We start from the raw sequence: 57,671 nt of genomic DNA, 5'->3' as shown, positions 1-57,671 counted from the left end.
TCGTAGATGCTCTCCTGAATCAGTGCACGGGATGGGCAGGTGCAGACTTCGCCCTGGTTGAAGAACGCCAGCACCATACCTTCAGCGGCCTTGTTAATGAAGGCGTCTTCCTGCTGCATGATATCTTCGAAGTAGATATTCGGAGACTTGCCGCCCAGCTCAACCGTTGATGGAATGATGTTTTCAGCAGCACATTTCAGGATATGGGAGCCGACCGGAGTAGATCCGGTGAAGGCGATCTTAGCGATACGCTTGCTGGTTGCCAGCGCCTGACCGGCTTCAGCACCATAGCCGTTGACCACGTTCAGCACGCCGGCAGGCAGCAGGTCGCCGATTACTTCGATCAGCTTAAGGATAGAGGCAGGTGTCTGCTCGGCTGGTTTCAGTACGATGCAGTTACCGGTCACCAGTGCCGGCGCCAGTTTCCAGGCGGCCATCAGCAGCGGGAAGTTCCACGGGATGATCTGACCGACCACACCCAGCGGTTCATGGAAGTGGTATGCCACGGTGTTCTCGTCGATCTCACCGATAGAGCCTTCCTGGGCACGGATGCAGCCCGCATAGTAGCGGAAATGGTCGACACACAGCGGCACGTCAGCGGCCAGGGTTTCACGTACGGCTTTACCGTTATCCCAGGTTTCTGCAACGGCCAGTGCTTCCAGGTTGGCTTCGATGCGATCGGCAATCTTCAGCATCAGGTTGGAACGCTCAGTCACCGAAGTGCTGGCCCAGGCGCCTTTAGCCGCGTGTGCAGCATCCAGTGCCAGTTCGATATCTTCGGCAGTCGAGCGTGGGATTTCGCAGAATGCTTCGCCGTTCACCGGGCTGACATTGCGGAAATACTCACCTTTAACCGGCGCGACCCATTCGCCGCCAATATAGTTTTCGTAACGGGATTTAAAAGAAACAACGGAACCTTCGGAACCTGGCTGAGCGTAGATCATCTCTGTAACCTCTTATTATTTGATGCACCGGATCGCCGGCGTGCTGTCTTTCAAATGACTGAGATTGATCTTAGTAAGGCGCCGTAGCAGCCGGTATGATCCCTTAGGTCCGTCCGGGCAGTACTTTGGTAGTAACCAGCTCTGTTTAAGCCGCCTCCTTCACACTGTCCGATGGCGACTGACGCCGCGCCCTGGAGGCGATGAATGCCCCGCTGACAATAGCGCCACAGGCCAGCCAGAGAGACAGACTGGACTCGGCCTGACCGACCAGCAACAGCAGCAGGGTTGATATCAGCGGTGCCGCGTAGGAGAGCACGCCCAGCAACTGCAGATCGCCGCGCTTGACCGCGTAATCCCAGGTGAAGAAAGCGATCCCCACCGGCCCGAGTCCCAGGCCCAGCACTGCCAGCCATTGTCCCGTGGTCAGCGGCCAGTAAGTTTCCTCCAGCAGCAGATGGCAGCCCAGCCCCAGCAATGCCGTCACTGCGCAAAACCAGCCAACGGCATCCGTCGGTACCTGGCGGACAAAGCGACCGGAGACCGAATAGCCGGACCAGATCAGCGCACAGCTGCCCGCCAGCAGATAGCCCGGCAGGTACTGACTGTCGAAGCCGGCTTCGCCATCACCCAGCAGCAGCCAGCATCCCGCCAGCGAGATCAGGGCACCGATAACATGGCCCGCCGCCAGCCGCTCTCCCGGCAGCAGGGCCGAAAATAATACGATTAACAGCGGCCAGAGGTAGGCCAGTAAGCTGACCTCGACCGCAGGGGCTTTCTGCATCGCCAGAAAATAACAGAAGTGATAGCCGAAATAGCCGCCCACCCCCAGTACCCAGGCCAGGCGGGGCTGGCGCAGATAGCGCAGGCCTGTTTCTCCGCGCCACCACCAGCGCAGCGCCATCAGCAGGAAGGCCAGAGAGAAGGTCATCGCCAGCAGCTGGAACGGCGGAATCATACCCTCGGTTTCACGGGTGAAGAGCGCCAGCGCGCCCCATAAAAAGATGGAGACCATTCCGGCCAGGTTAGCAAGGGATCTGAGTTGCATGATGACACCTGAACTGTCTTGATGAATGCAACTATTCTAATGGCAGCCGAGCGCCGTATCTTTGCCGATCCGGTGGAATAGTTTGCCGATCCGGCGAAGTTCTAGCCTTTTTTCAGACCCGGCTTCGACCTCTCCTCACGGGGAGAGCATCCATAAAACCGCCGATAGCGGTCACTGAATGCAGACAGGCTGGCGTAGCCCACCTGTTCGGCGACCTGCTGCACGCTCATCTGCCCCTGGCGGAGCAGCCGCTGAGCCTGCTCCATACGCAACTGCAGCTGGTATTGTCCGGGCGATGTATTCAGCTGCTGACGGAACAGCCCGGTCAGTTGGCGCGGACTCAGGTTTACCTGCCGGGCCAGTTCATCCAGCGACAGCGTGGCGGCAAAGTGACGTTCGATAAAACTGCGGGCCTGGAAAACGCGCTGATCCGGCCGGACCGCGGCAAAACGCTGGCACAGCATCTCAACCAGCAAAACCAGAATCTGGCGTTGTATCAGCGGACTCTGCTGGTCGGTCTGCAGTTGCCGCCGGATAAAGCGCACGTACTGCATTAAGGTCTCATCCAGATCCAGAAAGGCCGGCAGGCTGGCCAGCTGCGGGCTCATTTCTACAGGCATATCCGCGACCAGAAACGCATTCTCTCCCAACGCTTCAAAGCTGTGTGTTTCCCCGGCGGCAACCACGGCAGCCCGCGACTGCTCGACCCGGTTCTCCCGCCCGGCAATCTGCATCACTAACCCGCCATGCAGGGGCAGTACCAGCTGATGGTAGCTGTGCTGGTGACTGCAGTGCTCATGCCGATAACTGCGTTGGTTAAGTATTGATTTTTCTGCATTCATTGCCGGATTCACTGCCACAGTATGTTGGCGAAAAGGGCGTATCCCAGCCACTGTTTTTTTCAGGTAAGATGACCGGTCGATCATCAATTCAAAGGCCTTACTGTATGTTCCAGGACACCATTGTCAGCATTATGGACAAGGTACTGCATCAGATTCAGCGAGATACCCTTGTTGCTGACGCAGCGCGCCTGCTGTGTGATGTTGAGGTTAAGGCCTTATTGGTGGTCGAGCAAGGCGATCTGGTCGGCATCATTACCGAGACAAATATCCTTCCGGCCCTGCATCAGCGCGAATGCGACCGCATTACTGCCGGACAGATTATGAGCGCCCCGGTAGAAACCGTAACACCCGACACCAGCATTTCCGACGCCCTGAGCCTGCTGGAAGAGCGCCATATAAGGCATCTGGTGGTTGCCGATGACGATGGCGTACTGGGCCTCTGCAACCGCCACCAGCTTGTCCGTGCCTACCACAACAGCCTCAACACAGAGGCCTCGCATCCTTTCCGGTCACTGCAACCACAGGAGCAGATTGGCAACCTGGGGGGGCTGCTGTCACCGGAGGGGATCTTACTCGGCGCAAACAGCACGGCGCTGGAACTGATCCGAAGCCCGATCGCCACGGTGATAGGCCGGTACTTCTGGGATACCCCCTGGTGGGCGCACAATAAACCCCAGCAGCAACAGCTTAAAGAGGCAATCGGTCGCGCCGCGCAGGGTGAATCGGTCTATATGACTGCCAGCCACCTGACGCCGGACGGGGCAGAGAGATCGATCAACTTCAGCATCTCCCCCATCCATGATCAGACCGGTAAGGTGATCTATCTGCTGCCTCAGGGCACGGATATTACTGACTACCAGAACTCCGCGCAAAAGCTGAAAGAGAGTGAGGAGCGTTTTCGCCACCTGTTTGAGAAGAGTCGCTCGGTTGAGATGATTATCGACCCGGTCACCGGGCTTATAATCGACGCCAACGAAGCGGCCTCACTGTTCTATGGCTGGTCTCGCAGCGAACTTCAGCAGATCCGCATCTGGGATATCAACAGCCTCTCCGCAACCGAAGTCAAACAGGAGATGGCAGCAGCCCAGGCTGAACGCCGGGAGTACTTTTTCTTTAAGCACTACACCGCCAGTGGCGAGATCCGCGATGTAGAGGTGCATTCCAGCCCGATTCAGATCGATAACCGGCAACTGCTCTACTCCATCATCCATGACGTCACCGACCGGAAACAGAATGAACTGCTGCAATCTGGCCAGCAGCGGATTCTGGAGATGACGCTGAGCGACAACATGGATCTGAAGGCGATCCTGAATGAGGTGGCGCTGCTGGCAGAAACGCTGCAACCGGAGATGCGCGCCTCACTGCTGCTACTGCGCGGCAGCCAGCTGTTTAACGGCGCCTCCCCCAACCTGCCGGCCAGCTACACCGAAACCATTGAGGGTTTGGAGATCGGGCCGCAGGCCGGCTCCTGCGGCACGTCTGCAGCACTGAAGAAGCGGGTAATCGTCGAGGATATAGCCACCGACTCAAAATGGGTCGATTTCCGCACGCCGGCGCTCAGCGTCGGCCTGAGGGCCTGTTGGTCGCAACCGATACTCAGCAGCAACTGTGAAGTGCTGGGTACCTTCGCCATGTACTACCAGCGGCCAAAACGCCCGACACTGCCCGAAATCAGCCTGATAGAATCGCTGGCCCGGCTGGCGGGGCTGGCGATAGACCGGTTGCGCGTCTTACAGGCCCTGAGACGCAGCGAGGCACGCTTTGGCTCAATCTTTAATAACGCCCCGCTGGGTGTAGCAGAAGTGTCTCCGGAAGGTATTCTGCAGGAGCTGAACCCCCTCTTTGCCCGGCTGATGGGCTATTCCGTAGCGGAACTGATCGGAAAGCACTTTCGTGATATCACCTATCCGGACGATAAGCAGGCCAACCTCGCGCTGCTGCAGCAGATGATTCGTGGCGAGTTGCGCTCGACCTCACTGGAAAAACGCTACGTTCGCCGCGACGGCTCGGTGTTCTGGGCTAACCTGACCCTGTCGGGGATCTATGATGAACGCCAGCAGCTGACCTCCATCGTTTCGATGATTCAGGATATCGATGAGCGCAAGCGCACCAACCAGGCGATAGAAGATAAGCAGAATTTCCTGCAAACCGTGGTAGACGGCGTCTCCGATCCGATTATGGTGGTCGATCCGGAGTATCAGGTATTACTCACCAACCGGGCCGCCAACGAGCGTCATGCCGAACTGCTGGTGCAATCCGATAACGGTCAGCTGAACCGCAAGGCCCGCGAAACCGAGCAGATCAAAACCATCGATCAGGTGATCCGCAGCGGTAAGGCCTGCAAAACGGTGATCGATGAAACCCTGCCGGACGGTGATGTCCGCAATGTCGAGCTGATCGCCACGCCCTGCTTTAACGCGGAGGGAAAGATCGATTACATCATCAAATCATCCCGCGATATCACCGAACACCTGGCAGCGCTGGAGCAGTTGCAGGAAAACCAGCAACACCTGGATTTCCTGGCCCGCCGCGACACGCTTACCGGCCTGCCGAACCGGTTGATGTTTCAGGACCGCATGGAGTGTGCCCTGCAACGGGCTATGCGCACGGACTCGAAACTGGCGCTGTTGTTTATTGACCTGGACCGCTTTAAGCAGATCAACGACAGCCTCGGTCATAACGTTGGCGACCTGGTACTGCAGGAAGCCGCGCGCCGACTGCAACTTTGCCTTCGTGGCGAAGATAGCGTAGCGCGCCTTGGTGGCGATGAGTTTACCGCGATTATTGAAGAGCTTAAGGCCAGTGAAGACAGTGCCAAGGTCGCCACGAAAATTCTGAACTCACTGAACGAGCCGTTTCATTACCAGGGGCAAAACCTGTTCCTCGGCGCCAGTATCGGTATCAGCCTTTATCCGGATGACGGCTGCACCACCAGCGAGCTGATGCGAAACGCGGATTCCGCCATGTATGACGCCAAGGAAGCGGGACGCGACTGCTACCGCTTCTATCAGGCCTCGATGACAGAAGAGGCTATGAACCGGGTATCGCTGGAGTCCTATCTGCGCCGGGCGCTGGAGAAACAGGAGCTGCAGCTGGTCTACCAGCCGCAGGTCGATATGAGCCAGGGCGATCCGGCCCGGGGGACGGTTTTCGGACTGGAAGCGTTGCTGCGCTGGCAGCACCCCCAGCTTGGGTTACTCACCCCCGATACCTTCCTGCCCATCGCAGAGGACACCGGCCTGATATTGTCGATGGGCGAATGGGTACTGGAAACCGCCTGCCGCGATATTGTCAGAATAAATCAGGGCCAGAAGGTCCCGTTACGCATGGCCGTCAATATTTCCGGTCACCAGCTGCGCAAGGCTGATTTTGTCGAGCAGGTGAAACGTATTATTGCCGATACCGGTTGCCGGCCTGCCGACCTGCAGCTGGAGATTACCGAGAATGCCATTACCGGCACGCCAAAGCAGTTTGCACCGGTATTGAATGCCCTCAAGGCGGTGGGTATCACCCTGGCCATCGATGATTTCGGAACCGGCAGCACCTCACTGGGACACCTCAAGCAGCTGCCGATTGATGAACTGAAGATCGACCGCTCCTTTGTCCGCGATATTCCTGACGACAAGGATGACGAAGCGATCACCCGGGCCGTGATTGCCCTTGGCCAGAGCCTGAATATGAAGGTCATTGCCGAAGGGGTGGAGAATCAGCTGCAGTCACAGTTCCTGTTGCAGCACGGCTGCAACCTGGCGCAGGGCTATTACTATGCGCGTCCGGCACCGCTCGCTGAGCTGATGTCTCAGCTGGCCGAACCGGATGCAGCACGGCAGCCTGACAGGGTGACAACCGCGCACTGAAATCGTATCGACAGCGGCTGCGATTACCCTGCCAGCCGTCGCCAGGAGGCCGGAAAAGCCCCTGAGGCGATAGCACCGCAGCGCTCGGTTTGCGCCTTCAGGGAGCCTGTGCGACCATCAATAGTCGGATGCTAAATTAAACGGAGTATAGAGATGCTGCACTCTCTCGCGACATTGACCTCATTGGTTCAGGAGATCTCTCGTGCACCCAATGCCGTGGAAGCCATGCAAACCATCGTGGTACGGCTGGGTAACCTTTTTAATGTTCCCGTCTGCAGCCTCTATCTGCGCTCCGAAGCGGACGACCAGCTGGTACTGGCAGCCTCTGCCGGCCTGGCAGAAGCCTCAGTCGGGCAGGTTTCACTCTGCCTGAAAGAGGGTCTGGTCGGTACCATCGCTCACAGTACCCACCCACTGAATATCGCCGACGCCCCCACCCACGACAAGTTTGTCTATATTCCGGAAACTCACGAGGAACCATACCATCAGTTTCTCGGGGTACCCCTGATCCACCTGCGCAACCTGGTTGGGGTATTGGTCATTCAGGGCACCGATAACCAGCCGTTTGCACAGGATGTGGAAGCCTTTATGGTCACCGTTGCCGCCCAGCTGGCGGCCACACTGCGCAATATTCAGCGTTCAGAGGACTGGCGTCCACAATCGATCCAGCCCCAGTACCGTAAACACCAGGGCATCAAAAGCTCCACCGGTATCGGCTGCGGCTACCTGAAACTGGTGGGTTCCCAGGTATCGCTGGACCGGGTCAAGCCGGGGCCCTGGAAGAAAAAGAGCGCCGAATGCGAGATCGAGCACTTTCACAATGCGGTCGATCAGCTGCGTAACGATCTCAGTGTCGGAGCCAGTCGCCTGTCCGGCGATGGCAACAGTGAGGTATCCAGCCTGTTCTCGGTCTACAGCATGATGCTGGACAGCCCTGAGCTGATTCACTCAGTCGAGCAGCATATCAAGGAAGGCTGTCATGCCGCCTGGGCGCTGAAAGAGACGGCACTGTCACTGTCTGCGGTATTTGAAGCAGCCGATGATCCTTATATGCGTGCCCGCAGCGAAGATATACTCAATATCGCCTCCAAGCTGCTGCGCCTGATGCAGGCCAAACCGGATATTGATGAAAGCCACCACGAAGAGATTATCCTCGCCGGGGCGCTGATCAGTATCACTGATCTGTCGGCGTATCCGGCAGGTACGGTAAAAGGGATTATCTGTACCGGCGGGTCCTCGCTCTCTCATACCGCGATTGTTGCCAACGCACTGGGTATCCCGTCGGTCATGGGCGTCAGCGACCTGAAACTGGCTGACTACGATGGTGAGTTTGTGATTGTCGATGGCTACCGGGGAGAATGTATCACCTGGCCTTCAGAGGCCCTGATTGAAGAGTTCCGACGCATCCAGGCGGCCGATACCGACTTCTCCCAGGAGCTGATGGCACTGCGCGACTCACCCGCAGAAACCTGCGACGGTTACCGGGTCCGGCTGCTGGCCAATACCGGCCTGCTGGCCGATGTCACGCCGGGGCTGCGTAACGGCGCCGAAGGGGTTGGCTTATACCGTTCCGAGATCCCGTTTATGGTGCACGATAACTTCCCTACCGAAGAGGAGCAGTATCAGGTGTACCGCCAGGTACTGGGGGCCTATGCGCCGATGCCGGTATCGATGCGAACGCTGGATATCGGCGGTGACAAGGAACTGCCCTACTTCGAGATAAAGGAAGATAACCCCTACCTGGGCTGGCGCGGCATCCGCTTTATGCTGGACAACACCGCCCTGCTGGTGACCCAGCTTCGCGCCATGATGCGCGCCTCTGAAGGCAGCGATAACCTGCAGCTGATGATCCCGATGGTCGGCCGGATCGATGAACTGGAAGCTTTCCACCGCATTGCAGACAGCACCTGGGAGGAGCTGCTGGCTGAAGGGTATGAGATTAAGCGCCCGCAGATCGGCATGATGGTGGAGGTTCCTTCAACCATTCTGCTGCTGCCGAAAATGGCGCAATATGTGGACTTCGTCTCGATCGGCTCCAATGACCTGACCCAGTACCTGCTGGCGGTGGACCGCAACAATCCCCGGGTGTCGCCACTGTTCGACAACCTGAATCCGGCCATGCTGTCAGCACTGGAGCTGATTCTGCAGCATTGCCGCGATGCCAACCTGCCGGTATCACTCTGTGGCGAGATGGCCTCTGATCCTGCCGCGGTAATCCTGTTGCTGGGCATGGGCTTCGATACGCTCAGCCTCAGCGCCTACAATATTCCCAAGATCAAATGGCTGATCCGCTGCGTCTCCCGCGAACTGGCCCAGAAGCTGTATCGCGATGCCAGCATGATGAGCAGTGAAGCGGATATCAGGGCCTTGCTGCGTGAAGAGCTGTGCAAACTCGGACTGGATAAGCTTACCGGCCCGACCAATAGCCACTGATCGCTGCGGCATAACGGGATTGGCGGCTATTTCAGCCGCCACAGCAGCAGCTGGTTGTTGGCCGGCATGCTGATATCCTCGACAAACTCAAAGCCGGCCTCTGCCGCCAGCCGGTCCAGCGCTTCGAAATCGCGCACGCCACTGCGCGGATCACGCTGCTTCAGCCACAGATCAAAGCGCGCATTACTGGCGGTGGTAAATTTACCGTTATATTTCACCGGGCCATAGACAACCAGCAAGGCCCCCGGCTGCAGCCATCCCGGCATCTGAGCAAAGCCCGCCTCGACCGCCTGCCACGGCATGATATGCAGGGTATTGGCGGTATACAGGGCATCAAAGCGCGACTCAAACGACTGTGACTGCATCATATCCAGCGCGATGGCCGGGGCTATATTGTCGTTGCCATACTGCTGCAGGTTTGCCTGCAGCACGGGCAGCATCTGCTCCATCTCCGTAGGCTGCCAGCGGAGATGCCCCAGCTGCGGCGCAAAGAAGCAGGCATGTTGGCCGGAGCCACTGCCGATCTCCAGCACCCGCTTATGGCCTGACAACAGCGTTTGCAGTTGCTGCAGTATGACTGCCTTATTCCGTTCACAGGCTTCACTGTATCCCAGCACAAGCAACTCCTTATTTGCCTACAGACTTGTTTTTTGGGTGATCGCCCGCCGCAGGCCGGCCAGCGGTGCCCTGTTATCCAACTCTACCCGGCCACCGCGGACCTTGACCCCGAGCTGGTTCAGCACCCGCGCGACTTGCGGAAAGCGCCGGTTGATCACTTGGTCACGGTAGAGTCTGCTGAATATACGGGAATCACTGAACTGATCAAACTGCCGGAACAGGTGGCGGGCACTCCAGGGACCGGGATTATCGCCACAACACTGGCGCAACTGCTGCAGCATCAGCGCCAGCGACTGCTGGTTATCCGAGCGCTGGCGCAGCTGCACATCGGCCAGCAAGGCGATCGCCGCTCCACCCCAGTACATCTGCATATAGCCACTGGCATCCTGCAGCATCTCACTCGCCAGCCCCTTGCGGCCACGCTCAAAGCCGTCGTAAAGCTTCTGCCAGGCCTGACGCTCGCTAAGCATGCCGGCCCGGGCACGGGCGATATTCTGGTAGTAGCTGGCGATACCTTCATACAACCAGGCATCGGAGCGCAGGATATAGGGATGCAGCAGGTGGCTGAACTCATGGGCAGCCGTCCAGTCACGGCGAAACTCCTGAATCGGTCGCTGCTGGTCGACAAAGAAGTGTATCGCCGGCTGCCCCTGGCGCTGCACCTCTGCCCAGGGTACCGCTTCCTTATCCGGCCCTACCGGGATCACCAGAATCTGGGCACTGTCGAGGGGGAAGCGGCCGTATACCGTTGCCACCGCCGATGCGGCCTGCTCCAGCCAGGGCAGCATGCTGCGTCGCCTTTCCAGACCGCCGGTCAGGGCCACCCAGAGATCGCCGCCCGCCACCCTCAGGCGCTTTGGCGTAAATGCCCCAATCGCGATGCGTCCACTCCAGTTATAGGGCGTCTTACCATTGATCCGGAAATGATTGCGCTGCGCCAGCTGAGGCCAGGGGGCCGATACATTGATCGCCTGCGGTAACTCAAACCGCAGCTCGATCACCTCATCCGCCGCCAAGCGCACCGGACGCCATAGCCAGAGGGCCACCGGCATCACCAGATCACCTTTCACCTTAAACAGATCGCGGCGTTTGTTACGCCAGTTTCCCCTGAGATTCAGGGGCTTAAGGGATTGAACTATGCTGAGGCAGAGGCTGTCAGAAGCCGGATAGAGGTTGATCCGGCCATGCTTAAGCTCAACCCGTCCCGGCCCCTCGACGCGGATATCCTGCAGCAGGCGGTGCGCCTTGAAGTCAGCCGCGACCAGGAACGCGGGGATTTCGCCGCTAAAGCAAGCCTGGGTAACCGACTCACTGAGGCTCCGGTTGAAGCTCACATGGTATTGATGCAGGGTCTCGGCCCGGGCGGAGGCCACCATCACCAGTAACAGCAACAAAACTCGAAGCATAGGAGCATCCTGCAATGGAGAGAACAGGGTTGGATCGCGTTAAACGCGGTTTGTTCCACAGTATAGCCTTCAGCGCCCTGATCCTGCCCTCCAGTGCCCCGGCAGCCAGCACCGCTGACAGGGTATCCGGGCTGGCGGCTGAACTCGACCGGATCCGGCAGCAATATAAGATCGGCGCCACCGCCTATGCCCTGGTGGAGGGCGACAAGCTGATCGCCAGTGGAGGCTTCGGATTTCACTCCCTGCAGCAGAAGAAAGCGGTCACCGCCGACAGCCTGTTCCGGGTCGGCTCCGTCACCAAGGCGATCAATGCCACCGCAATACAGATGCTGGCAGCAGAGGAAAAGCTGTCGCTGAACGATCCGGTACGGCGATACCTGCCCGATATTCCGCTGTCTAATCCCTGGCGGGAGACGCACCCGGTGACACTGGCGATGGTGCTGGAACACAGCGCCGGGCTGCAGGATCTGACCCATAAAGAGTTCTATTACCCGCAACCACTGTCGCTGCAGGCCGCCTTTCAGATCGAACCAGACGCCCGGCAGGTGCGCTGGCAGCCCGGGCTGCACCCTTCCTATAGCAATGCGGGCGCCGGTTATGCAGGGCGTGTTCTTGAGGTGGTGAGCGGGCAGGACTGGGACAGCTGGATCAGCACCCGGCTGTTGGCACCACTGCAGATGAACAGCTCCGGCACCCTATTCAGTCCGGCGCTGAAACAGCGGCTGGTGGTGGGCTATGACAAAGACCGGCAGACACCGATCCCCTACTGGCACACCCTGTTTCGCCCCTTCGGCGCGCTGAATACGACCGCCAATGACTTCAGCCACTTCCTGCGCCTGCTGATCAACCGCGGCCAGTGGCAAGGTAAATCCCTGCTGCCCGCCAGCGCGGTTGCCCGGATGGAACAGCCCGGCTCAACCCTGGCGGCGGCACAGGGCCATCGATATGGTTACGGCCTCGGACTCTATCGCTACTTCCGGGACGGCAAACTGCTGATCGGCCATGGCGGCGACGGCGACGGCTACCTGGCCCACTTCGCCTATAACCCGCAGAGTAAGCGAGGCTTTTTCGTGGTGATTAACGCCTTCTTCCATCCTCCGCTCAGTGCCATGCGGCGGCCACTGGAGCGATGGGTAACCGCACCCCTTACCAGTCCGGCAACAGAGAATAAGCCATTAACCTCCGCCCAGCTGGAGCAACTCAGCGGACGCTATCAACAGGTTACGTCGCGCTTTCCCGGCAGGAAAGCCGGTCGGCAGGTCAGGATCGAGGCCACCGGGAAGGGCCTGAGTTACGCCAGCGACGGGCAACGCTATCAGTTATTGCCGCTGTCGGAGAACCGTTTCCGGCTCGAAGGCGACAGCGCAGCCAGTCATATCTTTCTGCGCCATCAGGGCAAGCTCTACTGGCAAAGCGATGAGGGAAACTTCCGGCAGCTGCCCTGAAACGGCCGCGGCTAGAGGATCTCGGGTGCAGAGTCGCTGTCACAAACAGCGCTGTCTGCGCGCAACCGGAAGGTTTCGATATGCAGCTGCAGATCCAGCGCCTGCAGTTGCTGCTGCAGGGCAGCCTGATCCAGGCCTTCAGGTACAAACAAGCGCAGGTCACACTGATCTTTCAGCAGCCCCCGCTTTAGCTGCTGCAACAGCGCATCCGGCGAGTAATTCTCCGATGGCAGCGCCATCATCAGCTCACTGCGTTCTCCGTTCTGCCGGAATACCGGGCGATCGAACAGCTGCTGCCAGCCCCGCGCCGTCAGCGCCTCGAAGCAGACCGCGTGGTGTCGCAGCAGATACTGGGCCTTCACATCAAACTGCATCCCCCACTGGCGCTTATAGTAGAAACTACCAGCGGTCATGGTGTTGTCGGACTCGCCCAGGCTGGCAACCCGGACATCCAGTTGGTAGGCCTTTTTCAGGAATTCGTAGTTGATCAGGGTGAACGCCTGCTCATAGGCCTTAGCGTCATCCAGCAGTTCGCTGCTGAAGCCATAGGCATCGAGAATCAGCTTTCGGGTCAGGGTATCGTGGTATACCACGGCGGCAGCACGCAGATCGGCATCGCCTGCCTTTGCTGAATCCAACCTCAGGGTGATCAGAAACTTATCCATCACCCGGCTGGGGTTGGAGGTAAAGTACTCTTCACTGGCGGGCAGACTGTTAACACCATGACGGCGACGCACCATCGGCTGGTAAAGCTGATGGAAAAAGTCAGCCAGATCTTCTTTAGTCTTCGAGCAACCGATGTTGTAGCCGGTTTTCAGGGCCTTTTTCAGGCGACGGCGCAGGGTGGATGAGAGGTTGGCGGCAACGTAGCTATCAATGTCGCCCTCCAGCTCACGGCTGGCATGCACGATCGTGCTGAACAGATTACTCTGCCGGGCCTGCCAGGGCAGTGGCTCGCTGATCAGCAGGTCTGCCGACGCCTCTGCCGCCGCTTTGGAGGACAGAGCCTGCATCTCACCGCGACGGCCCATAAAATAGGAGAAGCAGTTCTCGGCCAGTGGCTGGTGCCCCTGCACGACAACCTTCAGCTCGGCCTCACCCGGCTCGCCGTTCGCCGGCGAAGAAAGCAGCCAGTACTGGCAACGTTTAGTGGTCAGACGATACAGACTCCAGCGCATCAGCTGCAACGCCAGGTTCAACTTCTGTTTGAAACGATATATTCCTGCCAGCACTTTAAGACTCTTCCTGAGAGGGAACGTTTTAATTCAGCAATCGAGTGTCAGTCCATTATAAAGACAGTAGTTAAACAGACCTATACGAAATTTTATTCAATAACATGGCGTTATGAAATAAGACTAAACAAAAACACGCCCTTTTTCCGCTCCGGTTCAGTCCCCCGTTGTACGCAGCAGTTGTTGCAGTTCGGGTATGCAGGAACCGCAATTGGTACCACAGGCCAGTTTGTCGCCCAGTGCTTCGACATCGCTACAGCCCTCTGCGATCGCCCCTTCGATCGCCCGGCTACCGACCTGGAAGCAGCTACAGACCATAGCGCCGCTGTCGGGCTGATCACAGGCTGTCGCACTCAGCAGGTAACGCAGATGATCGCTGTCCAGCTGTTCTCCGGCGAACAGGCTATCGAGCCAACCCAGCTCAGGAAACTGATCGAACGGCAGTATCAGTAGCAGCCACGCCAGTTGCCCGTCCTCAAGCGCCGCCGCGCGGAACTGTCCGGCAGCCGGATCTTCCAGGGTCAGGTCCGGCGTCCCCAGCAGCTCCCGGCAATACTCCGGCCAGTCTGCCACATGCTGCTTCCCGGCCAGACGATAGGCCTGTGAGTATGGTTGCGGAATCCGCGCCCAGTAGTCGGTTGCCAGTTCAGGGCGAATATCGCGGGTAATCAGCAGCCCCTGCCACTGCTCGGCCAGCGGCGTCAGCTCGACGGTGCCATGCTTGGATTCCGGCTGGCCGGAGAGCGGATCGGTCGCCGGTTCAAGCAGGGTCCCCATGCAGCCGTCACTGCTGAACATCCGGTTCCAGTGCATCGGTACAAAGAGTTCGCCGACCCGCTGGCCTTCACTGATACAGGCCCGGCCGACAAAGCGACTGGCCGCGCCGAGGGCGGCATTACCCAGGGCCACCAGCTGCCCGTCGACAATCCCCCGGCGGGCGGCATCGGCGGCACTGATCTCGACAAAGGGTTCACAACGGTGCTGGAACAGACGGGCACTCAGACCGGTACGGGTCATGGTGTGCCACTGATCGCGGATACGGCCGCTATTGAGGATCAGCGGGCGCTGCCGATCCGGTTGCTGCAATGCCGCCCGGGGTTTGATAGTCACAAAGCGGGCCCGGCCGGAGGGGGTATAGAAACGGCCATCGGCAAACATCCGCGCTGTGCCATCCGGTCGCTCAGCGTTAACCGGCCACTGTACCGGCGTCAGGCTTTCATACTCCGCGGCTCCGATATCGGCAAAAGCGCCGATATCGAAATCACGGCTGCCATTGTTCTCGAAGGCAGACAACGCCGCGTGTTCGCGGAAGACCTCAAAGGGGGCGGTATAAGCAAACTGCTCGGCAAAGCCCATTTTCCGGGCGACCTCGGTGATGATCTGCCAGTCATGGCGCGCCTCCCCCATCGGAGGCAGCAGTCCCCGCTGGCGAGAGATACGTCGCTCTGAATTGGTCACAGTGCCATCCTTTTCACTCCAGCCGGTGGCTGGCAGCAGGATATCGGCATAGGCGGCGGTGTCCGTGGCAGCGACGCAGTCTGAGACCACCACCAGCGGACAGGCCTGCAATGCCCGCCGGACCTGCGTAACATCAGGCAGGCTGACGAGGGGATTTGTGCCCATGATCCAGATCGCCCGGATCTCGCCGCGCTCGATAGCCTGAAACATCTCCACCGCCTTGAGGCCGTTCTGCTGCGCCATACTGGGTGCCTGCCAGAAGCGCTGCACCCGATCGATGCTCTCCTGCTGATCGAAATCCATATGCGCCGCCAGCTGGTTCGCCAGGCCCCCGACCTCCCGTCCTCCCATAGCATTGGGCTGGCCGGTGATGGAAAACGGTCCGGCCCCCGGACGGCCGATGCGGCCGGTCGCCAGGTGGCAGTTGATAATGGCATTGCAGTTGTCGACACCGCTGCTGGACTGGTTAATCCCCTGTGAATAAAAAGTCACGGTCTTGTTGTGTGCTGCAAACCAGCGATAGAAACAATGCAGATCCTCCAGTTTCAGATCACAGCCTTGCGCAACGGCCTGCATATCGCCGGCGCTGCGGTCAGCCTCCAGCAGGGCCGCGCCAAAGCCTTCGGTATGCTGCTCGATATAGTACTGATCAAGCTTGTCGTGACCGGCCAGGTAACTCAGCAGGCCATTAAACAGCAGGGTATCGCTGGCGGGCTTGATCTGCAGGTGCAGGTCGGCCAGTTCACAGGTGGCGGTGCGGCGCGGATCGATCACCACGACTTTCAGGTCCGGATTGTGCAGCCTGGCTGCCTGCATGCGCTGAAACAGCACCGGATGGTTCCAGGCCGCATTGCTTCCCACCAACACCAGCAGGTCGGCCTGCTCCAGGTCTTCATAGTTGCAGGGCACCGTATCGCTGCCAAACGCCCGCTTGTAACCCACCACGGCCGATGCCATACAGAGGCGGGAATTGGTATCGATGTTGGCGGTGCCCAAAAAGCCCTTAATCAGCTTATTGGCGACATAATAGTCCTCCGTCAGGATCTGCCCCGACAGATAGAAAGCCACCGAATCCGGGCCATGCTCTTCGATAGTGCGCGCAAACCCCGCCGCGACCTGATTCAGTGCATCGTCCCACGAAGCTGGCCGGCCATGAACCTGCGGTGTCAGCAACCGGTTCTCTGCGCTTAGGGTCTGCGCCAGCGCGGTGCCTTTGACACAGAGACGCCCCTGGTTTGCCGGATGCTCCTTGTCCCCGGAAACGGCCTGCAAAGCCCCTTGCCGTACATCAGCCTCAACGCCACAGCCCACGCCACAGTAAGGACAGGTAGTTTTACAGTTCATTGCCGCCTCCCACAAAAAAAGGGCCCGACGCCGCTACGAATAACGGTGTCGGGCCCCATTGCCCAGATATAGGTAAAAGATAGTCAACCCGTCAACACAGCGAAGTCGCTGTGCTATCAGCAGTACTCTGCAGTACCAACAGGATTCAATACAGGGCTGAAGCAAGTGGCGTGCCAGCATTCTGGAACGGTCTTTGCAATATCCCCGTATCCTTATGGGGAAAGCAACGATGAAAACACCGAAACTCAATGTTCTGCTGATCGACGACCAACCCGAACGGATCAGTACCCTGAGACAGGCACTGGACCGGCTCGGCCACAAAGTGGTCAGTCAGCTGCCGTCGGCCAGTGGCCTGAGTAGCCATGTCGAGCGCAGCAAACCGGATATCGTGATTATCGATATGGATTCTCCCGACCGCGACACCCTGGAAAGCATGGCCGCCATGAGCCAGAACCATCCGCGACCGATCGTGTTCTTTGCCGAACAGGAGCAGAACGCTTCCAACATCAGTGCCGCCATTAATGCCGGCGTCAGCGCCTATATTGCCGATGGCCTGCAGGCCGACCGGGTCAGGCCGATCATCGAAACAGCGATCGCCCACTTCAACAGTTACCAGCAGCTGCGGACCGAGCTGGAGCGCACCCGGGACAAGCTGAATGAACGCAAGGTGGTGGAAAAAGCCAAGGGCCTGCTGATGAAACAGCATGGCTGCGATGAAGATCAGGCCTATAGCATCCTGCGCAACCTTGCGATGGACCGCAGTCAGAAGCTGGTCGATGTGGCCTCCAACGTGATCGATATTCTTGAGCTGACGGCGGGCAAAACCGACAGCCGGACCAAGAGGTAGCATGATGTACTCAGAAACCTGTGAAAAAACGGACTTAAGACTGGGCTTTATCCCGCTGACGGATTGCGCGCCTCTGGTGATCGCGAAGGAGCTGGGCTTCTTCGAACAGCAGGGCCTCAATGTCACTCTGGAACGGGAGAGCAACTGGGGCAGCATCCGCGATAAGGTCAGTTACGGACTGCTTGATGGCGCCCAGATGCTTTCGCCTTTACCGCTGGCTGCCACCCTGGGCCTTGGCACCCGCGCCGTACCGATGCTGACCGGACTGGTGCTGAGCTACAACGGTCTGGCGATCACCCTGTCGCAACAGCTGATTGAGCGCCTGCGCGAACAACAGGGGCTGACGAGTCTCTGCCGGCCGGCGGACACCGCCCGGGCACTGAAAGGCTATATCGAATCCGGAGCCCGCCCCCTGACACTGGCCACGGTGTATCCCTACTCCTGCCACTACTATCAGCTAAACAACTGGCTGCGGGACAACGGCATAGAACCGGGACGGAACCTGAAACTGATCCCCCTGCCCCCCTCCCGGATGCTGGAGACACTCAGCGATGGCGCTATCGACGGTTACTGCGTCGGCGAACCCTGGAATACCCTGGCCGAGCTGCACAATGTCGGTACCGTGGTGGCTTCAGGCCATCAGCTCTGGCCCGGGGCGATCGAGAAGGTATTTGGCGTCACCCAAAACTTTGCAAGCACCCATGCAGTGAGCCACCAGGCCCTGCTGCAAAGCATCAGCCATGCCTGCCAGTGGCTGGGAGAGGGCCGGAACCTGCCTCAGATGCGCGAGCTGCTGGCCAGGCCGCAATACCTCGGGAAGAACAGCCTGACCACTGAGTTTAAGCCGCAGCTGGAAGTCCGTAGCCAGTTCTGGCAGCAGGGCAACCGGCCCGATCCGGCCTATGCCGGTCAGTTACTGCAGCAGATGCAGCAACTGGGACAGTGGCAGGGAGAAGACCCTGAGGATATCGCACAACAGGTATACCGCCCGGACCTGCTGGAAGAGCCCGGCTGAAACCAGCAGCACCAGAAAGGCTCCTGCGGGAGCCTTTTTTCTGCACCAGATTGTCCCCCGGCAGCGCCGGCCCGCACCAATGCTGCACCGCAACACTGCGTAAAACAATCTAACCCTCGCTATAAATTCATATAAAACTTATAAATATTAATAAGTTAAAAACAGTGGCACGTTATACGCTTTAGCTATATCAGATCCGCCAGTGCAGGCGCGGTCAGAAAATAAAAACAGACTTTATCTGTTGGCAATGGCGCCAGAACAGTCTCCCCGCTCAGGGGAGATCAGTTCAGGCGCTTTTTTTTGTCTGAAATTCAGGGGGAAATGATGACTAAAGTGACACAGACACTGTGGACGGCAATCAAGGTCGCCACGCTGGCAACGGCAATCGGCACTCAGATCAGCGCAATAGCCGCCATTGGCGAACCAGAGAAAGAAGATCTGAAATTCGGCTTTATCAAGCTGACCGACATGGCACCGCTGGCGATCGCCTATGAGAAGGGTTACTTCGAGGATGAGGGGCTCTATGTCACCCTGGAAGCCCAGGCCAACTGGAAAGTGCTGCTCGACCGCGTGATCGACGGACAACTGGACGGCGCCCATATGCTGGCCGGGCAGCCACTGGGTGCCACCATCGGCTTTGGCACTAAGGCCGATATCATCACCGCCTTCAGCATGGACCTGAACGGCAATGGCATCACCGTCTCCAACGATATCTGGCAGCAGATGAAGCCGAATATTCCCAAGGATCCGGACGGAAAACCGGTACACCCGATCAAGGCAGATGCCCTGAAGCCGGTCGTGGAAAAGTATAAGGACCAGGGCAAGCCATTCAATATGGGGATGGTGTTTCCGGTCTCTACCCACAACTATGAACTGCGCTACTGGCTGGCGGCTGGCGGTATCCACCCCGGTTACTACGCCCCGCACAAAGGCGATACCTCCGGTCAGATCGATGCCGATGCGCTGCTGTCGGTAACCCCGCCACCGCAGATGCCTGCGACGATGGAAGCGGGCACCATCTACGGCTACTGCGTCGGCGAACCCTGGAACCAGCAGGCGGTGTTTAAAGGCATCGGCGTACCGGTGGTGACCGACTACGAGATCTGGAAGAACAACCCGGAAAAGGTGTTCGGCGTTTCCAAGGGCTGGGCCGAGAAATACCCCAACAGCCATATCCGCGTGGTGAAGGCGATGATCCGCGCCGCCAAGTGGCTGGATGACAACAACAACGCCAACCGCCCTGAAGCGGTCGAGATCCTCAGCCGCTCCGAGTATGTCGGTGCCGACTATGACGTCATCGCCAATTCAATGACCGGCACCTTCGAATATGAGAAAGGCGACAAACGTGAGGTCCCTGACTTCAACGTGTTCTTCCGTCACAACGCCACCTATCCCTACTACTCCGATGCGATCTGGTACCTGACCCAGATGCGCCGCTGGGGTCAGATCAGCGAACAGAAACCGGACAGCTGGTATATGGATATCGCCAGGAAGGTATACCGTCCGGATATCTACGCCACAGCCGCCAGGGAACTGATCGAGGAGGGCCTGCTGGCCAAATCCGATTTCCCGAATCTGGAAAGCGAGGACGGTTTCCGCGCCCCCCAGACGCACTTTATCGACGGCATCACCTATGACGGCCGCAAGCCGAACGACTACCTGACCAAGTTCAATATCGGCCTGAAGAACAAAGACCAGATCTGATCAACGCCATACAGGGGACGGCTCTGCGCCGTCCCATCAGGGAGAAAACTATGCAACCTCTGGCACAAAAACTGGCCACGATTCAGTGGCTCAGCCTCTGGATCGACAACCCCAAAGCCGCCGGCCAGAACCTGTTAAAGCAACTGCTGCTACCGCTGATCGGCCTGCTCGCCTTCCTCTTTCTATGGGAGGTCGCGGCGAAGAATATCCATACCTCGCTGGGCCAGTTTCCCGGCCCGACTCAGGTCTACCAGCAGAGTATCAGCCTGGTTAAAGAACACCGCGCCGAGCGCCAGAAAGCAGAGGCCTTCTACCAGCGCCAGGAAGCACGTCATGCCAAGAAGCTGGCCAAGAACCCGGATGCCAAGGTCAAGATCCGCCCCTATACCGGCAAGCCGACCTTCTTCGACCAGATCGGCACCAGCCTGATCACCGTGATGGCGGGCTTTATCCTCGCCTCACTAATCGCTATTCCGCTGGGCATTATGATCGGCCTCAACAGCTCGCTCTATGCCGCCCTGAATCCGCTGATCCAGCTGTTTAAGCCGGTCTCGCCGCTGGCCTGGCTACCGCTGGTGACGATGGTGGTCAGCGCCCTTTATGTCAGCGACGATCCGATGTTCGCCAAATCCTTTATCACCTCGCTGTTTACCGTCTCGCTGTGCTGCCTCTGGCCCACCCTGATCAACACCGCGGTCGGTGTCTCCGGCGTCAGCAGCGACCTGCAGAATGTCTCCAGGGTGCTGCGCCTGGGCTGGCTGACCCATGTCACCAAGATCGTCCTGCCCTCCTCGATTCCGCTGGTTTTTACCGGCCTGCGGCTGTCGCTGGGGATCGCCTGGATGGTACTGATCGCCGCCGAGATGCTGGCGCAGAACCCGGGTCTCGGCAAGTTTGTCTGGGATGAGTTCCAGAACGGCAGTTCCCAATCGCTGGGACGGATTATGGTCGCCGTACTGGTGATCGGCCTGATCGGCTTCGTGCTCGACCGCCTGATGCTGCTGCTTCAGCGCCGGATTTCATGGGATAAGAGCGCGGTGTTGCGCTAAATCGGGAGACAGGACAATGAATACCAAACATCTGGAGATATCCGGGGTCGATATTGAATTCCCAACCCCGAAGGGCCCTTTTAAGGCGCTGGATAACATTAACCTGAAGATTGCCGAGGGCGAGTTTGTCTCGCTGATAGGCCACTCCGGTTGCGGCAAGTCCACGGTACTGAACATCGTCGCCGGACTCTATCAGGCCACCAAAGGCGGTGTGCTGCTGGATGGCAAAGAGGTCACCGAGCCAGGCCCCGAGCGCTCCGTGGTGTTTCAGAACCACAGCCTGCTGCCCTGGCTCAGCTGCTATGAGAATGTCGAACTGGCAGTGAAGCAGGTTTTCGGGGGCACTAAGTCCAAAGCTGAGATGAGAGAGTGGATTCATCACAACCTGGAGCTGGTGCATATGAGCCATGCTCTGGATAAGCGGCCCGACGAGATCTCCGGTGGTATGAAGCAGCGTGTCGGCATCGCCCGGGCGCTGTCGATGCAACCCAAGGTGCTGCTGATGGATGAACCTTTTGGTGCACTGGATGCACTAACCCGGGCACATCTGCAGGACTCCCTGATGGAGATCCAGAAAAGCCTCAACAACACAGTGATCATGATTACCCATGATGTGGACGAAGCGGTACTGCTGTCTGACCGCATCGTGATGATGACCAACGGTCCGGCCGCAAGCGTCGGAGAGATCCTTGAGATCGACCTGCCTCGTCCGCGCGATCGCATCCAGTTAGCCGACGATCCCCTCTATAACCGCTACAGACAGGCGGTTTTAAGCTTCCTGTACGAAAAACACAGCAAGCCCGATGTGCCACGTTCAGCGCCTCAGGCAACGGCCAGTGCCGCCCCGGAAAAGCAGGCTGACCGGCAGGAAAAAGTACTGAAAGAAGACCCTGCTGGCAGTCGCGAGGATGCGGCCTGAAGCGAAATAAAAAGTTGGCACGCTGAATGCTTTAACCCTGTCAGCAAAAATAAAAATAACAAAGCTGCCTGGGATTGCCCGATATCGGGCCTGACCAGATTACTGCTTAAGCACCCATAAAAATAACAAAGCGCCTCCGCCAGCAGTGGGCCGGCGCACTGAAGCTTCTCAAAATCCGGGCTCCGGGCTTTCAGAGGCGATCAGTGAAACGACCCAAGGCTTAGGGGGATTCCATCACAGCCGACGTTACAGGCGATGGAATTCGGGACTGAGTTTCCCACAACGCCGCAACAATAAAAATAAGACACTGCAAGGCGTATAGGATCGACGGGCAATGATGCACCAGAGCTGATCCGGCTTAAAAGATGACGCACCCGATTTGAACAAAGGCGTTCAGACAGTCCCTTGCGGGGGGCTTTCTAACGCCTTTTTTGTTTTTTGAAATAGAGGCCACCCATGAGTGACAGCAAACTGAACCTGTTTTCCTTTACAGGAAAGATGAAGATCCTGCACCTGAGCTGGATCGCATTCTTCATTACCTTCTTTGTCTGGTTTAACCACGCCCCGTTGCTGGGATCCATCGCGGAATCCCTCGGCCTGAGTAAATCTGAAATCAAGACCCTGCTGATCCTCAACGTGGCGCTGACCATACCTGCCCGAGTGATTATCGGCATGCTGACCGATAAATTCGGCCCGCGCATCGTCTATGCAGCGCTACTGGCGCTGGCCAGTATTCCCTGCTTTGCCTTTGCCCTGTCACAGGACTTTGCCCAGGCGGCGATCTCCCGCTTCCTGCTGGGCTTTATCGGTGCCGGTTTTGTGGTCGGTATCCGTATGGTCAGTGAGTGGTTCCCGGCCAACGAGCTGGGTACCGCCGAAGGGATCTACGGAGGCTGGGGTAACTTCGGTTCCGCCGCCGGTGCCATGCTGCTGCCCACCCTGGCACTGCTGTTTGGCGGTGAAGATGGCTGGCGCTATGCGGTCGGCCTGACCGGTGCCATGAGCCTGCTGTTCAGTGTGATCTGGTACCGCAGCGTGACCGATACGCCAAAAGGCTCCACCTACTTCAAGCCGAAGAAAATTGGCGGCCTGGAAGTCACCAGCAAGGGCGACTTTATTTTCCTGCTGATCATGAAGCTGCCGATGTATGCCGCACTGGCCCTGCTGACCTGGAAACTGTCTCCGGCCGGCGTCAGCATCTTTACCGACAATATTGCCAATATCACCTACCTGATTCTGGGCCTGATCCTGATCTACGATTGCTACAGCGCTTATCAGGTAAACAAGGAGATCTTCGAGAAGCCCGTACCGGAAAACCAGCGCTATAAGTTTAAGCAGGTAGCGGTACTGAACGTGCTCTACTTCGCCACCTTTGGTTCCGAGCTGGCGGTGGTCTCGATGCTGCCACTGTTCTTTGCCGAGGTCTTCGAGCTGGATATGGTCTACGCCGGCCTGCTGGCATCCGCCTACGCCTTTATGAACCTGATGTCCCGTCCGGGTGGCGGCTGGATCAGTGACCGCTTCGGCCGCAAGAAGACCCTGCTGATCCTCACGGCCGGACTGGCGGCGGGCTATGCCCTGATGTCGATGATCGACAGTAGCTGGCCGCTGGCACTGGCGGTGGTGATGGCGATGGCCTGCTCGTTCTTTGTGCAGGCTGGCGAAGGGGCTGTGTTTGCCGTGGTACCGTTGATCAAGCGCCGCCTGACCGGCCAGATCGCCGGTATGACCGGCGCCTACGGCAACGTCGGCGCAGTGTTCTACCTGACGGTGTTGTCGATGGTGAGCTATCAGGTGTTCTTCACCGTGATCGCCGCCACGGCCGTGCTGGGTTTCCTGGCCCTGCTGCTGCTGGAAGAACCCAAAGGCCATATGGTGGAAGTGAACGAAGATGGCAGCGTCGAGCTGATCAAAGTGAACTAAACCCTCATTAAACTCAACCCTCAGTGAACCTAGCCCTCACTGAGTCAGGCCCTTAGCAGACAGAAAGTGCTAAGCAGCAAATCGGAGGAGCGCCACCGGCCGCAATGCGGCCGGTGGCTTTGACGTTATGCAGACTCAACTCAAGTTACGTTTTGGCGGTTGTTCGGTCGGAGGCATCAAGGCCCTCAATCAGGATGCCTTTGCGGCGAAGCTGGCCACCGGCCGCGAACTGGAATTCAAGGGCGGCGCGGCAGTGATCGCCGATGGCGTCAGCAGCTGTGCCGACTCCCATATCGCCAGTCAGACCAGCGTCACCAGCTTTATCGAGGACTATTTCAGTACGCCGCTGAGCTGGAGTGTGAAGCATTCGGTATCGCGGGTGATGCACAGCCTCAACCGCTGGCTGCACCAGCAAAACGCCACCTCTGCACGGGAGAAAGACAGCATGCTCTGTACTTTCTCGGCGGTGGTGGTGAAATCCACCAGCCTGCACTGCTTCCATGTCGGCGACTCCCGCATCTACCACCTGCACAACGGCCAGCTGGAGCAGCTGACCCAGGACCATACCCGCACCGAAGCCGGTCGCAACTACCTGGCCCGGGTGCTGGGTGGTGACAGTGATCTGAAAGTGGATTACCACGGCTGTCCGCTCAGCGAGGGGGATCGCCTGCTGCTCAGCAGCGACGGCCTGCATGAATTTCTCAGCCCGCAGCAGATCCAGCAGCAGTTGCTCAAGGGAGGCTCCGATCTGGAGCAGTGCGCCCGCGACCTGGTGCAGGCAGCGCTGGATAACGGCAGCGACGACAACGCCACTGCCCTGCTGATCGCCGTCGACCAGTTGCCCCGGGAGACGCTGGATGAGAGCCACCAGCGTCTCTCGCGCCTGCCGGTTCCGCCGGTGATGAGGCCCGGTAACCGTATCGACGGCTACGAGGTGCTGGATGTGATCTTCAGCGGTACCCGCAGCCATATGTATCTGGTGAAGGACTGTGACAGCGGCGAACAGTTTGTGCTCAAGGCCCCGTCGGAGAACTTCAGTGAAGACCCGCTCTACCTGGACGGCTTTATCCGCGAGGAGTGGGTCGGCCAGCGCATCAGCCATATCAACGTGATGAAGACCTTCGAGCCGAAACAGCCCAAGCGTTTCCTCTACTATCTGGGGGAGTACATTCAGGGCGAGAACCTGCGCGAGTGGATCAACGATAATCCGCAGCCTCCGCTGGAAACGGTGCGCGCGCTGGTCAAGCAGATGGTACAGGGGCTGCGCGCCTTCCAGAGGGCGGATATGGTGCATCAGGACCTGAAGCCGGAAAACATCATGATCGACCGCGATGGCCGTATCAAGATCCTCGATTTCGGTACTGTCCTGATCGCCGGTGTGGAGGAGATCGCCTCGCCGCTGGATAAGTCGGTGCCCCAGGGCTCGGTTAACTATGTGGCACCGGAGTATCTGGTGGGTGAAGCAGGCAACTTCCGTTCCGACCTGTTCTCACTGGCGGTGATCTGCTACGAGATGCTGACAGGCGCCCTGCCCTTCAAGGAACCCTCAATCAAACGCGTTAAACTGGACCACTACAACCAGCTCAACTACATCCCGGCACTGCAGCAGCGCAGCGACCTGCCGCTGTGGGTGGAAGGCTGCCTGCACAAAGCGCTGCAGCCCAATCCGGCCCACCGCTATGATGCCCTGTCAGAATTCCTGCAGGACCTGACCCAGCCCAACCCGGCACTGGAAGCCCGTATCAAACGCCAACCACTGCTGGATCGCAACCCGATCCGGGTGTGGCAGGGATTGTGCCTGATCCTGCTGCTGCTCAATCTGCTGCAGCTGTTGATCCGCCCCTGAAGCGCAGCCCGATCGGCATTATCCCCACCACCCTCGGGTAGTCAGTGGCTCCTCAGCTGCTCAGCCAGCTGGGTCAGCCCCTGCTGGCACTGTTGCATCAGCAACTCCATCACCGCCGAAGCCTGCTTAAAGTAGTCTTGCGACGCTATCGTCGGCAGGTCGACAATCACCTGGTGACGCAGGGTACTGAGCAGTTCGCCCAGGGCGCTGCTGACCTGCACCGACTCCTGTTGACTCATATAGTTGCTCAACCGGTTGTGCAGGAAGTTCAGCCGGATCTTATCCACGCTGCTGCAGCTTCCGGCCGCCGTCACCCCGGTACCCAGCGCCCGGGCCTGACCGATATATTCCGCCGTACTCAGCAGTTCCTGCCAGAGATACGCTACCTGCTTCTCATCCTGTCGCAGATGATGCAACTGATGATTCTCAGCACAGTCTGCAATCAAGTTGAGGAGGTGGGTGATGATACGATTATGCTGCTTCAGGCTGGCATCGGCGCCCAGCTGCAGGTAACTGTGCTCCAGACGGCTCCAGTGACCCTGGATTCCGAGCCAGATACCGGAGAGGTGTATCCAGACCCCCTTCCGGTTGAGCAGGTCGAGCTGCTGCCCGATCTGCTGCTGTAGCTGGGCAATACGCGGCCGGGCCGAGTCATCGCCATGCAGGTAGCCGTTGCTCAGGCCCCGGTGCTGTTGCAGCAGGGCCAGCAACTGGCAGAGCTGCTGCATCCATTCGATACCTTCGATATAGCGGCGGCGCGTGCGCCGCTGCATCAGGTGATAGCTCAACGCCAGTGTCACCAGAACCAGCATCAAGAGTACAATCACCAGAGTCGCGCTATTCCATGTCCCGTCCATCTACTTCTCTCCCTCTGTCTCAGTTTGCACCATGGCATGCAGGTGCCGGGCAACTTCTGCGGTCTGCGTTGCCCGGTATACGTTTTCGCCAGCCCGGGTGGCCACTTGCTCGATATGGTGCGAAATCTCCTGTGCCGCCACAGCCTGCTGCGACGAAACCGCAGCAATCGCAGAAATCTCACCGGCAACCTGATCGGAGGCATCGACGATCTCACTCAGGGAATCGAATGCCATTGCCACACCACTAAGACAGGTTTCGGAACGCTCGACCATCTGAGCCATATGGCTGGCGACCTGCTCCATATCCCGGGTCACCACTTCGGTCTGTCGGGTGATGCCCTGGGCTGAGTCATGGCTGCGTTGCGCCAGCGCCCGCACCTCGTCGGCCACCACCGAAAAACCACGACCATACTCCCCGGCCCGGGCGGCTTCGATCGCGGCATTCAGCGCCAGCAGGTTAGTTTGTTCGGCTATCTCGCGGATGATGCAGGACATCGATACCACCGAACCCAGGCTGCCGCCGAGCTGACGAATCTGTTCGCCGGTCCGGCAGGACTCGGCAGATACCGATTCGGCCTGCTGCCGGGTATCCTGCAGCGCCCGATATCCGGCATCACATAGCTGACGGGCACTCTGTGCCGCATCCCGGGTGGTGCTGATCCGTCCGGCGACCTCATCGGTGCTCTGGCTGATCTCGGTCGCCGCAGCCGCCGCAGCGGTGGTCGCCTCGGACTGATGCCGGGAGTGGCTGACGACCTGGGCTGCATTCACGGACAGCTCCTGTGCGGAATAGCGCATCTCGGTGAGGGTCGCAGCCATCGCGTCCCGGCGGCGATCGAGCAAACGCAACAGATCATCAAGTCCAGCCTGAAGATCACTCAAAGGCCCCTTAACCGATTGCTCAGATCTCTCGAAACCCGTCTCTGTCGCCGCAATAAGTAACGCCTTGAGGGCCAGATGATCACTACGGATTGCGCGCAGCAGGCCCAGCGCAAACAGTATTGCGACGGCTAGCAACAGCAGGGCTTCGTCTGTCAGCCCTGCCGCACCCAAGCCGATCCCCAGTGCAGCGAGCACGGCCGCCAGCCAATAGCCCCCCTGAATCCCCAGTGGTTGAAGATATTTGTACATATACTGCGATTCCTTGATAGATCAGGGCGGCCGCTTGACCCGCAATGCCCACACCGGAGGCATTAAAAAAGGCGCTCATTGGGCGGGACCTTAATAGATCCGCCGAATGAGCGCCTTTGCTCTGCTGAATGAACCCCAGCCTGGTCATCATCTGAATTGCCCCGGTTTTTCGATCAGTCTCGATTTCCTGTCAGGTCAAAGAGACAAAGCAAAAACCGGGCCAAATCACTAATCGCATTGAATTCAACACGAAAACCTACCTAATCAATAAAAACCCATTCAACAACCGAGCGTCCATGGTGCGTCAAAAGCGGGCAACTGCACCACGGTCAACCAAGGGCTAATGGCTGCGACCTTGGTCTCAGGCTAGGATCAGCACCCGACAAAAATAAAAAGGACGTCCTATGTATCAGTTAAAAACCGGCATAAAAGCCCTGGTCGATCAGGCCTTCAGCGAGATTGAAACCCTCAGCCCGGCACAAGCAGTTGCCCTCTACGGCGATGATGATGTGCTGTTTATCGATATTCGCGACATACGTGAACTGCAGCGCGAAGGCCGCATTCCCGGCTCCTTCCATGCCCCTCGCGGCATGCTGGAGTTCTGGGCCGATCCGGACAGCCCTTACTTTCACGAACGCTTTGCCTGCGGCAAGAAGCTGGTACTGCATTGTGCCAAGGGATGGCGGTCGGCTTTGGGAGCCAAGGCCCTGCAGGATATGGGCGTGCCCCGAATCTGCCACTTCGATGGCGGCTTTAGCGCCTGGAAAGAGCTGGGCGGCGCTATCGAAGAAAAGCAATAACAACCAGGGATATTCCTGCCGGAGGTTGACCCAGCGCAATCTCCACAACAAATTCGCGACCTTACCTGCAAATTCCGGCGACCAATCTAAACTGGTTATAACGTAGTTCTTAATCCTGCAGTCAGAACAACGTGTCAGATTGTCCGTTTAGTAACGCCAGCTTATGCAGGGAAGCATCAAATGATTGAGACTCAGCAACAAGCCGCTCTGTCATCGCCATCAAACGGCCCTTCAGGCCACTCTTCACTCAAGAAAACAGTGACCACCTGGTTTCTGATGCTGGCGCTTCTGCCAATGGCGCTGGTTGCCTGGATCAGCTACGAACAGGCCAGTCAGGCCCTCAGCAAGACCACCGCAGACCAGCTGAAGAAAAGCGCCCGCCTGCAGGTCGACTTTATCCGCAACTGGTTCGACTACCGGTTTATGGATCTCTCTATCCAGGCGGATGCGGTCAGCAACCGGACACTCCTCAGCAGCCTCTCAGAAGGCCTGCACTTAAGTGGCCTCAGTCTGGTCGATTACGTTAACAGCGAGGACTGGCGGCAACGTAGCCAGATCGATAACGACCTGCCCGGAGTAAAACAGCACTACGACTATATCTACGACCTGTTCCTGATCGATGTTAAGGGTAATATTCTCTACAGCGTCGCGGAAGAGGCCGACCTGGGGACCAACCTGTTCTACGGCCCGCTGTCCCATACCCGCTTTGCCCGCACAGTACGATACAGCCTGAACGAGGGACAGGCCCGGTTTTCCGACCTGGAACGCTACGGCCCCTCAGACCACCAGCTCGCGGGCTTTATCAGTGCCCCGCTTCGATCCGAGAACAGCGAAGTCGTGGGTGCCGTCGCGATTCAGATTCGCTTCCAGCGCATATTCAAACTCCTGAGCCATAGCACTGATCCCGAAGTTTCGCTCACCCACTATCTGACCGGAGAAGACGGTCTGCTGCGCACCGGTATCGGCGAACGGCATGACCTGGTGCTGCACAAGGCGATCCACACCGCGGAGTTTCAGCGCTACCAGTCAGAGCGACAGGCCGACAACCCCGGGACAGGCCACACTGAAGCCTTCAGCTATCCAGGACCCGATGGCAATCAGGTGATAGGGATGCATCATGAAATCCAGCTGCCCGGCGTCAACTGGATACTGTTCAGCGAGATAGACCGGGCAAAAGCCCTCAGTTCCGTTACCCGACTGAGCCAGCTTATCGGTGCGCTGGCGGCGCTAACCGGCATCTTTGTCATCGTCCTTGCCAGCATAAAAGCACGTAAGTTGTCCGGGCCGCTGATAAAGCTGGTGAATGCCACCCAGGCCGTCACGCGCGGCGAACTGGACACCCGGCTTGATATTACCAGCAACGATGAGGTCGGCCAGCTGGCCCGAGCCTTCAATCATATGACCGAAGCCCGGCAACAGCACGAGCTGGAGCTGCGCAAAAGCCACCGCAAGGCAGAGCAGGCCCTCTCCACCCTGGCAGAACAGCAGTTCGCCTTCGACCAGCACGCTATCGTGGCAATTACTGACACCCGCGGCACTATCACCTTTGCCAACAAACGCTTTGAAGAGATCAGCGGTTACAGCGCCGACGAACTGGTCGGCCAGAACCACCGGATCGTAAAATCCGGTCATCATGATCAGGCATTTTTCCGTGACCTCTACCACACCATAGCCCGCGGAGACGTCTGGCACGGCGAGATCTGCAACCGGAATAAGCGCGGCGACCTGTACTGGGTCGACAGTACGATCGTGCCGTTTAAAGGAGACGACGGGAAACCGAAAAGCTATGTCGCCATCCGCACCGATATTACCGAAAGCAAACTGGCGGAGCAGCAGTTACAGGAGGTGAACCGCCGCATGGCACTGGCTGCAGACGCCGCCGGCTTTGGTATCTGGGACTGGAATATTGTGGAGAACCAGCTGATATGGGATGACTGGATGTACCGGTTATACGGCATCACTGCCGAAGAGTTTCACAACGACTATGACAGCTGGGCTCGTCAGGTCATGAAAGATGACCTTGAACGGGCAGCCGGCGAAGCGGAAAAAGCCCTGTGCGGCGAACAGGAGTTTGATACCGAGTTTCGCGTTAATCACTCCGATGGCAGCGTACGCATTATCAAAGCCTGCGCCACGGTCGTTCGTGACGAAGAGGGGTCGCCGCAGAGAATGGTCGGCATTAACTTCGATGTGACCGAACGCCACCAGCAGGAAGTCGCCCTGATAGAAGCGAAGGCGACGGCAGAGTCGGCTAACCGCTCGAAGAGTGAATTCCTGGCCAATATGAGCCATGAGATCCGCACGCCGATGAATGGCATTCTCGGCATGACCAACCTGTTGCTGGAGACCCCGCTCGATGAAAACCAGCTCAACTTCGCCCAGAACGTAAAACGCAGCAGTGAAAGCCTGCTAAGCATCATCAATGACATTCTCGACTTTTCCAAGATCGAAGCCGGTAAGCTGGATATCGAGTTTCTCGATTTTGAAATCGGCGGCCTGATCGAGGACATTGCCATTACCTTTGCCGACCAGGCGGAATCAAAGCAACTGGAGTTTCTCTGCCCGGCCAACCCGGCAACCCATTGCTGGCTTAAGGGCGACCCCAGCCGTATCCGCCAGATCCTGATCAACCTCGTGGGGAATGCCCTGAAGTTTACCGATCAGGGCGATGTTCTGGTGAGGTACTACTGCCAGCCATCCGGCAATAACCGCAACCGGATCCGGATCGAGGTTGAAGACAGTGGCATCGGCCTTAACGACGAACAGCAACGTCAGCTGTTCCAGCGTTTCAACCAGGCCGATAACTCCACCACCCGAAGATATGGCGGCACGGGACTGGGCCTGGCCATCAGTAAACAGCTCTGTGAAATGATGGGAGGGAGCATCGGGGTAAACAGCCAGGAGGGCCAGGGATCAACCTTCTGGTTTGAACTGGAGCTTGAGCCTGCGGAAAAACAGGATTCCTCACCGGCCCCCGCCCTGCTGGACCAGCAGAGGATTCTGATCGTGAACAGCAACAGCAGCCAGTGCCGGCTGATGGGAGCCATCCTTGAAAACTGGCAGGTGCAGCATAGCGGTACCGACAATGCTCAGGCGGCATTGGAGATGTTGCATCAGGCCGCACAATCAGGCCAGCCATACAGCGTCGCTATTATCGGCCAGCAACTGCCGGATATGGATGCCGTTAAACTGGCAGAGACCCTACGCGCCGATCCGCTACTACAACAGACCCGTGTCATCCTTTATACCTCACAGCCGGAACAGGCCCGGACAGCGAACCCCGACAGTCCCTTTACCGGCTACCTGAACAAACCGCTGAACCAGACCGAGCTGCGCTCCCTGCTACTGAAGGTAGCGAACCTCGACCGGGACGAAGAGCATCTGATTACGCCGGCCCGCAAACAGGCGGTAGACTTCAGCAATATCCATGTACTGGTGGTGGAAGACAATACAGTCAATCAGATGGTCGCCAAAGCCAACCTTGAACGGTTGGGTATCGCGACCGATATCGCAAATAACGGCCAGGAAGCGGTCGATGCGGCACGCGAATTCCACTACGACCTGATCTTTATGGACTGCCAGATGCCGGTGCTGGACGGGTATGAGGCCACCCGCATGATTCGCAGCCTTGCCGACTCCAGCAATGCCGGTGTGCCCATTATTGCCATGACGGCTAACGCCATGCAGGGCGACAGAGAACGCTGCCTTGAAGCGGGAATGGACGACTACCTGAGTAAACCGACTTCACCGGAAAAACTGGAAAATACGCTGAAACAATGGATACACCGATCGGATACGGCGGCGCCCGCCCCTGCCAGGGAAATGTCCAGCCATTTAACAGGAGATGAAGAAATGGGTATGTCCGTCTTTGATATCAGCACACTTGAAGAGCAGGTGTCATCTGACTATCAGCTGATTCAGGCGATTATCGATGCCTTTTTACAGGAGTTGCCGGAGCAGCTGGCCCAGCTCAGACATAGCCTGAGTGAGGATGATACAGAAACCGCAGCCCGTCATGCCCACAAGGCTAAGGGTACCTGTCTGACCATCGGTGCAATCGCGCTCAGTCATTTGGCTCTGGAAATAGAGCTGACCTGTAAGGAGGGGAACAGCGTAAAGGCAAACCAGCTGTTGCCGGAGGCCGACCGCCAGTTTAAGGTCCTGACATTACAGATCTCCAAGACCCTGACACAACAGTGCTCAGAAGCCTGAGCGGAGTCAGCCAACCATTGGATAACCTTCGCCGCCGGATAAGCCGATGATAAAACACCCTCAGGTCCTGCTGTTACTGCTGCTCTCCATGCTGGCAGGCTGCAGTGAAAAAGGCTTCTACACCGGCCTGCAGTCCAGCCATCAGCAGGCATGCCTGCGGGCACCTGACCGGGAGGCCTGCCTGGAAGGTTCAGATATGAGTTATGAAGAATACCAGTCCGGCCGCCGGCAGGTGACCCGGTAGCGGCCGAAGCATAGCAATTACAGATTAAAGCGGGGCTGGCAAAGGCGGCCCCCGCCGACAAGTCGCCGGCAGGGGGCGTTACAGACGAATCACTCGCTGCGCAGGCGATCCAGGTGCCGGGCGACTTCGCCACTGGCCTGTTCCATGTCACTGAGGCTGGCCGCTGCCGCAGGCAGATCGCCTTTCCGCGCAGCTCTCAATGCCTCGGCACCGCTCTCATGTACCTGACGGTGTGGCTGCTCCAGTGAACGGAAGGCAGCATCGTCGCTGTAACGGTCCCGTCCTTCACCGCGATAGTACCAACCGCCCAAACGACAGGAGTGGTGATCCGCCAGTGAATCGAGTAACGAAAAGTCCTGACGGACAATCGCTTCATAGACCGAGTTTTTCCATGCCACATGATCCATCTTCACCGTTTCGATAAAGGTGTCCATGGCACTGCGGGTAATTACGTCGCTCATCGATTTCGACAGATCCACCACCTGATGCACGGCATTACGGATCTGTTCGGCAGAAGCCACCACTTCGCTGGACAGGTTCTGCACCTGACCAATATCTTCAGACGCCACCTGAGTCTGCGACATGATCTGCCCGACCAGGTTGTTAATTTCGTTACTGGCTTCGCTGGCCTTGCGGGCCAGGTTGCGCACTTCGTCTGCGACGACGGCAAAGCCACGACCACTGTCTCCGGCACGTGCCGCTTCAATCGCCGCGTTCAGCGCCAGCAGGTTAGTCTGGTCGGAAATATCACGGATGACGCCAACAAACTTTTCAATATTCTGTGACACGCCCAGCAGATTCTGTACATTGGCATTACCACTTTCGGAACGCTGCTGAATCTCCGCCACGTGATCAAGAATATGGCTGACTGCCGTTTCGGTCTCATCGAAAATACCGAACGATTCCGACATGCGCTCTTTCTCGTTCGCCATGTTGGCTGCGGCATGGGCAATCGCCTCACGGACATCAGAGACCAGACGACCGCCCTGTACCCAGACCGAAGACAGATCAGTCTGATCAGCGGAGTCTGCCAATTGCTGCTCCATCTCGACCACACGTCGGGTCAGACTGCCGTTGTCATCAATCAGACGCTGGTTATCCCGCTGCAGCGAATGCAGCTCCTGTTCCAGCTCACTGATCTGGGCATGCAACTTTCCTGAAAAAAACATCCTTTATCCTCACTCGCCGGCCACTAATATCATCCGCCCGCGCACGGGTTGGCTATAAAACGTGCCCCATGATAAGAGTTAGTGCTGATAGCAGCATCGCCCAAATTTCTTATGATCAGCGGCTCCTCACCCGCATTATCAGGCGTCGTCCTGACTTTTATGAGGCTTTTCTATCGTTCTGATTCGCAATTAAGATCGATTTGATCTCCCGGCGTCATAATCTGTCGTTATTTATCATCACGTCCCCTCGCCATACTGCTGAGCGACCATCCATCATTGATCCGGATCAATAAGACCAGAATTAATCGTTATTTAAAATATCCGTGAATCCCTAGCATCAACTCATCGCAAAACAACAATAAATTCAGATGAGGTGACAGATGATTATTGATGTCGATTGCCATAACTACTGGTGCAGTGCCGAAGTACTGCTGCCTTATATGGACCCGTTTTTTAAGGATTATTTCGTTCGTGGCGAACGCACCGGCCCAAAGGGCGCCTTTCCCCATGCGCACCGGCCATGGTTCCACCCGGAGGGCTTCAAGCGTGCGGATATCGATCCGCAGAGCGAAGCTGAAAACTACCAGATCATGAAATCGAAGCACCTGGATAAGTACAATATCGATTTCGCGATACTGACCGGCGATGAAAGCCTTGAAGCTTCCACGCTGGCGAACCCTTACTATGCCAACGCGCTGGTTAAGGCTTATAACGATTACCAGATAGAAGAGTGGCTGCCACTGGATGACCGCTTTGTCGGCTCCATCATTATCGCGCCCCAGGACCCACATTTAGCTGCAGAAGAGATCCGCCGCCTCGGCCACCACCCACGGATGGTACAGGTACTTGCCTCGCACGGTGCCAGCCGGCCATACGGTGACCCGTTCTACCACCCGATCTTCGAAGCCTGTGCCGAGGTCGGCCTGCCCTTCGCCATGCATCTGGGCGGTCAGGGTGGGATCAACTCCAACCCGATCGGCGCCGGGCCAACCACTTTCTTCTGGGAGACCCATGCCATCCTGCCACAGACAGCGATGACCCATGTGGCCAGCATGATTGCCCAGGGCGTATTCGAGAAATGGCCGGAGCTGTATATGGTGGTGATCGAATGCGGCGTGGCCTGGGTACCGAGTGTGATGTGGCGTCTGGATGCCAACTACAAGGCGCTGCGCAAGGAAACCCCCTGGCTGAAGAAGCTGCCAAGCGAATATTGCCGTGACCATATCCGCTTCACCACCCAGCCACTGGAGCGGCCTGCCAACCTGCAACACCTCTGGTCGACGCTGGAGGCAATGGATGGCAAGAACACGCTGATGTTTGCTTCCGACTACCCGCACTGGGATCAGGACGATGTGAATGCCCTGCATATTCCGCCGGACTGGCGTGACAATGTGCTCGGCGGCAACGCCCTGCAGGTATACAAGCGTATCCAGACCATCGTTGACAGCAAAGCGGCATAAGCCCGGCACAGGAGTATGACCATGAGCAACAATATTCAGTTCGCCTGCAAAACCCACGACGTCAAACCCGGTGAACCGGCTATCGTGCAGGTTAATAACCTGCCGATCGGTATCTTCCAGATCGACGAAGATTACTATGCCATGCTGAATGTCTGCCCCCATCTGGGCGCTCCGGTCTGCGAAGGCCCGGTCAGTGGTACCACCGAGGGCTGTTGCAGCGGCAAGCGGGAATTTAACTATGTAAAGGAAAATGAACTGGTACGCTGCGCCTGGCATGGCTGGGAGTTTGATATTAAGACCGGCGAATTCCTGGTCGACCCATCCATAAAAGCCCGCACATACCCAACCAGTATTGAAGGCGACAGCGTGATGGTTCACCTGTAATTCATTGCTGGCCCGATGGCTTCCCCCCGCCGGGCCGGGCCCCCTGCTTATCCCAATCCAGGTCAGGGAATGGTTTAGCGAGCCTGTAAGCAAGTCAGATGGCCTCAGGTCTTAACAGCCGCCGGTTAACATCAGCGACTTATTTGCGGGCTTCCTGGCCTTCCCTTTTTGCAGTCCGGCATCTGTCGCTCTCGATAGCTTTTAAGAGCTAAGTTTGAGAGTGTCGGGCTGCACTTTTATTTAAAAGAGATTACCAAACCCCGGTTACTTTCTATTTAGGAAGATAAAAATCACTATCCTCCAAAATAGCCCCCCTGAAAAATCACACAAATTTCTGACCTATAAATATTTTTGGGGCGATGTATGAAATTTACTTATAGCTCAAAAAATCGCACAAGCACTTTCCATAGAAGTATTCGATTAATCACAGCAGAGTGACAAGGAAACAAACGGTCAACCGACGCAACCATACCCAATAACGACACCCCCCATATCAATTATTTACAACTCCCATATAGTAACTTTCACACCTAAGGAGGTCCGCATCAGGATTAATTAATCCAACCTGAAACCAACAATAAAAAACCCAACAACATAAATATAAATATACAGGGTGAGATAATGCTTCCAAATGATGAAATTGACGCGCTCATAGAAAAGCGCGGCATTCTCAAAGGCCTGAACTCAACATTAGGCATCACTGCATTCGTGATGATTGCAGGCTTTATCCTCTACACCGTCATCCTCGGCGAGGCGGCCAGCGAACAGTTCCTCGGACTGAAAGGCTGGATCGAGAGCACACTCGGCTGGTATTACGTACTGGTTATGTTCCTGGCATTTGCCGTGTGTATCTATGCCATGTTCTCCAGAACAGGCAGCATCCGACTGGGACGCGACGATGACCGTCCTGAATTCAGCAACTTCGCCTGGTTCTCTATGCTGTTTGGCTGCGGCACCGGCGCCGGTATGCTGTTCTTCTCCATGTCCGAGCCGATGATCCACTTCGCCAGCGGCTGGAGCGGCGGTAACCCTTTCCTGAGCGCAGAAGTTAAAGCGGCAGTCGCTACCTTCTTTGAAGCCAAGCAGGCTGCGCTGGCAGCGGGCCTGATGCCCGGTGACGAAGGATTCCCGGTGCCGAATGACCTGGTTGCAGAAGCTGCGGCCGGCGGCCTGACCCTGACAATCTTCCACTGGGGATTTGTCGCCTGGGGCATGTACGCCATCGTCGGTCTTTCACTGGCTTACTTTGCGTTCCGCAAAGGGTTACCCCTGTCCATGCGCTCGTCGCTCTACCCACTGATCGGTGACAAGATCTACGGCCCTATTGGTCATACGGTCGATATCCTGGCCGTGTTTGGTACCATCTTCGGTATCGCGACCACGCTGGGTCTGGGTGTGGAACAGATCAGCGCCGGCCTGATCTCCCTCGGCGTTCTGGAAGCCAAATCCCAGACGGTTACCGTTATATCTATCGCGCTGATTACCATCATCGCCACGCTCTCCGCCACCAGTGGTGTCGCCAAAGGGATTAAGATTCTGTCCCAGCTGAACACCTGGATCTGTATCGTCATCCTGGCGTACTTCCTGATGGCCAGTAACGGTAACTACCTGATCGCCAGCACCCTGACGGCACTGGGCGATACCATCGCTAACAACCTATCCATGAGCCTGTGGACGGCCCGTTCACCGGAAGAGCGTACATGGCAGGGTGGCTGGACTATCTTCTACTGGGGCTGGTGGATCGCCTGGGCGGCATTTGTTGGTATGTTTATCGCGCGTATCTCCCGTGGCCGTACCATCCGTGAGTTCGTCCTGGGTGTGATATTCATCCCATGCGCTGTGGCACTGGTGTGGTTTGGCGTGATCGGTTCCGCCGGTATCTACGAGTCCATCTACGGCGCCGATATGACCATTTACAATACAGCGGTAAATAACTGGGATTACGCCGGTACCCTGTATTCTGCCTTTGACGTGATGACGCCGGGTGTCGCAGCGGTCATCGCTAAGATAGCCGCGCTGGTAGTGGTTGTGATCTTCTTTGTTACCTCGGCTGACTCCGGCACCCTGGTACTGGGTCGCCTGCTTTCCTTCGGCCGCCGTCCTCCGGTGCAGCAGCGTATCCTCTGGGGTATGGCGCTGGGTGCGGTAACGCTGATGATCCTGCTGCTGGGTGGCAACCAGGCGCTGAAAGCGCTACAGGCAGCCTCTATCGCCGGTGCCCTGCCATTCACCTTCGTCCTGCTGGGCATGATGGTGGGACTGGTGAAATCCCTGCGCAAAGATGGCGAGAAAGTGATCGACAACGAAGAGCATATCAAGAAGATGATCGAACGCGAGGTCGCTGACCTTTCCTGATCAACTGCACTGAAACCAAAAGGGGCTGACTTCAGCCCCTTTTTTTGTGCGCGCAGGCTTAGTCTCAGCATCCCTTACCCTGCCCCTGATCCCTACACAGTTTAATGACGCTTTGATTGCCCCCTCACCTTTGCCCACCAGGGCAATGCCTGCCCCTGCCAGAGTCACATCCTCACGAAATTTTTATAGATAAGTATTTTCGATTAAAGGGACAGAAATAATTCGCTATTTATCTGCCGCCTGCTTTTTTAGCATCTACCTATGCGGTAATAAAAATAATTCCAGCCGATCCTCTGCCGCATAAAGTGATGAGGAATAATTCTATGCGAATCATTATCAGACCATGGCATAAAGGCCAGCAATTAAATAGCGGATATAAGATCACAGCAATTGAAAAGCTGCTGATCAAAAAGGAGGCCGTAATATGAAAACAGCCTTCACCCAAACGGTTCGACAATCAGGCCAGTCCGGCTCCCGGATCAACCGGATCCTGCCCTGGCGTACCCTGCTGTTAACCGCGCTGATCGCATTAATGGCGATGGACAGCGAAGCCTTCCGCATCATCGTGCAATCCGTCAGCGATGCCTACCTGCAGGTGAGTGTCTTTGTAGCGGCGACACTGGCGATTTTCTACGGTCTGGAAAAGGTCCTGAAGCTGGATGTCGAGCAGCTGTTACAACAGCACCAACGCTGGGAAGTCCCCCTGGCAGCGCTGATGGGTGCCCTGCCCGGCTGCGGTGGTGCCGTTATGGTCATCACCCAGTACGTCCATGGCCGGCTGGGCTTCGGTGCCGTAGTGGCGGTGCTGACAGCCACCATGGGGGATGCAGCCTTCCTGCTGCTGGCACGGGAGCCGATGACCGGACTGGGGGTGATGCTGCTGAGCATTCTGGTTGGGGTCATATCCGGCTACACTATCGACGCAATACATGGTCCGGGCTTTATGCGTATGGACGGCAGTAAGGCGGCCTGTCGCAACTACAGCGAAGCCAGCAGCGGTCGCTGGCTGAAACCGGTCTGGACGATGTTACTGCTGCCCGGCGTCGTGCTGGGCATGATGCTGGCCCTGCAGCTGGAAACCGATAGCCTGTTTGGCCCCATTGCCACTCTGGAGCCGACGCTCTGGCTGGGCTTTATCGGCGGCATTATCGCCATGCTGATGTGGAGCAACCTGTTTACCGGCGCCGCCTATCGTCCCCTGGTAAGTGAGAACCGGGTCGCCACCATGGATGACAATGATCCCCACCCCACCGCTGCGGTCAGCACTCTGGGCCGGGTGATCGAGGATACCAATTTCGTCACCGTCTGGGTGGTGATGGCCTACCTGATCTATGAACTGGGCGTGCACTACAGCGGCGTCGACCTGGCGCAGTGGTTTACCGTCTGGGCACCGCTGGCCCCCCTGATCGGCGTACTGGTCGGCCTGCTGCCCGGATGCGGACCACAGATCGTCACCACCAGCCTCTACCTGGCCGGAATAGTGCCTCTCTCAGCCCAGCTCGGTAACGCGATCAGCAATGACGGTGATGCCCTGTTCCCTGCCATTGCCATGGCGCCGAAAGCGGCAATACTGGCTACGGCATACAGTGCAGTCCCGGCGCTGATTGTCGCCTATGCAACCTACTTCCTGCTGGAAGCCTGATCCGTCCCCGACCGGTCCCCGCTCTTTCCCTCCCCTACAAATTCCCTCCCCTACAAATTCCCTCCCATACAAAAAAGGCGGTCATTCCAAGTGGAATGGCCGCCCTGCTATATCCCCTGAGCTTTTTACGGCACTTATACCGTCAGGGTTTCCACCTTTCCGCCTGACAGCCCCACCAGCTGGTGCAACTCCCGTTCGGTCCGGGCCGAGATCTCCATCAGGCTGTCCAGCGCATCTGCCAGCCAGCTTTCGCGGGCGATCTCCTGGCGATAGACGGCAAAGACCGGCTGAGTAATCACCGGTGCACCTGCCACAGCATAAAATTCGCCACTGGCCAGCAGCTCGGGGGTACGCCAGGCGGGTAGGTAAACCGAGCCGCCCTGACGCTTAAGATACTCGATCGCCATGGTGCCCAACCCCATGGTGACACCCCGCGCCTGCAGCTGAGGCACCGTCAGGCTGTGCTGGTGGCGAAAGCCGGGACACCAGTCGATATAGACATAGCGATCCAGGTCCATACCGGCCAGTGTCTGCGGCTCGGTGGAGATCAGTACGAAGCAGTCATCAAATAGCTTACAGACCTCGATATCCAGCAAGGCCCGGGGCTGGTACATGATGCCGATATCGATCACCCGGCCCAGAATCTGCTCCATCATAGTCATCGAGTAGTCGGCTTCGATATGCAGCGCCAGCTCCGGCTGGTTCTCCCGCAACCAGAGCAGCCAGCGGTTAACCAGTCGCTCCCAGATACTGAACTGGGTGCTGAGACGCAACACTCCGGTGTATCCCCGGGGCAGGGTCAGGTCCTGTTTCGCCTCTCGCCAGGTCTCGCTGATCTTGCTGGCGTACTGCTGAAAACGCACGCCATCGCGGGTCAGCTCGGCACCGAAACGGCCGCGGCTGAACAGGGTCACACCCAGCGATTCTTCCAGCGCCTTGATACGCGTGCTCACCGCCGACTGGGTGATACAGAGACTCTCGGCAGATCGGTTAAAGTTTCGACTGGCGGCAACATCGAGAAAGGTATCGATATAGGTCAGGTTCATGGTTGAGACTCCGTTTGGGCCGAATTCCAGTGGACTGCACATCGCTGGTATCAGTCGCTGAAAAACCGCATTTTTTCTTGTCGGAGGGGTGAACCATCGCCCAAAGCCTCAGAGGCCACAGGGCTCAGGCGTTCCCGGACTACGTCATTGTTGGGTCAGTGCCTGTGCCACGCCCTTTGCGGGTCTGTTTTTTAGCCACAGGTGAAGTAAAAAAGGCCCGCGATGGGGCCATGACGATACACGTCGGAGGTTGGCAGTGAGCCGAATACAGGCCGCTTGCCTGCCGGGTCGGCCAACCAGGGAGTAGTACTGCAGAGAAGTATTATCAGTCATAGACACCGGCCACCGCTGTCAGGCAGCAATCGCCGGTGGCTGATCAGCAGGTTCAGGCAAACTGCTTCGCCAGTACCCGCAGGCGACTCTTAAATTCGGAGCGATCGACATAACAACCGCGCAGGTGGCGCAGGCCGGTGGTCGGATCAAAGGCATCGCGGCCATGCAACACCCGGCGGTTATCAAACACCACCATTTCACCACCTTTCAGCTTCAGGCGGATCATGTAGCGCGGATCTTTCAGACGCCCCATCAGATTGCGATACGCCAGGTAGTACTCATGCATAAACACTTCCGGCAGGTCGAAGATATCCGCCAGGTGCGCGTTGTACTTGATCTCAACGATATTGCCGAAGCAGTCCAGATTGATGACCGGGTGGTGCTGGCGGATATCGTGGTCCTCATCATGGAAGCGGAACGGGATCGGATGCTCCGCCAACAGACGAAAGTGCTCAGGTGCCTCTTCACGCAGGTCTTCCAGCACCCGCAGGCCATCAACAAAAGTAGAGGCGCCGCCTTCACTCTCGTTCGCCAGGCAATGCAGGAACTGGTAACCCGGCGGCACTTCCTGGTTAGCCAGATCGGTATGCAACGGCAATGCGATCGAGGTATAGGCCAGGTTGATCGGCTTCGGTACCGAGATGACGTTAAAGGTGACACCGAAGTTCGTGCGGCGCAGGTAATCGATCCGCTGGGCGGTATCGACCACCGCCTCATCGGTGGCGGGCATCTTACGGATAATCGCCAGACCGTGTTTATCCAGGTCGGACATCCAGTGGTACAGCACTTCATCGCTGCTCATCACCTCAGGCTGTTCGGCAGCGGGGATACGTTCCACAAAATCACTGGCCCAGCTTTCGTAGCTGCTGGTCTGCTGGCGGCGCAGCTCTTCAGAGTAGGCAAATTCACGCAGCCAGCTCAGGGGATAGCGGCTGCTGTGATCGCCTTCAGACCAGTCCACGCTGAGACACTCGGTATCAAACTCAATACGTATCGGGTGGATATCAGCCGATACGCTTAGCTGGTCGAAGCAGCGTTCCTGAGTATCCGGGTGAAAGCCACTGGCGCAGTTATCACGCAGCCAGAGGTAGTGATAGCTGGTGATATTTCCGTCACTCCAACGCACGCTCAGGGCGTGCTGTTTCTGTTCCGCCTCTTCAATCAATACAGCGTTTTCAGTGCCGGGCTTTGGTGCGCTGGAAGCGATCGCCTGTTGCATGTCCAGATTCTCTCTTAGGTTTGTTGTTTTTGTGACATCGATATTAATCACGCTGAAAAAGTGATACAAACGATGGATTTTTAGCATCATAATAAGCTGAGCTAATGCCCCGACAACCGAAGCTCAACGATCAAAGCCCGACAAGAAGCATAACAATCGATGGCCACCCAGAAACTCCCGCCCCTGAACTGGCTGAAAACCTTCGAAGCAGCGGCCCGGCTGCTGAACTTCAGCGCCGCCGCCCGCGAGCTGAATATGACCCAGTCCGCCGTCAGCCAGCAGATCCGGTTGCTGGAAGACTGCCTCGACCAGCCGCTGTTTAACCGCCTGCCGCGCAGACTGAGCCTGACCAACAACGGCCGCGCCTACCTGCCGGTGGTACAGGAAGCGCTGCACCACCTGCAGCGCGGCACGGCCGATATCTTCTCGCCCCTGAAGGAGGGTAAGTTAACAATTCAGGCCAACACCGCCTTTGTGGTGCTCTGGCTGGCGCCGCGCCTGAAGCGCTTCAGCAGCCTCTACCCGTCCATCAGCGTGCAGATCGTCAACGCCAACTGGGACAGTGAATTCACGGCGATGCCTGCCGACCTGGCGATCCGCCACGGCCTCGGAAGCTGGCCCGGTCTCAGCAATCACCGCCTGGTAAAACCCCGTATGCGCCCGTTTTGCAGCCCGCGGGTGGCCGAAAGGCTAAGCACCGGCAGTGACCTGCTGCACCAGCCGCTGATCGAAATTATGGGTAACCACGAAAACTGGAATGACTGGTTCAGCAGCCTGGGTATCGAGGTGATCGATCGGGGTATACGCCATCAGGTCGACAGTGCCGCTATCGCGGTGAATATGGCGGCAAATGACTTTGGCGTATGCCTCAGTTATGACTCCCTGATGGAGGGGATGGTCAGGGAAGGTAAGCTGATCGCACCTTTTGACGCTTATATGCAGACAGTGGACAGTTTCTACCTTAGCTACCGCCAGGAATATCCGCTGGCAAAGTCAGCCGCAGTATTCCGCGACTGGCTATTGGAGGATATGGAGCAGGTGGTGATTGACTGAGTAAGTCGCGGGCTCACCAGGTCTGATCTATCGGGCAAAGTCCGTTGCTGAGCTGAAGCAGATATTCCCAGCGGATTGTTTTCGCCACTATAGTAAAGTGCGATCCCTGAATGACCAGAAATGACGTACAAAGGCCATGAAAAAACTGACCATCAGTGCCGCAGCAAAGCAGGCCGGTGTAGGTGTTGAGACAATCAGATATTACCAACGCACCGGGCTTATCCCTGAACCTGCAAAACCGGTTTCCGGATATCGCAGCTACACACGCCTGCACATTCAGCAAATACTGTTTATACAACGCGCGAAAATGCTTGGGTTTAGTCTTGCAGAAATCAAGACCCTGCTTTCTCTTGATGAGGGAGACTGTGATCAGACCAAGCGGTTAGCAGCCACTAAACTCGATGATGTGAAAAGAAAAATCAAAGACCTCAGCGCAATCGCAAATACGCTAGAGGCTCTTATCAGCGCCTGTGAGGGCGACAGCACCGATACCTCCTGCCCGATTATCGAAGCCATTTCGCAAGGCGAATAGCACCTGCTTGATTCCGTACCATAGTACGGAGTTTATACTCCAGGGATCGATTTTATCTATGACAGAGAGCTAAAGGCATGCGGTTATCAGTACTCACCGAAAAGCTGGGAGCATTGGGATCGATCGTCTCTGCAATGGGGTGTGCATCCTGTTTTCCCCTACTCGGTGCGCTGGGGTCTGCACTGGGAATGGGATTCCTGGCACAATTTGAAGGCATCTTCATAAACACTTTGCTGCCACTGTTTGCGACGCTAGCGCTCCTTGCCGCACTCGCCTCTTGGTGGTCCCATAGGCACCACCTGAGGGGGATTCTGGCCATTGCGGGGCCTATAATGGTGCTGGCAACTCTATACCTGTTCTGGACTGACTCATGGAGCACCTATATGTTTTACAGCGCCCTTCTCCTTATGTCTGGAGTAGCACTATGGAATCTCCTTTCTCCGCCTCACCGAGGCTGCCAGGCTTCGACAACCAATAAGGTGTCGTAATGGATAACAAGATTATTTTGGAATCAACGATTACCTGCCCTGAGTGCAGCCATTCTAAAACCGAGTCAATGCCGACCAATGCCTGCCAATGGTTCTACGAATGTGAGCGATGCAGGACGTTACTTAAACCGCTTCCCGGTGACTGCTGTGTGTATTGCTCCTACGGAACGGTTCCCTACCCGCCAATACAGGAAGGTGCCAGCTGTTGCTCCGCTCACTCGGCTAACGGATTGCAGTAGCTATAGAGTCCCGGACTCACTGAAATTCTTCTGGCGTCTCTTCTGCCGACAGCGCCTCCGATCAGCTCTAGCCGGGCCACTGTGCACCGGATCATACCAGTCCCGGTCATACAGCCAGACCGGACGCTTTACTGCGGTTCTCCGGTGATATCCGACAATGCCCGCATCAACCCGTACTCTTTCAGAGTGGTTAACTCTTCCGCACGACGCACCAGTATAGAGCCACTGAAAGCCAGGGCATTAAAAGAGATACCGGCGACCGATTCCTGAATGCGGGGTACCAGCAGCATCCAGCGTCGGCTCAGCAACAGGTTGTAACTGTCCAGCGCCTTGCCATTACGGTGACGGATACCCAGCTGACGCACCAGGTGTTGATAGCAGGCTTCAAGCTGCCGGGCAATCGCCTCAAACGGCGACTCGCTAAACAGAGTTTCCGGCAGGCCAACCGCGGCATGCCGGAAAGCCAGGGCAGATAGGCGCTGTGGCTGAGTCCCTTCCAGCTGATCAAGAAAGTCACCAAAGGGCAGCGGCAGGTCAGGGATCATTTGCAGGTGCTTATGCGGCTGGCTGGCCCCGGCCAGGCTGCCGCCATTAAAGAAGGCCAGGCCCTCGACCTGCAGCATCAGCCGGGCCAGCGCACTGAAGTCACCGAGGTTTAGCAGGTCATTCTGGGATTCAAACTCGCGGGTGACCAACAGCAGATGATGCGGCAGGACATTGAATTTATTCAGCAGCAGACGATGATGATCGCCCAGTTCACCGAGGTAAAGCTCCGGCTCGTAGGGCAGGAAGGGATTACGGCTATGATCTGCGGCCTTCTTCAGCCGCCGACCGGCCTCGCTCTTGCGCCTGAGATTATCCAGCACCCGCAAGCGGAAATTCACGCCCTGCTCGACATAATCTTCGCTGTAGGTAGCGATCGGCTGCAGCGCGCCGCAGTACAACGCTTTTTCCGTTACAGCCACCAGCTGCGGCCAGATTTTCTCGTTCAACGCTTATCCTCCTGATGGCTGCTGTAGCAGCTATTCGTTCAGTTCAGCCACTGTAACTGACGGCGATAACTGCTCGGGGTACCGGCCATCCAGCGGGACCAGCTGCGCCTCAGGCTACGTTCGGCCTGGAAGCCGCAACGTCCGGCAATCTCCTCCAGGCTCAGGCTGGTCTGCTCCAGCAGCTGCCGCGCCAGCTCAAGGCGTGCCTGTTGCAGGTACTCCTGCAGACTGTGCCCGGTCGCTTTCTGAAACAGGCGGCGCAGATGGCGCTCACTCAGGTGTACCCGCTGTGCCAGCTCGCTCATGTTCCAGCTGTGTCCGGGACTCGCCATCACCAGATCCTGCACTGCATGGATGCGACTTTCAATATGGTTGCGATGGCTGAGCCAGAAGCTTAGCTGAGCCTCCTGCCCTGAGCGACGCTGATAAAGCACCATCTCGCGGGCGATGGTGACGGCGGTATCCTGCCCCCAGTGATCAGCCACCAGCTGCAGGCAGAGATCCAGCCCGGTAGTGATCCCGGCGCTGGTCCAGACCTTATCATCGGCGACGAAGATACAGTCATCCTGCACCAGTGCATCACGGGCCAGCTGGCGCAGGCTGTCGGTAAGTTCATGATGAGTGGTGCAGCGTCTGCCGCGCAGGAGTCCGGCCTGAGCCGCCAGCAGGGTACCTGAACAGATGCCCGCCAGCAGGCCGTACTGGTTGTCGACCTGACGCAGCCACTGCACTGCCTCGCGGTATTCCACTTCATGCAGGTGCTGGTTGAGACGACTGGTACCGATCAGCATCAGCCAGTCATCCGGCTGGAGTTGCTGTGGCAGCGGCTCCAGCCGGGCCAGGTGCAGTCCCTGCCTGGAGCTCTGTTGCGGGCTGGTGGAGATATAATGCAGCTCGACCCGCCCCTCCAGCGAGGGGTGGGCAAATATCTGCGCCGGTGCGGCCAGGTCCAGCAGATGGACCCGGGGCAGCACCAGCAGGTAGATGCGGCGCGGGTTGATCATCACCCCTGCAGATACTCCTCAGTAAAGCGGATCGTGGCAAAGCGTTTGTTCAAAACCAGTGCGGTTCTGGAACGGATCTCCGCCGCCGATACAATATCGCCACTGAGCGGATGCTGCATCGGGAAGGTCAGGGTCGCGTCCAGTACAAACTCCACCTCATACCCCAGGTCACTGCCAACCCGGGTGGTGGTCTCGCAGCACTGCTCGGTGCGGATGCCGCTGATTACCAGCTTGCCGATCCCCTGCTGCTGCAGCCACTCATGCAAACCACTCTCCAGCAACGCATTATGCACATGCTTATTAAACAGGGGGTCGCCCGGTTGCTGATCGACGAAATCCATCAGGCGGACAAATCCGGACGCCGGAGAGAAGGGGCCGCTGTCTTCATTATGCAGTATAAACACCACCGGCCAGCCCTGGCCACGGGCAGCCGCGATCAGTTGGTTCTGTTTTTCTGCATAGGGGGTAAATTCCGCCAGATCCCAGTAATCGCGCTGTTTAAACGAATCCTGCACATCGATTACCAGTAGTGCGGTTTTGCATGCCTCAGTCATCTTGAATCCTCCGTGGTGATTGATGACTGATACTTTAGCGCCCGCAGCTGCACCTCTGAAGGCTCTGTCCGGCCCGGTAACGGACCGATCCGGACAAGTTATGCCTGAGCGCTGCTTAGTGCCTGGCTTTTAAGCCGGTTTGCTCCGGATCAGGCTTAAGGCCGGGTTTCAGCAGAGCCATCCAGTTATCATGCAGCTGTTCATATTCGGCGATACAGCCCACCGCACGGTCGTCGGTCAGCCCGGCGTCACGCACTATCGCTTCATACTTTTCCGGATCACTGCCGTAAACATGGCAGAGGATGCTGTAGTAGCGCTGCAGGTCGAGGCTGTGTTCGCCCCAGAAATCGGAATCCTCGAACAGTTCGATCTCCTCGCCTTCGAGGTAGAACAGGTCTGCCGCGCTGAGGGCGATCTCGCCACCCTCTTCAAATTGTTCGATCAACAGCAGCGTCGCCAGTCCGTCCACCGCATCCTCTTCACGCCCCAGCACCGGGATCTGGTGCATATCGATCAGGGCGTGTCCCAGCTCATGCAACAGGGTGTGCATCAGGGCATCCATGGTGGCGGTCTCGACGCTGATGCCTTCGCCATCCAGCTGCGGCTGGTAGTGGCTGTCGCTGTTAAAGCGCTGCTCGACCTGCTGCATAAAGCTGTAGGGCAGCCAGATCTGGCCCTGTTCCGGGTCATACAGCGGGCCATCTTCGGCGCCAAACACCAGGCTGAGCGAGCGCTTGAGGCGGAAGTTTTCATTTACCATCACCACCAGTTGGCGCACTTCCGGCGACTGCATCAGGCGCTGGCGGATCTGTCGCTCTTCACTGTCAGCCGGGGACTGATAGATCAGATTCAGTCCCGTATCCGCCACAACGGGCAGGGTAAAAAGTCCCAGGCAACAGCTTGCCAGCAGGCTTCGCAAGGCAGGAAATTTTTGCAGCATAAAGGGTCCCTAATTCAGCCGGCGTGATCGATTAACCCGGGAAGTTGCTCAAATCCGCGCTGGCAGGCAGCCAGATAGCCACTGCCAAACAGGTTGTAGTGGTTGAGATAGTGATAAAGGTTATAGATTGTGCGCTTGGCTGGATAGACCTCGGAACGGGGATATTCAGCATCGTAAGCCGCATAGAAGACAGCGCTGAAGCCCCCGAACAGTTCGGTCATGGCAATATCTGCTTCGCGGTCACCGCAGTAGACCGCCGGATCGATCAGCCAGACATCCTCGCTATCGAACAGCACATTGCCCGACCAGAGGTCACCGTGCAACAACGAGGGCTGCTCGCAGTACCGGTTAAGATAGCCGGTCAGCGTCACCTTGCAGGCCGCCAGCCGGGCACTGAAGCCCTGCCGCAACGCGGCGTCAGCGATCAGTCCGAGCTGATACTCCAGCCGCCGGGTTACGAAGAATTCGCCCCAGTTGTCGCTCAGGCCATTGGGTTGGGGATTGAGGCCGATATAGTTATCCTGCGCCAGCCCATAGCGGGCCTGAGGCAACCGATGCAACAGCGCCAGCCCGCGCCCCAACCGGGCCATCTGCCTGGCCGAAGCCGCGCAGCGGCTGATCGCCTGTAGCTGCAGCTGATCCGGCGATTGCGAGATCAGCTGCGGGACCCGCAGCAGGTTATTGCCTGACTGGCACAAAACGCTGCGCAGCAGCTCCAGCCCTGCGGCTTCGCAGCTCAGGCTGTCGCTGCCCGGCAGCGGATTACACTTACTGAAGGTGATCATAACGGCGCTGCCTGTTATTTGCGCGGCGGCATCTCATCAAACTGCGGCAGCTCCTCCACCGGCCGGTACCAGTCCGCACCGGAGGCACAGAAGATATTCTGACTCGGAGTCAGGCCCGGATCATCATCCAGGGTGCCGGCGGGTATAACGATGGTCTTGGCGGTCTTGGTCAGCCAGGGCAGCGACGATCCACAACGGTTACAGAAGCAGGTGGCAAAGTGCTTACTGTCTTCCGGCTCATAGCGACTGATCCGTGCTTCCCCGCTAAGCCAGCGAAACAGCTCAGGTCGGGTAAACAGGTTGGCGCCGTAGGCAGCCCCGGTAAACTTGCGACAGCGGGAACAGTGGCAGTATTGGAAGATCCCCAGGTTGCCATCGATCTCGTACTGCACATCGCCGCACAGACAGCTGCCCCGCACTTTGGCCTCACTCATTTCACGCTCCTTTTTTATTGTGGTCTCTGGCTGCACCCGGCGACCGCCAGGCGGACTTACTCAGCCGCCGCGGCCTGACTCATACCGGCCAGCGCCTTGGTCACCTTGCCCAGCACCTTGTCGCAGCCCTGAATATTGTGACGCTGTTTCAGGTATTGCGGATCGTTATAGCTGATATAGGTTTGCCCGGCCGGGTCCTGCCAGATCAGTGCCTTCTGTGGCAGGTCGATCGCCACGCTCTGGGCACATTTCATTAATGGCGATCCCACCTTGGGATTACCAAAGATTACCAGCTGGGTATCCCGCAGTTCGATACCTACTTTAGAAGCCCCTTCGGAGTGGCGCAGGCGGTTAAATATCGTCATGCCTTTCTTCTTCAGCACCTGCTCGAAGCGGTCAGCGGTGGTTTCCACATCATGGGCGCTGGCAACATCGGTCATCCCTTCCGCCGCCTGTGCGGGCAGGGCGATCAGGGCAGACAACAACAGCGCTACGGTCAGTCTCTTCATTTTCATTCCTTCGATCGGTTGATTGAGCATTTGCTAACCCTACACTGACCGGTATCGATGAGTGAAAGTTCATCTCTTCGCAGAAATTGATGACTTTTTGTACAGTTTTACATGTTTCAAGTCGCAACCACCCGCCAGATACGGTAAGCTCCACCCGCGCCGTGTCCCTTCACCGGGTCACGGCTTTCTTATGTCATTATCTAGAGAATCAACCGTTTATGAGCTTTGCCTCCCTGGGGTTATCCGCCCCGATCCTTGAAGCCGTTGCAGAACAGGGCTACGAGACACCTTCTCCCATTCAGTTAAAGGCTATCCCTTCAGTCATCGAAGGCAAGGACGTGATGGCAGCAGCACAGACCGGTACCGGCAAGACAGCGGGTTTCACCCTGCCCCTGCTGGAGATTCTGTCTAAAGGCGCGCTGGCGAAACCGACCCAGGTACGTGCGCTGGTACTGACTCCTACCCGCGAGCTGGCCGCTCAGGTTGCCGAAAGTGTCACCACTTACGGTAAGAACCTGCCGCTGCGCTCTGCCGTAGTGTTTGGTGGCGTCAAGATTAACCCGCAGATCACCAAGTTGCGCCGTGGCACCGATGTACTGGTCGCCACGCCGGGCCGTCTGCTGGACCTGTATAACCAGAAAGCCGTCAAGTTTGATCAGCTGGAAGTACTGGTACTGGATGAAGCCGACCGTATGCTGGATATGGGCTTTATCCACGATATCCGTAAGATTCTGGCAGTTCTGCCAAAGCAGCGCCAGAACCTGCTGTTCTCCGCGACATTTTCCAATGAGATCCGTTCTCTGGCCAAAGGGCTGGTGAACGATCCGGTAGAGATCTCGGTTACCCCTCGTAATGCCACCGCTAAGACCGTCGAACAGATGGTGCATCCGGTGGACAAGAAGCGTAAGCCGGCCCTGCTGACCCAGCTGATCGAAGATCACAAATGGCAGCAGGTACTGGTCTTCACCAAGACCAAGCACGGTGCCAACCGCCTGACCCGTCATCTGGAAGGTGCCGGTATCAAAGCGGCCGCCATCCACGGCAACAAGAGTCAGGGTGCCCGCACCAAGGCACTGGCCGACTTTAAGAGCGGTGCAATCCGCACCCTGGTTGCCACCGATATTGCCGCCCGCGGCCTGGATATCGATCAGCTGCCACAGGTGGTTAACTACGAACTGCCAAACGTGGCCGAAGACTACGTTCACCGTATCGGTCGTACCGGCCGTGCCGGTGCCAGCGGCCACGCGGTCTCCCTGGTCTGTGCCGAAGAGTTCAAGCTGCTGGCCGGCATCGAACGCCTGACCAACCAGCTGCTGGAACGCTCGATGATCAGTGGCTTTGAGCCGGTAGAGAGCCTGCCCCAGTCCCGTCTGGGCCAGCGTATCCCTAAAGGCAACGGCGCTGCGAAAAAGCCAAAACAGGCCGCGGCTGGCCGTGGCAACGGCAACGGCAACGGCAACGAAAATAAGCCAAGACGTCGTCGCTCGTCCGCGAACGCTCAGGCCAAGCCTCAGGGTAACGGCGAAGGCCGTGGCCAGCAGCGTAACAACGCAAACGGCAACCGGAGCGCCAGGCCAAAGACCCAGGGTAATGCTCAGGCCAGAGGTAATGGTCAGGGCCGTAACAGCCAGCCTCGCCGCAGTCCGGCTTCTCAGGCTACATAACAGCAACGCCGGGCCCCGCAAAGCCCGGCGTTTTTTTGCCCTAAAAGCTCACCGATCCGCTTATGACCGACAACCGCCGCGCCGACCGCATCGCTATCTTTGTCGATGTGCAGAATATCTACTACACCTGCCGCCAGGCCTACGGCCGCCAGTTTAACTACCGCAAGCTGTGGCAGCAGATCAGCCGTGAGGGCGACATCGTCACCGCCTTTGCCTATGCGATCGACCGTGGCGACGAAGGTCAGCGGAAATTTCAGAACGCCCTGCGTCAGATCGGCTTTGAAGTGCGCCTGAAGCCCTATATCCAGCGCAGCGACGGCTCCGCCAAGGGCGACTGGGATGTCGGTATCACCATCGACCTGCTGGAGACCGCCCCCATGGTCGACCGGGTAATCCTGCTCTCGGGGGATGGCGACTTTGATCTGCTGCTGAAGAAGGTGCGGGACAAGTACGGCGTCTTCGCCGAAGCCTACGGCGTACCGGCCCTGACCGCCAATTCACTGATCGACGCCGCCAGCTTCTTCAACGCAATCGACGAAAAACTGCTGCTCTAATCCGCTTTCATCTCTTTCCGATAGAGAATATCCGGTACGCCCTCCTCATTATTGCGCCCATCGCTGAAACTCCGGGCGATAAAGCCATGTTTCTCGTAGAGGGCCCGGGCAATGGAGTTTTGCTGAAAGGTAAAGAGCCGCAGCGGATAGGTCGCATGCTGCAGTGCATGTTCCAGCAGCCCTGTCCCAAGTCCTTCTCCGGTGCGACTTGGTAACAGGTAGAGCTGATCCAGCCAGCCGCCCTGCTCATCTTCAGACAAAGCATAAAAGCCCACCACTTGACCATCCTGCTCAGCAACCCTGACATCAGCCTGTGGAATCAGTATCTGTGCCATCCAGTAGGCGACTGCGGCATCGTCGTGTGCCAGCGGTGCATAGGAGAGCAACGTCCGTCGCGCCGACAGATAGAGCCGGGTTAAGGCATCAGCATCCGCGGCACAAGCCGCTCGGATGATAACGGCATCGATTCGGTCTGGGCTCAAGCGATTCTCTCCTGTGATCTATTGCGTTACTCTGGTGGCGGCTGAAGGATAGCGTTATGGAAATATCCGGCTGGTCTTTAATCACCAAAGCTATACCGATAAAAGCTAACCCAATACCAGCATTCATACGCCAGCCGCAATAAGATCCCCTGCAGCGAGCTGATCAGCGAGAAGCCGGAGCGGTCACAGATACATTCACAGAAGCAGGCAGGGAGCCAGCCCGGCAATCAGACCGATAACCTGGCGACCTGTCCGCACCGGCCGCTTCAACGCCGGATGATGCCGTGGCCGTTATGCCGCAGACGGTTAAACTGCCCATAGCGGTTACTGATATCGAGCCGGATTGGTCCCTCCGACTGCACACTGCCCGCCCCCATCTCGGCGGCGGCATACTCAGAGCCTGCGGCGGCCTGATGCTGCATCGACGGTTTTTCAACTGTGGCCGGCGACTTAAGGGGGGCGCCGGTCGCCACCAGTACTGCGGGGATCACAACCCGGGCTGTGTGCGCCTCAATATCACAGCTGAAATCGATCCTGCGATAGAGCGTCTTGTAGACAGTCTTACTCATGGCCCGAAACAGCCACCAGTGGGTCGCGGCGTCTTCGGTTTCCCCGCCATGCAGAATACACTCCAGCGCATTACGCTGAGCCTCGCTGGCCCGCAGGTCGATCACCGCCTGCATCGCCCCCTGGCCTTCAAAGACCGGTCCCGGCCACTCATAGAGCAACGCAATATTCAGACCACTCAGATCCACACTGGCAAAATGCCCTTTCTCAATATGCACCACTTCAAATCCATGACAATGTCCCTCTGTGGGCAAGGCTTCAAATTGACAGGGGCCGCCAAAGGCGCAGTTACAGACGCCAAACTCCAGCCCCTCGACCTGCCATTCGGTCATACTCATGGTTTACCTCCGCGGGGAAACGACAACGGGCTGACTTGGCACTGGGTGTGCTCAGGAGAGACCTGGCCGGCTTGCATCGGCAACCGGGCAGGCACCCGGACAGAATCCCGAAAGGAATCAGGAAAAGAATCCTCCTGACGCGAACAACGGCACCGGCATTACGATTATTGAACCATCGATCAGGATCACAACAGGTATAGTCTCAAATGACCGCTGTCGCAATCATCCGCACTTCGCGGTCAGGCGTTCCAGCGCTGCTGTCACCGGGGCAGAACGCCATGCCCCGCCGGCAGGCAGCTTAATATCCGCGATCGCGATCAAGCGAAATATCTAGAAGAAACGCTCTCGCAGCCGTGCCGCCACAGCCCGGCCCAACAGCGGATGCTGCGCTTCATCAAGATGGATGCCATCCACCTGACTCGGCCCAAGCAGGCTGTTACTGTCGAAAAAGTCGACACCCTGGTCTGCCGTCATGGCTGCCAGTGCCTCGGCATAGCCCTGCATACGGGCTGCTGCACCGGAGAATTTAGGCGCTATTGCGCCTTTTGGCTGCATGATTTGCGGAGGGGCGATCACCAGAATCTCCGGCACCGGCATGCCAGGCTCGATGGGTGCCTGACGGATAATGCCGATCAGCTTGGCAATGCCTTGGGCGGATAACCAGACATCATTATCATGAGTATTCTGAAAGTCATTATGTCCCAGCATGATAATCACCAGCTTTAGCGGCGAGTGCATCTCGATCACCTGCGCCAGCCCCTCGGACCCGTCACGGCCCGCTTTAAACGGATCGGACCAGGCCGAGCGGCGTCCATTCAGACAGTTTTCGATCACCCGCACCTTCAGGCCCTGACTCAGCAGTTCGCTTTCCATCACACCCGGCCAGCGCCGGTCAAAAGGCTGACGCTGCCGGCTCTGCGGGATAATGCCCCAGCTCAGCGAATCGGCATATACAAGAATCTGCTCCATATCCTCAACTCCTTCCATTTCAGGTTCTGCCGGCTGGCCAGGACATCGGTCGGGCTGCGCCGGCTACAGCTGGTTAACCATTGAACATGAAATTTATTGATAGTCGCAACCGAATTTATGCGCTCGCAGCTTAAGGCTCCGAAACAACATTCTCAGCTTTAACTGCATTTTCGGCGGATATCAGCACAAATTATCGACCTCTTCTATTAAGCCGACGATATCTTATTGATTATTCAACAAATTGACAGCAGACGCTGAAGGCCCGTAAATGGTTTCAGACTTAAAACAGTTGTTTTAAATTAGGTAAAAAGAACTATCATTACTACGACATTTTACTTAGTGAGGTTTTTACAGTGAATGGAATCAGCCGGTCGACAGCAATTACCCTGCTTCTCTTTCTCTCCCAGCCCGCCATCCTGCAGGCGGCCGACAGTCAGTCGGCGCTGAACAGCATCAGTACGGAACAGAGCAGCGATACTCTATGGCTTACTCTTACGGGTGATAGCGATGGTTATCAGCCAGGCGATAGCCTGCAGTTCAATGCACAAGGCGCTCACCTGGGCGGTGAGTTCTACGCGGTTGACCTCTATGTCAACGACCAGTGGACGGCCTGGACCAGTGGGCCATTTGAGTTCAGCTATACGCTTGCTGATAGCGGGGAATACCGCTTCAAGGTGGTCGGGAACCACTCATCCGGCCAACATATCTGGTCCGATGAGCTGCTTATCGAGACCACAGACAGCACTGGCGGCGGTGACAACGGCGGTGGAAGCGGAAATAACGGTGGCGGTGGCGATGACAGCGGTGGTTCCGGCGATGGCGGTGATTCCGGCTCGGGCGACACCGGATCCGGCGATGGCGATAGCGGCGCGAACAGCGGCACCGACATCGGCCCGCTGTTCACCGGGATGCTCGATGTGTTCGGCCATCAGGTTCCTGAATGGAACGCGGGTATTGAAGGCGGTATTCCGGCCATCGCCGTGCAGGCCAATGTGCTGGATTTTGGCGCTGTGGCAAACGATGGCGGCGATGATGCCGCTGCCTTCAAAGATGCTATTGCCAGCATCTCCGGCAACGGCGCTGTTTATGTCCCGGCAGGGGATTTCAACCTGAACAGTGGCCTGGATCTCCCTGCGGGCGTGGTATTGCGTGGCGCCGGTATGGATAAAACCCTGCTGATCGCCAACCATGAGGATGATGCCCTCAAGGTGATCGGCTCCGGTAGCGGCTACCAGTATGTGACCGCCGCCAATGGTTACCCGGAGATCCTGGAAGGAGCGACTAAAGGCTCCTTGCGTATTCGGGTCAGCGATCCTGCACAGTTCAGCGAAGGTGGTTATATCGAGCTGGTGCAGGGCTATAACGCCAGCCTGCACGAAACCAAATCGGACTGGCGTCAGTACTGGGCTGGCCGCCTGATCGGCCACTTTACCCGGATCGAAATAATCGACGGGGACTGGATCACCCTGGCCGACCCGGTCCGTATCGATATGGACCCGGACTACGGTATCTGGGCAGCACCGGCTGAGATGGTAAACGGCGTTGGCTTCGAAGACTTTAAGATCACCCGTACCGACACCAGCGATACCAATATGATCCGCATCAACTACGGCAGTAACGTCTGGGTCAGAGGGGTTCACTCCCATTCTGCGTCACGCAGCCACGTTGGTGCATCTCACTCACGCCACGTAGAAGTGCGCGACAGCTACTTTGAAGTTGCCAGCGATTACGGTACCGGCGGCCACGGCTACGCGGTGGAATTCTCCCTGCGAACGTCCGGTTCGCTGGCGATTAATAACGCATTCCGCAAACTCTCCACGGCGATGATGGCCCACCTCGGGGCCAACGGTAACGTCTTTGCCTACAACTATTCCCGCGAACCCTTTCAGGATATAGGCGGTGACTGGATTCCATCCGACATCGTGATGCACGGCCACTATGCATACTCCAACCTGTTCGAGTCCAATATCGGCCAGCACCTGCTGATCAGTGACTACTGGGGGCCGACCGGTCCGGACAATGTGATGTTGCGCAACAGCATTCGTACCGTATCACTGCTGGTGGGCGACCACTCCAACTACCAGTACATCATTGGTAACAACATCACCCAGGGTGAAGTGGGCATCGACAAGGTCTGGGGGGTACCGGGATATCAGGGTGAAGACACCATCGACGAATCTACGATGGTGCTGCACGGTAACTACAGCTATTTCAATGGTAAAACCGATCAGCAAAGCGGATACGAGGACTCACCGCTACCAGCGTCCTATTTCCTCGACAGCGCGCCGTCGTTCTACAACACCGCCAGCTGGCCCTCGCTTGGCTCCGATATCGCCAGCGAAACACTGCCGGCGGAAGACTGGTACTTCAGCTACACCGGCGCCAGTCCGGACCCGGTCACTACAAAAGAGGACTTCAGTGAACGGCCGGCTCCGGAGGACAACAATATTACCCTGGCGATCAAAGGCGGCACCGATAACCTGCAGGTTGCGACTCCGTTCCGCATCTTCGCCAATGGCGATGGCTACACCGGCCTGTTTAATGCCATGGACCTCTACATCAACGGGAAATGGGCAGGCTGGGCCAACGCTCCCTACAACTTCGACTACACCCCGGAAACCGAAGGTGAGTATCAGATTCAGGTGCTGGGCGGACACGCGTCCGGCGATCAGTACTGGTCGGACATCCTGACGGTTCAGGTTGGCTCCGGCACTGATTCCGGTACTGATTCTGGCACTGATTCCGGTACTGATTCCGGTACTGATTCCGGTACTGATTCCGGTACTGA

At 57.5% G+C, this 57,671-nt stretch carries 46 protein-coding genes (1 of these 46 running past the window's edge); 24 read left to right on the top strand and 22 right to left on the bottom strand.

The features are described from left to right. The 3 genes from exaC to Q354_RS0110795 form a co-directional block, all read right to left on the bottom strand. Positions 1-944: the 5' portion of an acetaldehyde dehydrogenase ExaC gene (gene exaC / locus Q354_RS0110805; RefSeq protein ID WP_027857611.1), read on the bottom strand. It extends 577 nt beyond the left edge of the window; 944 of the gene's 1,521 nt are visible here — the first part of the coding sequence; its start codon is at positions 942-944; its stop codon lies off the left edge, out of view. A gap of 145 nt (positions 945-1,089) precedes the next feature. Then, positions 1,090-1,989 (bottom strand): aromatic amino acid exporter YddG, encoded by a 900-nt coding sequence (yddG, locus tag Q354_RS25435; protein WP_036229435.1) that lies wholly within the window; start codon positions 1,987-1,989, stop codon positions 1,090-1,092. Between the two features lie 101 nt (positions 1,990-2,090). Further along, a complete protein-coding gene (locus Q354_RS0110795; protein ID WP_027857610.1) occupies positions 2,091-2,831 on the bottom strand; it encodes a helix-turn-helix domain-containing protein in 741 nt (246 codons plus the stop codon). A gap of 104 nt (positions 2,832-2,935) precedes the next feature. On the opposite strand from Q354_RS0110795, the gene Q354_RS27385 reads away from it, so the two are divergent. Next, a complete protein-coding gene (locus Q354_RS27385) occupies positions 2,936-6,688 on the top strand; it encodes an EAL domain-containing protein (protein ID WP_051560058.1) in 3,753 nt (1,250 codons plus the stop codon). Positions 6,689-6,841: 153 nt separating this feature from the next. Further along, entirely contained in the window at positions 6,842-9,121 is a 2,280-nt protein-coding gene (ptsP, locus tag Q354_RS0110780) for a phosphoenolpyruvate--protein phosphotransferase (protein ID WP_027857609.1), read from the top strand. Positions 9,122-9,147: 26 nt separating this feature from the next. Here the strand turns inward: ptsP and Q354_RS0110775 are convergent, their stop codons facing one another. Both Q354_RS0110775 and Q354_RS0110770 read right to left on the bottom strand, forming a co-directional pair. After that, positions 9,148-9,738: a DUF938 domain-containing protein gene (locus tag Q354_RS0110775; RefSeq protein WP_051560057.1), complete on the bottom strand. Its 591-nt coding sequence runs from the start codon at positions 9,736-9,738 to the stop codon at positions 9,148-9,150. Positions 9,739-9,756: 18 nt separating this feature from the next. After that, a complete protein-coding gene (locus Q354_RS0110770; RefSeq protein WP_027857607.1) occupies positions 9,757-11,145 on the bottom strand; it encodes a M61 family metallopeptidase in 1,389 nt (462 codons plus the stop codon). Positions 11,146-11,159: 14 nt separating this feature from the next. Between Q354_RS0110770 and Q354_RS0110765 the strand changes: the two genes are divergently transcribed. Continuing rightward, on the top strand, positions 11,160-12,590 hold the full coding sequence (locus Q354_RS0110765; RefSeq protein WP_084332553.1) for a serine hydrolase domain-containing protein: 1,431 nt from the start codon (positions 11,160-11,162) through the stop codon (positions 12,588-12,590). Positions 12,591-12,601: 11 nt separating this feature from the next. On the opposite strand, the gene Q354_RS0110760 is transcribed toward Q354_RS0110765, so the two are convergent. After that, the gene (locus Q354_RS0110760) at positions 12,602-13,822 is read right to left on the bottom strand and encodes a hypothetical protein (protein ID WP_027857605.1); all 1,221 of its coding nucleotides are present in this window, start codon (positions 13,820-13,822) and stop codon (positions 12,602-12,604) included. 156 nt (positions 13,823-13,978) lie between these two features. After that, positions 13,979-16,624, bottom strand: a complete 2,646-nt coding sequence (locus Q354_RS0110755; protein ID WP_027857604.1) for a nitrate reductase — start codon at positions 16,622-16,624, stop codon at positions 13,979-13,981. A 229-nt stretch (positions 16,625-16,853) separates the two neighbouring features. On the opposite strand from Q354_RS0110755, the gene Q354_RS0110750 reads away from it, so the two are divergent. From Q354_RS0110750 to Q354_RS0110720, 7 genes are all read left to right on the top strand, one after another. Then, positions 16,854-17,471 carry an ANTAR domain-containing response regulator gene (locus Q354_RS0110750; protein ID WP_027857603.1) on the top strand — a complete coding sequence of 206 codons (618 nt, stop codon included), beginning with the start codon at positions 16,854-16,856 and terminating at the stop codon, positions 17,469-17,471. Between the two features lies 1 nt (position 17,472). Continuing rightward, positions 17,473-18,486, top strand: a complete 1,014-nt coding sequence (locus Q354_RS25425; RefSeq protein ID WP_051560056.1) for a CmpA/NrtA family ABC transporter substrate-binding protein — start codon at positions 17,473-17,475, stop codon at positions 18,484-18,486. Between the two features lie 321 nt (positions 18,487-18,807). Further along, complete coding sequence (locus tag Q354_RS0110740) at positions 18,808-20,190, top strand: CmpA/NrtA family ABC transporter substrate-binding protein (protein WP_084332552.1); 1,383 nt, start codon at positions 18,808-18,810, stop codon at positions 20,188-20,190. Positions 20,191-20,240: 50 nt separating this feature from the next. Beyond that, the gene (locus Q354_RS0110735) at positions 20,241-21,239 is read left to right on the top strand and encodes an ABC transporter permease (protein ID WP_084332551.1); all 999 of its coding nucleotides are present in this window, start codon (positions 20,241-20,243) and stop codon (positions 21,237-21,239) included. 16 nt (positions 21,240-21,255) lie between these two features. Next, a complete protein-coding gene (locus tag Q354_RS0110730; protein WP_027857600.1) occupies positions 21,256-22,158 on the top strand; it encodes an ABC transporter ATP-binding protein in 903 nt (300 codons plus the stop codon). Positions 22,159-22,614: 456 nt separating this feature from the next. Then, the gene (locus Q354_RS0110725; protein WP_027857599.1) at positions 22,615-24,081 is read left to right on the top strand and encodes a NarK family nitrate/nitrite MFS transporter; all 1,467 of its coding nucleotides are present in this window, start codon (positions 22,615-22,617) and stop codon (positions 24,079-24,081) included. A 127-nt stretch (positions 24,082-24,208) separates the two neighbouring features. Further along, positions 24,209-25,927, top strand: a complete 1,719-nt coding sequence (locus Q354_RS0110720) for a bifunctional protein-serine/threonine kinase/phosphatase (protein WP_027857598.1) — start codon at positions 24,209-24,211, stop codon at positions 25,925-25,927. A 41-nt stretch (positions 25,928-25,968) separates the two neighbouring features. On the opposite strand, the gene Q354_RS27380 is transcribed toward Q354_RS0110720, so the two are convergent. Beyond that, complete coding sequence (locus Q354_RS27380) at positions 25,969-26,784, bottom strand: nitrate- and nitrite sensing domain-containing protein (protein WP_027857597.1); 816 nt, start codon at positions 26,782-26,784, stop codon at positions 25,969-25,971. Beyond that, a complete protein-coding gene (locus Q354_RS27375; protein ID WP_051560055.1) occupies positions 26,785-27,915 on the bottom strand; it encodes a methyl-accepting chemotaxis protein in 1,131 nt (376 codons plus the stop codon). A 404-nt stretch (positions 27,916-28,319) separates the two neighbouring features. On the opposite strand from Q354_RS27375, the gene Q354_RS0110705 reads away from it, so the two are divergent. The 3 genes from Q354_RS0110705 to Q354_RS25410 all read left to right on the top strand — a co-directional run bounded on the left by Q354_RS0110705 (position 28,320) and on the right by Q354_RS25410 (position 33,171). Beyond that, positions 28,320-28,715, top strand: a complete 396-nt coding sequence (locus Q354_RS0110705; protein ID WP_027857596.1) for a rhodanese-like domain-containing protein — start codon at positions 28,320-28,322, stop codon at positions 28,713-28,715. Positions 28,716-28,895: 180 nt separating this feature from the next. Further along, complete coding sequence (locus tag Q354_RS0110700) at positions 28,896-32,927, top strand: response regulator (protein WP_084332550.1); 4,032 nt, start codon at positions 28,896-28,898, stop codon at positions 32,925-32,927. Positions 32,928-32,973: 46 nt separating this feature from the next. Beyond that, positions 32,974-33,171: a hypothetical protein gene (locus Q354_RS25410; protein ID WP_036229430.1), complete on the top strand. Its 198-nt coding sequence runs from the start codon at positions 32,974-32,976 to the stop codon at positions 33,169-33,171. Positions 33,172-33,260: 89 nt separating this feature from the next. On the opposite strand, the gene Q354_RS0110690 is transcribed toward Q354_RS25410, so the two are convergent. Then, positions 33,261-34,340, bottom strand: a complete 1,080-nt coding sequence (locus Q354_RS0110690) for a methyl-accepting chemotaxis protein (protein WP_027857594.1) — start codon at positions 34,338-34,340, stop codon at positions 33,261-33,263. Between the two features lie 380 nt (positions 34,341-34,720). On the opposite strand from Q354_RS0110690, the gene Q354_RS0110685 reads away from it, so the two are divergent. The 4 genes from Q354_RS0110685 (at position 34,721) to Q354_RS25405 (ending at position 40,181) form a co-directional block, all read left to right on the top strand. Next, positions 34,721-35,800 carry an amidohydrolase family protein gene (locus Q354_RS0110685; RefSeq protein WP_027857593.1) on the top strand — a complete coding sequence of 360 codons (1,080 nt, stop codon included), beginning with the start codon at positions 34,721-34,723 and terminating at the stop codon, positions 35,798-35,800. A 21-nt stretch (positions 35,801-35,821) separates the two neighbouring features. Then, a complete protein-coding gene (locus Q354_RS0110680; protein WP_027857592.1) occupies positions 35,822-36,184 on the top strand; it encodes a Rieske (2Fe-2S) protein in 363 nt (120 codons plus the stop codon). A gap of 621 nt (positions 36,185-36,805) precedes the next feature. Next, positions 36,806-38,539: a BCCT family transporter gene (locus Q354_RS0110675; RefSeq protein ID WP_027857591.1), complete on the top strand. Its 1,734-nt coding sequence runs from the start codon at positions 36,806-36,808 to the stop codon at positions 38,537-38,539. 424 nt (positions 38,540-38,963) lie between these two features. After that, a complete protein-coding gene (locus Q354_RS25405; RefSeq protein ID WP_036229425.1) occupies positions 38,964-40,181 on the top strand; it encodes a putative manganese transporter in 1,218 nt (405 codons plus the stop codon). Between the two features lie 134 nt (positions 40,182-40,315). Here the strand turns inward: Q354_RS25405 and Q354_RS0110660 are convergent, their stop codons facing one another. Next, the gene (locus tag Q354_RS0110660) at positions 40,316-41,227 is read right to left on the bottom strand and encodes a LysR family transcriptional regulator (RefSeq protein ID WP_027857590.1); all 912 of its coding nucleotides are present in this window, start codon (positions 41,225-41,227) and stop codon (positions 40,316-40,318) included. Between the two features lie 385 nt (positions 41,228-41,612). Next, entirely contained in the window at positions 41,613-42,779 is a 1,167-nt protein-coding gene (locus Q354_RS0110655; protein ID WP_084332548.1) for a TauD/TfdA family dioxygenase, read from the bottom strand. Positions 42,780-42,938: 159 nt separating this feature from the next. Here Q354_RS0110655 and Q354_RS0110650 point away from each other — a divergent pair, with 159 nt between their 5' ends. The 4 genes from Q354_RS0110650 (at position 42,939) to Q354_RS28875 (ending at position 45,091) form a co-directional block, all read left to right on the top strand. Continuing rightward, on the top strand, positions 42,939-43,832 hold the full coding sequence (locus Q354_RS0110650) for a LysR substrate-binding domain-containing protein (protein WP_027857588.1): 894 nt from the start codon (positions 42,939-42,941) through the stop codon (positions 43,830-43,832). Between the two features lie 136 nt (positions 43,833-43,968). Then, positions 43,969-44,364, top strand: coding sequence for a MerR family transcriptional regulator (locus Q354_RS0110645; RefSeq protein WP_027857587.1), 396 nt, complete (start codon positions 43,969-43,971; stop codon positions 44,362-44,364). A 77-nt stretch (positions 44,365-44,441) separates the two neighbouring features. Next, on the top strand, positions 44,442-44,852 hold the full coding sequence (merC, locus tag Q354_RS0110640; RefSeq protein WP_027857586.1) for an organomercurial transporter MerC: 411 nt from the start codon (positions 44,442-44,444) through the stop codon (positions 44,850-44,852). Then, positions 44,852-45,091, top strand: coding sequence for a GDCCVxC domain-containing (seleno)protein (locus Q354_RS28875; protein WP_084332547.1), 240 nt, complete (start codon positions 44,852-44,854; stop codon positions 45,089-45,091). Before merC ends, Q354_RS28875 begins: the two co-directional genes overlap by 1 nt. 128 nt (positions 45,092-45,219) lie before the next feature. Here the strand turns inward: Q354_RS28875 and Q354_RS0110635 are convergent, their stop codons facing one another. The 7 genes from Q354_RS0110635 to Q354_RS0110605 form a co-directional block, all read right to left on the bottom strand. Further along, positions 45,220-46,083, bottom strand: coding sequence for an ATP adenylyltransferase family protein (locus Q354_RS0110635; RefSeq protein WP_027857585.1), 864 nt, complete (start codon positions 46,081-46,083; stop codon positions 45,220-45,222). Positions 46,084-46,121: 38 nt separating this feature from the next. After that, the gene (locus Q354_RS0110630; protein WP_027857584.1) at positions 46,122-47,087 is read right to left on the bottom strand and encodes a GlxA family transcriptional regulator; all 966 of its coding nucleotides are present in this window, start codon (positions 47,085-47,087) and stop codon (positions 46,122-46,124) included. Next, entirely contained in the window at positions 47,087-47,641 is a 555-nt protein-coding gene (locus Q354_RS0110625; RefSeq protein WP_027857583.1) for a cysteine hydrolase family protein, read from the bottom strand. The genes Q354_RS0110630 and Q354_RS0110625 overlap by 1 nt, the downstream gene beginning before the upstream one ends. A gap of 115 nt (positions 47,642-47,756) precedes the next feature. Continuing rightward, positions 47,757-48,581: a DUF4344 domain-containing metallopeptidase gene (locus tag Q354_RS25400; protein WP_051560054.1), complete on the bottom strand. Its 825-nt coding sequence runs from the start codon at positions 48,579-48,581 to the stop codon at positions 47,757-47,759. Between the two features lie 14 nt (positions 48,582-48,595). Next, entirely contained in the window at positions 48,596-49,366 is a 771-nt protein-coding gene (locus Q354_RS0110615) for a fructosamine kinase family protein (RefSeq protein WP_051560053.1), read from the bottom strand. A 14-nt stretch (positions 49,367-49,380) separates the two neighbouring features. After that, entirely contained in the window at positions 49,381-49,800 is a 420-nt protein-coding gene (locus Q354_RS0110610; protein ID WP_027857581.1) for a GFA family protein, read from the bottom strand. Positions 49,801-49,856: 56 nt separating this feature from the next. Further along, the gene (locus Q354_RS0110605; RefSeq protein WP_027857580.1) at positions 49,857-50,309 is read right to left on the bottom strand and encodes a DUF302 domain-containing protein; all 453 of its coding nucleotides are present in this window, start codon (positions 50,307-50,309) and stop codon (positions 49,857-49,859) included. Between the two features lie 218 nt (positions 50,310-50,527). On the opposite strand from Q354_RS0110605, the gene Q354_RS0110600 reads away from it, so the two are divergent. Together Q354_RS0110600 and Q354_RS0110595 are read left to right on the top strand one after the other, a co-directional pair. Further along, positions 50,528-51,973: a DEAD/DEAH box helicase gene (locus tag Q354_RS0110600; RefSeq protein ID WP_027857579.1), complete on the top strand. Its 1,446-nt coding sequence runs from the start codon at positions 50,528-50,530 to the stop codon at positions 51,971-51,973. A gap of 62 nt (positions 51,974-52,035) precedes the next feature. After that, the gene (locus tag Q354_RS0110595; RefSeq protein WP_027857578.1) at positions 52,036-52,527 is read left to right on the top strand and encodes a LabA-like NYN domain-containing protein; all 492 of its coding nucleotides are present in this window, start codon (positions 52,036-52,038) and stop codon (positions 52,525-52,527) included. Here the strand turns inward: Q354_RS0110595 and Q354_RS0110590 are convergent. The 3 genes from Q354_RS0110590 to Q354_RS0110580 form a co-directional block, all read right to left on the bottom strand. Continuing rightward, on the bottom strand, positions 52,524-53,009 hold the full coding sequence (locus Q354_RS0110590; RefSeq protein WP_027857577.1) for a GNAT family N-acetyltransferase: 486 nt from the start codon (positions 53,007-53,009) through the stop codon (positions 52,524-52,526). The two genes, Q354_RS0110595 and Q354_RS0110590, sit on opposite strands and share 4 nt — an antisense overlap. A 266-nt stretch (positions 53,010-53,275) precedes the next feature. After that, a complete protein-coding gene (locus tag Q354_RS0110585; protein WP_027857576.1) occupies positions 53,276-53,914 on the bottom strand; it encodes a DUF1326 domain-containing protein in 639 nt (212 codons plus the stop codon). Between the two features lie 330 nt (positions 53,915-54,244). Further along, positions 54,245-54,883: an SGNH/GDSL hydrolase family protein gene (locus Q354_RS0110580; RefSeq protein ID WP_036229485.1), complete on the bottom strand. Its 639-nt coding sequence runs from the start codon at positions 54,881-54,883 to the stop codon at positions 54,245-54,247. A gap of 353 nt (positions 54,884-55,236) precedes the next feature. Between Q354_RS0110580 and Q354_RS29065 the strand changes: the two genes are divergently transcribed. Continuing rightward, a partial coding sequence (locus Q354_RS29065) for a glycosyl hydrolase family 28-related protein (protein WP_211252242.1) occupies positions 55,237-57,671 on the top strand: 2,435 nt, incomplete at its 3' end.

It is taken from the genome of Marinobacterium jannaschii DSM 6295, from assembly GCF_000620085.1.
Taxonomy (GTDB): domain Bacteria; phylum Pseudomonadota; class Gammaproteobacteria; order Pseudomonadales; family Balneatricaceae; genus Pontibacterium; species Pontibacterium jannaschii.
This window is presented reverse-complemented; position numbering and strand designations above follow the sequence as displayed.

What these genes read in the sequence shown, in the direction of transcription:
- yddG (WP_036229435.1), bottom strand. Translation starts at nt 1,989, where the DNA reads ATGCAACTCAGATCCCTTGCTAACCTGGCCGGAATGGTCTCCATCTTT.
- Q354_RS0110795 (WP_027857610.1), bottom strand. Translation starts at nt 2,831, where the DNA reads ATGAATGCAGAAAAATCAATACTTAACCAACGCAGTTATCGGCATGAG.
- Q354_RS27385 (WP_051560058.1), top strand. Translation starts at nt 2,936, where the DNA reads ATGTTCCAGGACACCATTGTCAGCATTATGGACAAGGTACTGCATCAG.
- ptsP (WP_027857609.1), top strand. Translation starts at nt 6,842, where the DNA reads ATGCTGCACTCTCTCGCGACATTGACCTCATTGGTTCAGGAGATCTCT.
- Q354_RS0110770 (WP_027857607.1), bottom strand. Translation starts at nt 11,145, where the DNA reads ATGCTTCGAGTTTTGTTGCTGTTACTGGTGATGGTGGCCTCCGCCCGG.
- Q354_RS0110765 (WP_084332553.1), top strand. Translation starts at nt 11,160, where the DNA reads ATGGAGAGAACAGGGTTGGATCGCGTTAAACGCGGTTTGTTCCACAGT.
- Q354_RS0110755 (WP_027857604.1), bottom strand. Translation starts at nt 16,624, where the DNA reads ATGAACTGTAAAACTACCTGTCCTTACTGTGGCGTGGGCTGTGGCGTT.
- Q354_RS0110750 (WP_027857603.1), top strand. Translation starts at nt 16,854, where the DNA reads ATGAAAACACCGAAACTCAATGTTCTGCTGATCGACGACCAACCCGAA.
- Q354_RS25425 (WP_051560056.1), top strand. Translation starts at nt 17,473, where the DNA reads ATGATGTACTCAGAAACCTGTGAAAAAACGGACTTAAGACTGGGCTTT.
- Q354_RS0110740 (WP_084332552.1), top strand. Translation starts at nt 18,808, where the DNA reads ATGATGACTAAAGTGACACAGACACTGTGGACGGCAATCAAGGTCGCC.
- Q354_RS0110735 (WP_084332551.1), top strand. Translation starts at nt 20,241, where the DNA reads ATGCAACCTCTGGCACAAAAACTGGCCACGATTCAGTGGCTCAGCCTC.
- Q354_RS0110730 (WP_027857600.1), top strand. Translation starts at nt 21,256, where the DNA reads ATGAATACCAAACATCTGGAGATATCCGGGGTCGATATTGAATTCCCA.
- Q354_RS0110725 (WP_027857599.1), top strand. Translation starts at nt 22,615, where the DNA reads ATGAGTGACAGCAAACTGAACCTGTTTTCCTTTACAGGAAAGATGAAG.
- Q354_RS0110720 (WP_027857598.1), top strand. Translation starts at nt 24,209, where the DNA reads ATGCAGACTCAACTCAAGTTACGTTTTGGCGGTTGTTCGGTCGGAGGC.
- Q354_RS27380 (WP_027857597.1), bottom strand. Translation starts at nt 26,784, where the DNA reads ATGGACGGGACATGGAATAGCGCGACTCTGGTGATTGTACTCTTGATG.
- Q354_RS27375 (WP_051560055.1), bottom strand. Translation starts at nt 27,915, where the DNA reads ATGTACAAATATCTTCAACCACTGGGGATTCAGGGGGGCTATTGGCTG.
- Q354_RS0110705 (WP_027857596.1), top strand. Translation starts at nt 28,320, where the DNA reads ATGTATCAGTTAAAAACCGGCATAAAAGCCCTGGTCGATCAGGCCTTC.
- Q354_RS0110700 (WP_084332550.1), top strand. Translation starts at nt 28,896, where the DNA reads ATGATTGAGACTCAGCAACAAGCCGCTCTGTCATCGCCATCAAACGGC.
- Q354_RS25410 (WP_036229430.1), top strand. Translation starts at nt 32,974, where the DNA reads ATGATAAAACACCCTCAGGTCCTGCTGTTACTGCTGCTCTCCATGCTG.
- Q354_RS0110690 (WP_027857594.1), bottom strand. Translation starts at nt 34,340, where the DNA reads ATGTTTTTTTCAGGAAAGTTGCATGCCCAGATCAGTGAGCTGGAACAG.
- Q354_RS0110685 (WP_027857593.1), top strand. Translation starts at nt 34,721, where the DNA reads ATGATTATTGATGTCGATTGCCATAACTACTGGTGCAGTGCCGAAGTA.
- Q354_RS0110680 (WP_027857592.1), top strand. Translation starts at nt 35,822, where the DNA reads ATGAGCAACAATATTCAGTTCGCCTGCAAAACCCACGACGTCAAACCC.
- Q354_RS0110675 (WP_027857591.1), top strand. Translation starts at nt 36,806, where the DNA reads ATGCTTCCAAATGATGAAATTGACGCGCTCATAGAAAAGCGCGGCATT.
- Q354_RS25405 (WP_036229425.1), top strand. Translation starts at nt 38,964, where the DNA reads ATGAAAACAGCCTTCACCCAAACGGTTCGACAATCAGGCCAGTCCGGC.
- Q354_RS0110660 (WP_027857590.1), bottom strand. Translation starts at nt 41,227, where the DNA reads ATGAACCTGACCTATATCGATACCTTTCTCGATGTTGCCGCCAGTCGA.
- Q354_RS0110655 (WP_084332548.1), bottom strand. Translation starts at nt 42,779, where the DNA reads ATGCAACAGGCGATCGCTTCCAGCGCACCAAAGCCCGGCACTGAAAAC.
- Q354_RS0110650 (WP_027857588.1), top strand. Translation starts at nt 42,939, where the DNA reads ATGGCCACCCAGAAACTCCCGCCCCTGAACTGGCTGAAAACCTTCGAA.
- Q354_RS0110645 (WP_027857587.1), top strand. Translation starts at nt 43,969, where the DNA reads ATGAAAAAACTGACCATCAGTGCCGCAGCAAAGCAGGCCGGTGTAGGT.
- merC (WP_027857586.1), top strand. Translation starts at nt 44,442, where the DNA reads ATGCGGTTATCAGTACTCACCGAAAAGCTGGGAGCATTGGGATCGATC.
- Q354_RS28875 (WP_084332547.1), top strand. Translation starts at nt 44,852, where the DNA reads ATGGATAACAAGATTATTTTGGAATCAACGATTACCTGCCCTGAGTGC.
- Q354_RS0110630 (WP_027857584.1), bottom strand. Translation starts at nt 47,087, where the DNA reads ATGATCAACCCGCGCCGCATCTACCTGCTGGTGCTGCCCCGGGTCCAT.
- Q354_RS0110625 (WP_027857583.1), bottom strand. Translation starts at nt 47,641, where the DNA reads ATGACTGAGGCATGCAAAACCGCACTACTGGTAATCGATGTGCAGGAT.
- Q354_RS25400 (WP_051560054.1), bottom strand. Translation starts at nt 48,581, where the DNA reads ATGCTGCAAAAATTTCCTGCCTTGCGAAGCCTGCTGGCAAGCTGTTGC.
- Q354_RS0110615 (WP_051560053.1), bottom strand. Translation starts at nt 49,366, where the DNA reads ATGATCACCTTCAGTAAGTGTAATCCGCTGCCGGGCAGCGACAGCCTG.
- Q354_RS0110610 (WP_027857581.1), bottom strand. Translation starts at nt 49,800, where the DNA reads ATGAGTGAGGCCAAAGTGCGGGGCAGCTGTCTGTGCGGCGATGTGCAG.
- Q354_RS0110605 (WP_027857580.1), bottom strand. Translation starts at nt 50,309, where the DNA reads ATGAAGAGACTGACCGTAGCGCTGTTGTTGTCTGCCCTGATCGCCCTG.
- Q354_RS0110600 (WP_027857579.1), top strand. Translation starts at nt 50,528, where the DNA reads ATGAGCTTTGCCTCCCTGGGGTTATCCGCCCCGATCCTTGAAGCCGTT.
- Q354_RS0110595 (WP_027857578.1), top strand. Translation starts at nt 52,036, where the DNA reads ATGACCGACAACCGCCGCGCCGACCGCATCGCTATCTTTGTCGATGTG.
- Q354_RS0110585 (WP_027857576.1), bottom strand. Translation starts at nt 53,914, where the DNA reads ATGAGTATGACCGAATGGCAGGTCGAGGGGCTGGAGTTTGGCGTCTGT.
- Q354_RS0110580 (WP_036229485.1), bottom strand. Translation starts at nt 54,883, where the DNA reads ATGGAGCAGATTCTTGTATATGCCGATTCGCTGAGCTGGGGCATTATC.